This window comes from Bacillus siamensis KCTC 13613, assembly GCF_000262045.1.
In the GTDB taxonomy this organism is placed as follows: domain Bacteria; phylum Bacillota; class Bacilli; order Bacillales; family Bacillaceae; genus Bacillus; species Bacillus siamensis.
On record NZ_AJVF01000040.1, the window covers coordinates 226,433 to 283,134 of the forward strand.

General features: G+C 47.2%; 57 protein-coding genes, 17 tRNA genes, 1 rRNA gene and 1 riboswitch (1 of these 76 cut by a window edge). Of the genes, 10 read left to right on the top strand and 65 right to left on the bottom strand.

Going from position 1 to position 56,702, the window contains the following annotated elements; all coding sequences use genetic code 11:
• The 8 genes from glpK to Y79_RS0114910 form a co-directional block, all read right to left on the bottom strand.
• Positions 1–1,176, bottom strand: partial view of a glycerol kinase GlpK gene (gene glpK / locus Y79_RS0114875; protein ID WP_016938408.1) — the 5' portion only. 315 nt of this gene lie to the left of the window's left edge; the window shows 1,176 of its 1,491 coding nt (coding positions 1–1,176); its start codon is at positions 1,174–1,176; the stop codon falls past the left edge of the window.
• 16 nt (positions 1,177–1,192) lie between these two features.
• Positions 1,193–2,020 carry an MIP/aquaporin family protein gene (locus tag Y79_RS0114880; RefSeq protein WP_016938409.1) on the bottom strand — a complete coding sequence of 276 codons (828 nt, stop codon included), beginning with the start codon at positions 2,018–2,020 and terminating at the stop codon, positions 1,193–1,195.
• A gap of 172 nt (positions 2,021–2,192) precedes the next feature.
• A complete protein-coding gene (locus Y79_RS0114885; RefSeq protein ID WP_016938410.1) occupies positions 2,193–2,768 on the bottom strand; it encodes a glycerol-3-phosphate responsive antiterminator in 576 nt (191 codons plus the stop codon).
• 16 nt (positions 2,769–2,784) lie between these two features.
• Complete coding sequence (locus Y79_RS0114890) at positions 2,785–4,137, bottom strand: aspartate aminotransferase family protein (protein WP_155816752.1); 1,353 nt, start codon at positions 4,135–4,137, stop codon at positions 2,785–2,787.
• 243 nt (positions 4,138–4,380) lie between these two features.
• Positions 4,381–5,919 carry a bifunctional GNAT family N-acetyltransferase/carbon-nitrogen hydrolase family protein gene (locus Y79_RS0114895; protein ID WP_016938412.1) on the bottom strand — a complete coding sequence of 513 codons (1,539 nt, stop codon included), beginning with the start codon at positions 5,917–5,919 and terminating at the stop codon, positions 4,381–4,383.
• Entirely contained in the window at positions 5,912–6,601 is a 690-nt protein-coding gene (locus tag Y79_RS0114900; protein ID WP_016938413.1) for an HAD family hydrolase, read from the bottom strand. The genes Y79_RS0114895 and Y79_RS0114900 overlap by 8 nt, the downstream gene beginning before the upstream one ends.
• 128 nt (positions 6,602–6,729) lie before the next feature.
• Positions 6,730–7,152 (bottom strand): CBS domain-containing protein, encoded by a 423-nt coding sequence (locus tag Y79_RS0114905; protein WP_016938414.1) that lies wholly within the window; start codon positions 7,150–7,152, stop codon positions 6,730–6,732.
• Positions 7,153–7,282: 130 nt separating this feature from the next.
• Positions 7,283–7,678, bottom strand: coding sequence for a DUF5365 family protein (locus tag Y79_RS0114910; protein WP_016938415.1), 396 nt, complete (start codon positions 7,676–7,678; stop codon positions 7,283–7,285).
• A 110-nt stretch (positions 7,679–7,788) separates the two neighbouring features.
• Here Y79_RS0114910 and Y79_RS0114915 point away from each other — a divergent pair, with 110 nt between their 5' ends.
• Entirely contained in the window at positions 7,789–8,697 is a 909-nt protein-coding gene (locus tag Y79_RS0114915; RefSeq protein ID WP_029575336.1) for an RluA family pseudouridine synthase, read from the top strand.
• Here Y79_RS0114915 and Y79_RS0114920 read toward each other — a convergent pair.
• Together Y79_RS0114920 and Y79_RS0114925 are read right to left on the bottom strand one after the other, a co-directional pair.
• A complete protein-coding gene (locus Y79_RS0114920) occupies positions 8,694–9,290 on the bottom strand; it encodes a class D sortase (protein ID WP_016938417.1) in 597 nt (198 codons plus the stop codon). The two genes, Y79_RS0114915 and Y79_RS0114920, sit on opposite strands and share 4 nt — an antisense overlap.
• Positions 9,287–11,320 (bottom strand): bifunctional metallophosphatase/5'-nucleotidase, encoded by a 2,034-nt coding sequence (locus Y79_RS0114925; RefSeq protein WP_016938418.1) that lies wholly within the window; start codon positions 11,318–11,320, stop codon positions 9,287–9,289. Before Y79_RS0114925 ends, Y79_RS0114920 begins: the two co-directional genes overlap by 4 nt.
• 193 nt (positions 11,321–11,513) lie before the next feature.
• Here Y79_RS0114925 and Y79_RS0114930 point away from each other — a divergent pair, with 193 nt between their 5' ends.
• Positions 11,514–12,176, top strand: coding sequence for a spore coat protein (locus Y79_RS0114930; RefSeq protein WP_016938419.1), 663 nt, complete (start codon positions 11,514–11,516; stop codon positions 12,174–12,176).
• On the opposite strand, the gene Y79_RS0114935 is transcribed toward Y79_RS0114930, so the two are convergent.
• Positions 12,177–13,079: a hypothetical protein gene (locus tag Y79_RS0114935; RefSeq protein ID WP_029575337.1), complete on the bottom strand. Its 903-nt coding sequence runs from the start codon at positions 13,077–13,079 to the stop codon at positions 12,177–12,179. It lies immediately after the preceding gene.
• Between the two features lie 124 nt (positions 13,080–13,203).
• Positions 13,204–13,746 carry a YhcN/YlaJ family sporulation lipoprotein gene (locus Y79_RS0114940; RefSeq protein WP_016938420.1) on the bottom strand — a complete coding sequence of 181 codons (543 nt, stop codon included), beginning with the start codon at positions 13,744–13,746 and terminating at the stop codon, positions 13,204–13,206.
• A 143-nt stretch (positions 13,747–13,889) separates the two neighbouring features.
• Here Y79_RS0114940 and Y79_RS0114945 point away from each other — a divergent pair, with 143 nt between their 5' ends.
• On the top strand, positions 13,890–14,489 hold the full coding sequence (locus Y79_RS0114945) for a hypothetical protein (RefSeq protein ID WP_016938421.1): 600 nt from the start codon (positions 13,890–13,892) through the stop codon (positions 14,487–14,489).
• 209 nt (positions 14,490–14,698) lie between these two features.
• Here Y79_RS0114945 and Y79_RS0114950 read toward each other — a convergent pair whose 3' ends face one another.
• On the bottom strand, positions 14,699–16,090 hold the full coding sequence (locus Y79_RS0114950) for an L-cystine transporter (RefSeq protein WP_016938422.1): 1,392 nt from the start codon (positions 16,088–16,090) through the stop codon (positions 14,699–14,701).
• 151 nt (positions 16,091–16,241) lie between these two features.
• Here Y79_RS0114950 and Y79_RS0114955 point away from each other — a divergent pair, with 151 nt between their 5' ends.
• A complete protein-coding gene (locus Y79_RS0114955; RefSeq protein ID WP_016938423.1) occupies positions 16,242–17,321 on the top strand; it encodes a GGDEF domain-containing protein in 1,080 nt (359 codons plus the stop codon).
• A 224-nt stretch (positions 17,322–17,545) separates the two neighbouring features.
• Here Y79_RS0114955 and Y79_RS1000000121755 read toward each other — a convergent pair whose 3' ends face one another.
• Complete coding sequence (locus Y79_RS1000000121755; RefSeq protein WP_235714295.1) at positions 17,546–17,695, bottom strand: hypothetical protein; 150 nt, start codon at positions 17,693–17,695, stop codon at positions 17,546–17,548.
• Between the two features lie 536 nt (positions 17,696–18,231).
• Here Y79_RS1000000121755 and cspB point away from each other — a divergent pair.
• The gene (gene cspB, locus Y79_RS0114965; RefSeq protein WP_003155376.1) at positions 18,232–18,432 is read left to right on the top strand and encodes a cold shock-like protein CspB; all 201 of its coding nucleotides are present in this window, start codon (positions 18,232–18,234) and stop codon (positions 18,430–18,432) included.
• Between the two features lie 85 nt (positions 18,433–18,517).
• Here the strand turns inward: cspB and Y79_RS0114970 are convergent, their stop codons facing one another.
• From Y79_RS0114970 to queG, 18 genes are all read right to left on the bottom strand, one after another.
• Entirely contained in the window at positions 18,518–19,465 is a 948-nt protein-coding gene (locus Y79_RS0114970) for an ABC transporter permease (protein ID WP_016938424.1), read from the bottom strand.
• Positions 19,458–20,375 (bottom strand): ABC transporter ATP-binding protein, encoded by a 918-nt coding sequence (locus Y79_RS0114975; RefSeq protein ID WP_016938425.1) that lies wholly within the window; start codon positions 20,373–20,375, stop codon positions 19,458–19,460. The genes Y79_RS0114970 and Y79_RS0114975 overlap by 8 nt, the downstream gene beginning before the upstream one ends.
• A complete protein-coding gene (locus Y79_RS0114980) occupies positions 20,376–21,092 on the bottom strand; it encodes an ABC transporter ATP-binding protein (RefSeq protein WP_016938426.1) in 717 nt (238 codons plus the stop codon).
• A complete protein-coding gene (locus Y79_RS0114985; protein WP_029575338.1) occupies positions 21,082–21,459 on the bottom strand; it encodes a GntR family transcriptional regulator in 378 nt (125 codons plus the stop codon). The genes Y79_RS0114980 and Y79_RS0114985 overlap by 11 nt, the downstream gene beginning before the upstream one ends.
• A gap of 2 nt (positions 21,460–21,461) precedes the next feature.
• Positions 21,462–22,229 (bottom strand): hypothetical protein, encoded by a 768-nt coding sequence (locus tag Y79_RS0114990; RefSeq protein ID WP_016938428.1) that lies wholly within the window; start codon positions 22,227–22,229, stop codon positions 21,462–21,464.
• A gap of 118 nt (positions 22,230–22,347) precedes the next feature.
• Positions 22,348–22,719, bottom strand: coding sequence for a hypothetical protein (locus tag Y79_RS0114995; RefSeq protein ID WP_016938429.1), 372 nt, complete (start codon positions 22,717–22,719; stop codon positions 22,348–22,350).
• A 12-nt stretch (positions 22,720–22,731) separates the two neighbouring features.
• Complete coding sequence (locus Y79_RS0115000; RefSeq protein ID WP_016938430.1) at positions 22,732–23,265, bottom strand: NAD(P)H-dependent oxidoreductase; 534 nt, start codon at positions 23,263–23,265, stop codon at positions 22,732–22,734.
• A gap of 24 nt (positions 23,266–23,289) precedes the next feature.
• Positions 23,290–24,885 carry an MFS transporter gene (locus Y79_RS0115005; protein WP_016938431.1) on the bottom strand — a complete coding sequence of 532 codons (1,596 nt, stop codon included), beginning with the start codon at positions 24,883–24,885 and terminating at the stop codon, positions 23,290–23,292.
• A gap of 40 nt (positions 24,886–24,925) precedes the next feature.
• Entirely contained in the window at positions 24,926–25,591 is a 666-nt protein-coding gene (locus tag Y79_RS0115010) for an HlyD family secretion protein (protein WP_007610259.1), read from the bottom strand.
• Positions 25,592–25,627: 36 nt separating this feature from the next.
• Positions 25,628–26,092, bottom strand: coding sequence for a MarR family transcriptional regulator (locus tag Y79_RS0115015; RefSeq protein WP_016938432.1), 465 nt, complete (start codon positions 26,090–26,092; stop codon positions 25,628–25,630).
• A gap of 193 nt (positions 26,093–26,285) precedes the next feature.
• A complete protein-coding gene (yhbH, locus tag Y79_RS0115020) occupies positions 26,286–27,458 on the bottom strand; it encodes a sporulation protein YhbH (protein ID WP_016938433.1) in 1,173 nt (390 codons plus the stop codon).
• A 188-nt stretch (positions 27,459–27,646) separates the two neighbouring features.
• Positions 27,647–29,542 carry a serine/threonine protein kinase PrkA gene (gene prkA, locus Y79_RS0115025; protein ID WP_016938434.1) on the bottom strand — a complete coding sequence of 632 codons (1,896 nt, stop codon included), beginning with the start codon at positions 29,540–29,542 and terminating at the stop codon, positions 27,647–27,649.
• 359 nt (positions 29,543–29,901) lie between these two features.
• Entirely contained in the window at positions 29,902–30,612 is a 711-nt protein-coding gene (locus Y79_RS0115035; RefSeq protein ID WP_016938436.1) for a hypothetical protein, read from the bottom strand.
• Between the two features lie 11 nt (positions 30,613–30,623).
• Positions 30,624–31,337, bottom strand: coding sequence for a polymer-forming cytoskeletal protein (locus Y79_RS0115040; RefSeq protein ID WP_016938437.1), 714 nt, complete (start codon positions 31,335–31,337; stop codon positions 30,624–30,626).
• Complete coding sequence (locus tag Y79_RS0115045; RefSeq protein WP_029575339.1) at positions 31,328–31,960, bottom strand: YhbD family protein; 633 nt, start codon at positions 31,958–31,960, stop codon at positions 31,328–31,330. Before Y79_RS0115045 ends, Y79_RS0115040 begins: the two co-directional genes overlap by 10 nt.
• A 128-nt stretch (positions 31,961–32,088) precedes the next feature.
• Positions 32,089–32,571, bottom strand: coding sequence for a tRNA (uridine(34)/cytosine(34)/5-carboxymethylaminomethyluridine(34)-2'-O)-methyltransferase TrmL (gene trmL / locus Y79_RS0115050; RefSeq protein WP_095241028.1), 483 nt, complete (start codon positions 32,569–32,571; stop codon positions 32,089–32,091).
• Between the two features lie 36 nt (positions 32,572–32,607).
• Positions 32,608–33,519, bottom strand: coding sequence for an amidase domain-containing protein (locus Y79_RS0115055; RefSeq protein WP_029575340.1), 912 nt, complete (start codon positions 33,517–33,519; stop codon positions 32,608–32,610).
• A gap of 76 nt (positions 33,520–33,595) precedes the next feature.
• Complete coding sequence (gene queG, locus Y79_RS0115060; protein WP_016938440.1) at positions 33,596–34,756, bottom strand: tRNA epoxyqueuosine(34) reductase QueG; 1,161 nt, start codon at positions 34,754–34,756, stop codon at positions 33,596–33,598.
• Positions 34,757–34,840: 84 nt separating this feature from the next.
• Between queG and Y79_RS0115065 the strand changes: the two genes are divergently transcribed.
• Complete coding sequence (locus Y79_RS0115065) at positions 34,841–35,464, top strand: hypothetical protein (RefSeq protein ID WP_016938441.1); 624 nt, start codon at positions 34,841–34,843, stop codon at positions 35,462–35,464.
• A 90-nt stretch (positions 35,465–35,554) separates the two neighbouring features.
• Here the strand turns inward: Y79_RS0115065 and Y79_RS0115070 are convergent.
• Positions 35,555–35,628, bottom strand: a tRNA-Gly gene (locus Y79_RS0115070).
• A 190-nt stretch (positions 35,629–35,818) separates the two neighbouring features.
• Here Y79_RS0115070 and Y79_RS0115075 point away from each other — a divergent pair.
• Together Y79_RS0115075 and Y79_RS0115080 are read left to right on the top strand one after the other, a co-directional pair.
• Positions 35,819–36,040 carry a helix-turn-helix transcriptional regulator gene (locus Y79_RS0115075; RefSeq protein WP_032864857.1) on the top strand — a complete coding sequence of 74 codons (222 nt, stop codon included), beginning with the start codon at positions 35,819–35,821 and terminating at the stop codon, positions 36,038–36,040.
• On the top strand, positions 36,037–36,504 hold the full coding sequence (locus Y79_RS0115080; protein WP_016938443.1) for a hypothetical protein: 468 nt from the start codon (positions 36,037–36,039) through the stop codon (positions 36,502–36,504). The genes Y79_RS0115075 and Y79_RS0115080 overlap by 4 nt, the downstream gene beginning before the upstream one ends.
• 20 nt (positions 36,505–36,524) lie before the next feature.
• Here the strand turns inward: Y79_RS0115080 and rpsN are convergent, their stop codons facing one another.
• The 7 genes from rpsN to Y79_RS0115115 all read right to left on the bottom strand — a co-directional run bounded on the left by rpsN (position 36,525) and on the right by Y79_RS0115115 (position 42,461).
• A complete protein-coding gene (rpsN, locus tag Y79_RS0115085) occupies positions 36,525–36,794 on the bottom strand; it encodes a 30S ribosomal protein S14 (protein WP_014417259.1) in 270 nt (89 codons plus the stop codon).
• 96 nt (positions 36,795–36,890) lie between these two features.
• Positions 36,891–37,490: a hypothetical protein gene (locus Y79_RS1000000121760; RefSeq protein WP_016938444.1), complete on the bottom strand. Its 600-nt coding sequence runs from the start codon at positions 37,488–37,490 to the stop codon at positions 36,891–36,893.
• A 49-nt stretch (positions 37,491–37,539) separates the two neighbouring features.
• Entirely contained in the window at positions 37,540–38,676 is a 1,137-nt protein-coding gene (ssuD, locus tag Y79_RS0115095; RefSeq protein ID WP_016938445.1) for an FMNH2-dependent alkanesulfonate monooxygenase, read from the bottom strand.
• A gap of 25 nt (positions 38,677–38,701) precedes the next feature.
• Positions 38,702–39,538, bottom strand: coding sequence for an ABC transporter permease (locus Y79_RS0115100; protein ID WP_155816754.1), 837 nt, complete (start codon positions 39,536–39,538; stop codon positions 38,702–38,704).
• On the bottom strand, positions 39,535–40,524 hold the full coding sequence (locus Y79_RS0115105; protein ID WP_016938447.1) for an aliphatic sulfonate ABC transporter substrate-binding protein: 990 nt from the start codon (positions 40,522–40,524) through the stop codon (positions 39,535–39,537). Before Y79_RS0115105 ends, Y79_RS0115100 begins: the two co-directional genes overlap by 4 nt.
• A gap of 15 nt (positions 40,525–40,539) precedes the next feature.
• Positions 40,540–41,307: an ABC transporter ATP-binding protein gene (locus tag Y79_RS0115110; protein ID WP_016938448.1), complete on the bottom strand. Its 768-nt coding sequence runs from the start codon at positions 41,305–41,307 to the stop codon at positions 40,540–40,542.
• Positions 41,308–41,531: 224 nt separating this feature from the next.
• The gene (locus Y79_RS0115115) at positions 41,532–42,461 is read right to left on the bottom strand and encodes an amidohydrolase family protein (protein ID WP_016938449.1); all 930 of its coding nucleotides are present in this window, start codon (positions 42,459–42,461) and stop codon (positions 41,532–41,534) included.
• A gap of 255 nt (positions 42,462–42,716) precedes the next feature.
• On the opposite strand from Y79_RS0115115, the gene katA reads away from it, so the two are divergent.
• Positions 42,717–44,162 (top strand): catalase KatA, encoded by a 1,446-nt coding sequence (katA, locus tag Y79_RS0115120; protein WP_016938450.1) that lies wholly within the window; start codon positions 42,717–42,719, stop codon positions 44,160–44,162.
• Positions 44,163–44,233: 71 nt separating this feature from the next.
• Here the strand turns inward: katA and Y79_RS0115125 are convergent, their stop codons facing one another.
• The 6 genes from Y79_RS0115125 to Y79_RS0115150 all read right to left on the bottom strand — a co-directional run bounded on the left by Y79_RS0115125 (position 44,234) and on the right by Y79_RS0115150 (position 50,025).
• The gene (locus Y79_RS0115125) at positions 44,234–45,199 is read right to left on the bottom strand and encodes an ABC transporter ATP-binding protein (RefSeq protein WP_016938451.1); all 966 of its coding nucleotides are present in this window, start codon (positions 45,197–45,199) and stop codon (positions 44,234–44,236) included.
• Positions 45,192–46,178, bottom strand: a complete 987-nt coding sequence (locus tag Y79_RS0115130) for an ABC transporter ATP-binding protein (RefSeq protein WP_016938452.1) — start codon at positions 46,176–46,178, stop codon at positions 45,192–45,194. Before Y79_RS0115130 ends, Y79_RS0115125 begins: the two co-directional genes overlap by 8 nt.
• Positions 46,175–47,080 (bottom strand): oligopeptide ABC transporter permease, encoded by a 906-nt coding sequence (opp4C, locus tag Y79_RS0115135; RefSeq protein WP_016938453.1) that lies wholly within the window; start codon positions 47,078–47,080, stop codon positions 46,175–46,177. The genes Y79_RS0115130 and opp4C overlap by 4 nt, the downstream gene beginning before the upstream one ends.
• A 12-nt stretch (positions 47,081–47,092) precedes the next feature.
• The gene (locus Y79_RS0115140) at positions 47,093–48,049 is read right to left on the bottom strand and encodes an ABC transporter permease (protein ID WP_016938454.1); all 957 of its coding nucleotides are present in this window, start codon (positions 48,047–48,049) and stop codon (positions 47,093–47,095) included.
• Positions 48,050–48,115: 66 nt separating this feature from the next.
• On the bottom strand, positions 48,116–49,843 hold the full coding sequence (locus Y79_RS0115145) for an ABC transporter substrate-binding protein (RefSeq protein WP_016938455.1): 1,728 nt from the start codon (positions 49,841–49,843) through the stop codon (positions 48,116–48,118).
• Positions 49,840–50,025: an FbpB family small basic protein gene (locus Y79_RS0115150; RefSeq protein ID WP_016938456.1), complete on the bottom strand. Its 186-nt coding sequence runs from the start codon at positions 50,023–50,025 to the stop codon at positions 49,840–49,842. Before Y79_RS0115150 ends, Y79_RS0115145 begins: the two co-directional genes overlap by 4 nt.
• Positions 50,026–50,279: 254 nt before the next feature.
• On the opposite strand from Y79_RS0115150, the gene Y79_RS0115155 reads away from it, so the two are divergent.
• Positions 50,280–51,635 carry an FAD-binding oxidoreductase gene (locus Y79_RS0115155; RefSeq protein ID WP_016938457.1) on the top strand — a complete coding sequence of 452 codons (1,356 nt, stop codon included), beginning with the start codon at positions 50,280–50,282 and terminating at the stop codon, positions 51,633–51,635.
• Between the two features lie 43 nt (positions 51,636–51,678).
• Here Y79_RS0115155 and thiC read toward each other — a convergent pair whose 3' ends face one another.
• The 19 genes from thiC to rrf form a co-directional block, all read right to left on the bottom strand.
• Complete coding sequence (gene thiC, locus Y79_RS0115160) at positions 51,679–53,451, bottom strand: phosphomethylpyrimidine synthase ThiC (protein WP_016938458.1); 1,773 nt, start codon at positions 53,449–53,451, stop codon at positions 51,679–51,681.
• A 122-nt stretch (positions 53,452–53,573) separates the two neighbouring features.
• Positions 53,574–53,684: riboswitch (TPP riboswitch) on the bottom strand.
• A gap of 49 nt (positions 53,685–53,733) precedes the next feature.
• Entirely contained in the window at positions 53,734–54,432 is a 699-nt protein-coding gene (locus tag Y79_RS0115165; protein ID WP_016938459.1) for a Type 1 glutamine amidotransferase-like domain-containing protein, read from the bottom strand.
• Positions 54,433–54,760: 328 nt separating this feature from the next.
• Positions 54,761–54,842 (bottom strand) — tRNA-Leu (locus Y79_RS0115170).
• A 245-nt stretch (positions 54,843–55,087) separates the two neighbouring features.
• Positions 55,088–55,176 (bottom strand) — tRNA-Leu (locus tag Y79_RS0115175).
• A 7-nt stretch (positions 55,177–55,183) separates the two neighbouring features.
• Positions 55,184–55,254 (bottom strand) — tRNA-Cys (locus Y79_RS0115180).
• A gap of 6 nt (positions 55,255–55,260) precedes the next feature.
• Positions 55,261–55,335: transfer RNA gene (locus Y79_RS0115185), tRNA-Gly, on the bottom strand.
• Between the two features lie 51 nt (positions 55,336–55,386).
• Positions 55,387–55,458, bottom strand: a tRNA-Gln gene (locus tag Y79_RS0115190).
• Positions 55,459–55,467: 9 nt separating this feature from the next.
• Positions 55,468–55,543 (bottom strand) — tRNA-His (locus Y79_RS0115195).
• 29 nt (positions 55,544–55,572) lie between these two features.
• A tRNA-Trp gene (locus Y79_RS0115200) sits at positions 55,573–55,646 on the bottom strand.
• 10 nt (positions 55,647–55,656) lie between these two features.
• Positions 55,657–55,741, bottom strand: a tRNA-Tyr gene (locus Y79_RS0115205).
• 11 nt (positions 55,742–55,752) lie between these two features.
• Positions 55,753–55,825, bottom strand: a tRNA-Thr gene (locus Y79_RS0115210).
• A gap of 3 nt (positions 55,826–55,828) precedes the next feature.
• A tRNA-Phe gene (locus Y79_RS0115215) sits at positions 55,829–55,904 on the bottom strand.
• 12 nt (positions 55,905–55,916) lie between these two features.
• Positions 55,917–55,993: transfer RNA gene (locus Y79_RS0115220), tRNA-Asp, on the bottom strand.
• A gap of 8 nt (positions 55,994–56,001) precedes the next feature.
• Positions 56,002–56,078: transfer RNA gene (locus tag Y79_RS0115225), tRNA-Met, on the bottom strand.
• Positions 56,079–56,085: 7 nt separating this feature from the next.
• A tRNA-Val gene (locus Y79_RS0115230) sits at positions 56,086–56,161 on the bottom strand.
• A 10-nt stretch (positions 56,162–56,171) separates the two neighbouring features.
• Positions 56,172–56,243: transfer RNA gene (locus Y79_RS0115235), tRNA-Glu, on the bottom strand.
• A gap of 36 nt (positions 56,244–56,279) precedes the next feature.
• A tRNA-Ser gene (locus Y79_RS0115240) sits at positions 56,280–56,370 on the bottom strand.
• A gap of 5 nt (positions 56,371–56,375) precedes the next feature.
• A tRNA-Asn gene (locus Y79_RS0115245) sits at positions 56,376–56,450 on the bottom strand.
• A 9-nt stretch (positions 56,451–56,459) separates the two neighbouring features.
• Positions 56,460–56,575, bottom strand: a 5S ribosomal RNA gene (gene rrf, locus Y79_RS0115250).
• Positions 56,576–56,702: the final 127 nt, after the last annotated feature.

Sequence of the window (56,702 nt, forward strand, 5' to 3'; positions counted from 1 at the left end):
ATCAAGCACATCTTTCGCCTGATAAGCGAGAGATTCAAGCGTAGCCCGGATAAAATGCTCCTTCGTCGTTCCGCGTGTCAGGCCGAAAACTGAGCCGCGCACGTCACTGTCCCAGTACGGTGTGCCCAGTCCGACGAAAGCGGGCACGACATATACACCGTCAGCGGAATCCACACGCTCTGCGTATGTCTCGCTTTCTTTCGAATCATGGAACATCCGCATGCCGTCTCTCAGCCATTGGATGGCAGAACCTGCGACAAAGATGCTTCCTTCCAGCGCATACTCGACTTTTCCGTCTAATCCCCAGGCGATCGTCGTCAGAAGGCCGTGCTCTGAAGTAATGGCTTTTTCTCCGGTATTCATGAGCATAAAGCAGCCTGTGCCGTATGTGTTTTTCCCCATGCCTTCTTCAAAGCACGCCTGACCGAACAGCGCTGACTGCTGGTCTCCGGCCGCACCCGCAATCGGAATATTTTTGCCGAAGAAATGATAATCAACCGTTTTCGCGTACACATGAGAAGACGGTTTCACTTCCGGCAGCATTGATTTCGGCACGCCTAAAATGTCCAGCAGCTCGTCATCCCATTTTAATTCATGGATATTAAACATCAGCGTTCTTGAAGCGTTGGAATAATCCGTTACGTGCGCCGCGCCTCCGGACATTTTCCAGATGAGCCATGAATCAATCGTTCCGAAAAGGAGATTTCCGTTTTCCGCTTTTTCCCGCGCGCCTTCTACATTGTCAAGAATCCATTTGACTTTCGTTCCTGAGAAATACGGGTCGATCAGAAGTCCCGTTTTTTCTCTGAATGTATCATTATATCCTTTTTCACGAAGCTCTTCGCAAATGCCGGATGTTTGTCTCGATTGCCACACAATCGCATTGTATACCGGCTTTCCGGTATCTTTATCCCATACGACCGTCGTTTCCCTTTGGTTCGTGATGCCGATGCCGGAAATTTGGTCCGCGCTGATTCCGGACTCAGAGATCACAGTCGCGATAACGGCGAGCACCGATCCCCAGATTTCGTTCGCATTATGCTCCACCCAGCCCGGCTGAGGGAAGTGCTGTGTGAATTCCTTTTGAGCGGAATGCACGATTTTTCCTTCTTTATTAAAAAGAATCGCTCTTGAACTTGTTGTGCCTTGGTCAATTGATAAAATATAGGTCTCCATGATGCCGCTCTCCTTTTTAAATATATTCAGAATTTGATAATGTTTTTCGTGATTGAGATTTCTTGGTATAAACATAGAGTATAAAAAGCAATACAACCATTATAACGCTTACAAACCAAAAGCTAGATGTCACATTTCCTTTAAACGCGGCATTGTAAAATACGCCGCCGAACGCACCGCCCATGATCGGACCGATAACGGGAATCCAGGCATATTTCCAATTTGACGGCCCTTTTTTCGGAATCGGCAGAAAGGCGTGCGCGATTCTCGGCCCCAAATCCCGCGCAGGGTTGATCGCATACCCGGTTGTTCCTCCGAGAGAAATTCCGATAGCCACGATGAGGAATCCGACAATCAGCGGGTTCAGCCCTTTTGTAAATTCATTCGCTCCGATCGCCAAAATGCCGAGCACGAGTACAAACGTCCCAATGACTTCACTTATCATATTCCCAAATGTATGAGGAATACTCGGGCCGGTCGAGAAAACGCCCAGCTTAGCCGCCGGATCATCCGTCGCCTTCCAATGCGGCAGATAATGAAGATACACAATAACCGCACCGATCATTGCTCCGATCATCTGTCCAGCAATATAGACAGGGACTTCTTTCCAAGGAAAACTGCCTTCAAGCGCAAGGCCTATCGTTAAAGCCGGATTCAAGTGAGCGCCGCTGATTCCGCCGACAGCATATGCCGCCATGGCTACTCCAAGCCCCCAGCCGAATACAACAACAATCCATCCGGATTGGTATGAAAGCGATTTCTTTAAATTGACTCCCGCACAAACGCCGCCCCCGAAAATAATAAGCAGCATTGTACCGATTACTTCTCCCCAAAATGCTGTCATCATCATTCCTCCTAAATGACATAATAGCAGGTTTGACAGAGTTATAGAGAATAAAAAACCCACAACAGACCGCTTTACGCTTTATTGCTTCCGTAAAGAGCTGTTGTGGGTCTCCGGGTCTCCATCACATAGTATTAACCTAGGTCTATTGTAACAATGGGTGTAAGCGGTGTCAATCTTTTTTTGTCATAGAATGTTCATATTTAGCCCACAGCTCGGTGTCTGAAGTCGTCACCGCCGTGGCCCCCGCCTGCAAAGCGTTTTCAACATCCTGCTCCGTGCGGATAAAGCCGCCGGCAAAAATCGGAATGCCCGTCATCTCTTTAATTTCCCGGATTAAAGTCGGAACGATGCCCGGGAGGACCTCGATAAAGTCAGGCTTATGCTTCCCGACGAATTCCATGCTCTTTTCCATCGCGCTCGTATCCAAGAGAAACAGACGCTGGATCGCATATATTTTCTTTTGTTTCGCTTTGACGATGACGGCCGATCTCGTTGAAATGATGCCGGCGGGCCGGATGTCCTGACAAATGAACTCCGCCCCGTATTCATCATGCTTAATGCCGTGAATTAAATCGACGTGAACCATCAGGTGTTTTCCGTGTTTTTTCGCTTCATTCACGACACCTTTTAATTGACCAAGGTGAATATCTAAAATAACGCCGTATAAGAACGGACTTTCTAAAAATGCATCGAATTGCTTCATGTTCCGGATAGCCGGTAAAATCTGCTGGTTGTGAAAACTCATGTTTTACTCCTTTACATTAAAAATCAATGCTCAGCACGCTTTCTTTGACCGTCGAAATGATGAAACAAAGCTCCTCGTCAGAAAGGCAGAAAGGCGGTGAAAGCTGAATAACATTATTATATCCCGCTGCGGTATCGCCATTTTTCCCGACGAGCAGGCCTTTTTTCTTACAGGCGGTGATGACGTGCTGGACAGCGGCGGCATCAGCGGGTTCTTTCGTGATTTTGTCCTTTACGAGCTCGATGCCGGCAAGAAGGCCCTTTCCCCGTACATCTCCGACCGCGGGATGTTCTCTGAGCGGCTGAAGCTCCCGGAGCAGCCTTTCGCCAAGCTCACGGGAACGGGCGATCAGATTTTCATCCTCCATCAATTGCAGGTTCTTCAAAGCAAGGGCGCAGGCTGCCGGATTGCCTCCGAATGTATTCACGTGCCGGAAACGGCCGTACGGCTCACCGTCCGAATACGCTTCAAAAATCTCCCGTTTCACTGCCGTCGCCGACAGCGGCAGGTAAGCGCTCGTGATGCCTTTTGCCATTGTGACGATGTCCGGTGAAACGCCGTAATGCTGAAATCCGAACGGCTCTCCCGTGCGGCCGAAACCGCAGATGACTTCATCACTGATAAGCAGCGCGCCGTGGCGTCGGCAAATGTCCTCTACCTTTGCCATATACCCGTCTGGGGGCATCAGTATACCTCCGCCTGTAATAATCGGTTCCATAATAACGCCGGCAATCGTTTCGCTTAATTCCCACGTCATGATCCGGTCGATTTCATGTGCGCTTTCCAATGTGTCAGCATCGGCGGGATTCCGATAGAGATCAGGCGGCGCCGCATGCAAAAATCCTTGGGAGAGCGGCTCGTATTTGTATTTTCTCTGCGCCTGGCCGGTAGCGGCGAGCGCCCCCATCGTATTGCCGTGATAGCCCCTGTACCGGGAGATGAATTTGAAGCGGCTGTGATCGCCGTTTTCAATGTGGTATTGGCGGGCAATTTTGAACGCGGTTTCATTTGCTTCCGATCCGCTGTTGGAAAAGAAGATTACATAATCGCCGCCGAGCCATTCATTCAGTTTTTCCGCAAGCTCAATCGCAGGTTGATGGCTTTGGGTCAGCGGATAATAAGGAAGCTCCTTCAATTGGCTGTAAGCCGCATCGGCAAGCTCCATTCTCCCGTATCCGATATTGACGCACCATAGTCCTGACATGCCGTCCAAATACCGCCTGCCGTCAATGTCCGTAACCCAGGCGCCTTCCCCTTTTTGGACGATTATGCTGTCATCCGGCTCCGCCCCTTTCATCGCGTGCCAAATCAGCTCTTTATCCTTTTGTTTGAGTGACTGATTTTTTTGTACATGTTCCACACCGCTCATCTCCCTTTCAATATCATTGCACTGTATCGAAAGCTGCCCGGCTTCTGACGCCGATTCTCTTGGTGAAGTTTTCCTCTTAATAAGAATATAAAGGCGCGGCATGGGCGAGTCAATAAAGCGGCAGCAATTAAAAAAACGCTTTCTCCCAGAAAGCGAAAGGGCTACAAGAGCATATCCCGAAACCGGGGACGGTGCAAGTATTTTTATAAAAAAACCCGCTCCTTAAACCGGAGCGGGCTTTCTTCATTTAAGATGCGTAATCCGGTAGATGTCTTTGCGCCGGTCTTTCAGCTGGCGCACGGTTCCGTTTTCACGCTGTCTTCTTAAAATTTCAAGGTCAACGTCCCCGATCACAACCATTTCGATATTCGGGTTCGTTTCACCGACGATTCCGTCTCTGGCAAATTCAAAATCAGACGGAGCAAAAATGGCTGACTGTGCGTATTGAATGTCCATATTTTCTGTTTGCGGCAGGTTCCCGACCGTACCTGAGATGACAGTGTAAATTTGGTTTTCAACCGCTCTCGCCTGAGAGCAGTATCTTACGCGCAAGTAGCCTTGGCGGTCTTCAGTGCAGAACGGCGTAAAGATAATTTTCGCCCCTTGATCCGCGGCAATTCTCGCAAGCTCCGGAAATTCGATATCGTAGCAGATCTGAATGGCGATCTTTCCGCAGTCCGTATCAAATACGCGCACTCTGTCTCCGGCGCTGATGCCCCACCATTTCCGCTCATTCGGCGTAATGTGAAGCTTATATTGTTTTTCAATCGTGCCGTCACGTCTGAATAAGTAAGCGATGTTATAAATTTTCCCTTCTTCTTCAACGAAATGGGAGCCGCCGATGATGTTGACATTATATTTCACCGCGAGATCTGTAAAGAGGCTGATATAGTCCTCTGTATATTCGGTAATCCTCTGAATGGCAAGGCTCGGAGAACGCTCCTCGAGGAAGGACATGAGCTGCGTCGTGAAAATCTCCGGAAATACCGCGAAATCAGATCTTGCATCGGAAGCCACATCCACATAATATTCAACCTGATTGGCAAATTCCTCGAAGGAATAAATCTTTTTCATTTCATACTGGATGACGCAAATACGCACCGGAAATGCCGATTTGTAATAGCGCTTCGACTGCGGCAGGTAATCGACATTGTTCCATTCCATTAATGTCGCATATTTAATGGACGCGGTGTCATCCGGGAGATAATTCGGATTGATCCGCATGAGCGTAAATCCGTTCATCAGCTGGAAGGAAAGCACCGGATCATAAATCTGATGGCGCGTCACCTGTTCGACATAGGCTCTCGCCGTCATTTCTTCCGCATATTTATGGTAATTCGGAATCCGCCCGCCGATAATGATGCTTTTCAGGTTTAATCGTCTCGCCAGGTCTTTTCTCGCTTCATACAGCCGATGTCCGATCTTCATCCGTCTGTACGCCGGATGCACCATCACTTCAATTCCGTACAGGTTCATTCCGTCCGGATTGTGGTTCGTGATGTAACCGTCGTCTGTAATGTCCTGCCATGTGTGGCGGTCATCGTATTCATCGAAATTGATGATCAGGCTGGAGCATGATCCGATAATTTCCCCTTCATACTCGGCGCAAAACTGACCTTCCGGAAAATGCGCGAGATGGCTGATTAAATGCTCAGGCTCCCAAGGCTCCATCCCCGGGAAACAATCCTTTTGCAGCTCAATAATTTTGTTGATATCTTTCTCTTCCATGTTCCGTATGACCATTTTCTTTTCAAAACGGGTCAGATCAAGTTTCTCAGACAATGCCGCTTCCCCCTGCCGATTCGTTTTGATTGTTCAAGCGCTGTAAAAGTAATTCAAGTTCCATTTCCGCCATCGATTCGAGTCTGTGATCGTATTCTTCAAACAACAGGGTGCTTGTTACCTTATTCGGTACGATCACACATTTCATGCCGGCGCGTTTGGCTGCGATTGAGCCATTGACGGAATCCTCAAAGGCAAGACATTCGGAAGGTTCGACGCCTAAATGTTCCGCCGCTTTCAAATAGAGTTCCGGATTCGGCTTCACTTCTTCTACGTCATCCGCCGTCTGAATCACTTCAAATTCATCAAACAGGCCTAACTCCTTCAGATGGCCCGACACCCATTTGAAATCTGAGCTTGAAGCAAGCCCCACTTTCAATCCTAATTCTTTCGCCGCGGCTAAATAAGCCTCCACCCCGGGACGCGCCGTTTCCGTTTTCATCCGCTGTTGGAAGCGTGCGCGCCTGATCGCCGTCAGTTCGTCGTGATCGAGCTTTCTTCCCAGCTGCTCCTCTAAATACGCGAACGGCTTAAATCCCGCGGCCGTTCCGATTACCTTTCCCCAGACAGATAAAGGCAATGTCGATCCGTGTTCTTCAAACATTTCTTGCAGCACTTCATATTCATGGGTTTCTGTATCTAAAATTAACCCGTCAAAATCAAAGATTAATGCTTTTATCACTGCTTACAGCTCCTTTAGTTAACGTACTGTGACCTATGTATACACTATACCGTGAATTTCTTCCGCGTTCAAAATGTAACAATCGGACGGAAAGAAGAGCCTGCATGAATGCAAGCTCTCTTGATCCGTTACTGTGAGTTTTGGCTGGAAATATTAGAAAGAGCTGCTCCCGCAGACTCGTTTGAACGCTGATCGACCGCTAAGTCTCCAAGCGCAACGATCCCGACCAAATGATTTTGATCAACAATGGGAAGGCGGCGGATTTGGTGTTGGGCCATCAGGTGTGACGCCTCTTCAAGACTCATCTCCGGGTTTCCGGATACTACTTTAGAAGACATCACGTGCGAAACAGGTGTTTGGCCGTCGCGGCCTTGAGCCGTTGTTCTCAATGCGATATCACGGTCTGTCAGCATTCCTTTTAATTCCCCTCCGTCAACGACGGGAATCGCTCCGACATTATGCTGATGCATCAGCGCGGCCGCTTCCTGAATCGTTTGATTGGGAGAAACGGTAGCCACGTGGGTAGTCATTGATTGTTTGATTGAACTCATTGTAAAGCACCCCTTTCGCCATTTATTATGCTCGGGGATTTGTCTCATTATAAAGGGAGTTAGAGGAAAGAAATTGTGGTATCATGTCAAAGAAGCAAAAAAGAGCCTGTAAAAAGGCTCTTTACATCCATCAGATCAGCCTTCTGTGACCGCAGGCTTCTGATTCGGCTCCTGTCTCGAAATCATCATAGGTAAACGGAAAATTCATTCCGCAATCATTCAGCAAAGCGCAATTTTTATCAAACAGCGCACGCTCTTTGGCATCATATACCGCGTGCGGCTTTGACAGCATGATATGTACCGTTTGCAGACAAGCCATAATTTGAAATGCTTCTTTTAACGTTCCTTGGTAAAGTTGGTTTTGTAAAGACAATACGCCCCTTTTTTTAAAGCGCTGAATTTCCAGTTCGGAGAAATAAAGAGGAAAGACATTTTGGAACAATTCAGAGGAAAGCTCTTGTATCGCGCTTTCTTGTCCGTCAGTCGCTGCGTTGACAATTCTCACATCAATCACCTTTCTTGCCATGTGAATATCCTTAATCTTTATCAAGAATAGCACAGAAAAAAACGCGAAAGCTAAGGTAAGTGTTTCCTATTGAAACAGCCGCTTTCCGCTTGAAAAAGGAGCTTTATGATATGAAACAAAATGACCGCGGGCTGGAACTTCTGATAACGGAAAAGCACGCCGGACAATGGCTGTTTTCAGTCCTGAAATCAGAATTTCAGGCATCTAAACCCGTGATAACCGAATGGATGAACCAAGAAAGCATTCAGGTCAATCGCACATCTCCGAAAAACAACATCATCCTGAAAACCGGAGACCGCCTGTTCATTGATCTTCAGGAAAAAACGGAGTCATCGGTGATCCCGGAATACGGGGAAGCGGAAATCTTATTTGAGGACAATCATATGCTGATTGCAAATAAGCCGGCGGGAATGCCGACTCATCCGAATGAAGAGGGTCAGACCGGAACCCTCAGCAATCTGATCGCTTACCATTTTCAAATCAACGGCGAACAAGCGAAAGTCCGCCACGTTCACCGGCTTGACCGGGACACGTCAGGTGCGGTCGTTTTTGCCAAACACCGCCTGGCTCATGCCATCCTCGACCGGCAGCTAGAAACCAAAACATTAAAACGCACCTATATCGCTGCAGCGGAAGGAAAAGTGACGCCGAAAAAAGGCACGGTTGATTCGCCGATCGGCCGCGACAGGTCACATTCCGTCAGACGGCGCGTCTCACCCGGCGGACAAGCCGCCGTCACCCATTACAAGGTACAAGGCTATCATTCCGGCGCGCGGCTTTCTCTGATCGAGCTTGAATTGGAAACCGGAAGAACACATCAAATCAGAGTGCATATGGCAAGCATCGGCCATTCGTTAGCGGGAGATGATCTGTACGGCGGAAGCCGGGCGCTGTTTCACAGACAGGCGCTTCACGCCAAAAAGGTAAGTGTCATTCATCCGATCTCCGGAGAAGAAATCATTGCCGAAGCGCCGATGCCCGCTGATCTGGCACACTTTACCGACACCTATTTTTCTTAAACCGGGTAAGCATATATAATATATCGTTTCGGTGCATTTCCGATGTAAGAAAACGGATAGCAAGTGGTCAGGATCAGTTCCTCCCGCTCATGCTGAAGGGTGATGACGGACGTATCATCCCGGCTGACGATTTTTGTATGGCTGATTTTATAAGAAAACGCGCCGTAAGACAGCATCACGTTCAGCCTGTCTCCTTTTTTCAGTTCGCCGGTCCGTCGGAACACCGTGTCCCTGTGGCCGGATAATACGATTTGGCCGTGTTCATCCGGATAATAGCTGTCTTTGTAATGGCCGACGCCTTTTGCTAAATCGTCTGCGTCAGTCCCTTCTACGATCGGGAGCTCAGCATCGATTTTAGGGATTTCTAAAATACCGCTTGCTTCACCTGTTTTAGGATGAAATTCTTTTTTGCGCTGCGCCAAAGCGGCTCTATTCGTTTCTTTCTTTGCCAAAACGGGTTCAGCCGCTTTTTTTGCTTCTTCAAGCGATTGGTTTGTCTTCATATGTGAATCGACGATCTTCCAGCTTCCGTAGCATGTGACGATGACACCGATGATGATGACAAGAAGCGGAATGTGTTTCAGTTTATTCATGGGGTGCGGTTGCTCCTTTTCTTTCTGAAAAGCCAGTATACGCCGGCGCCTGTGATCACCAGTCCGGCCAGTGCCGTCTGATAGCTGCCCGCTGAAGTATCAGGCAACGGGCGGCCTTTTTGTGAGCCGCTTTCAGTCTGTTTTGTGCTTTTTTCCGGATTTGCAGCCGATGACGGACGGGTTTCGGAAGCTGTTTCTTTTATAACGGGACGCTCTGGCTTTTTGGCTTTATCAGGCTGTTTTGCAGCATCCGGGTTTTTAGCGGGTTTTTCCGCTTGGGGTTTTTCTGTTTTATCGGGTCTGGTGCCGCCCGGTGTTTCCCCGTTTCCCGGCTGACTGCCGGTGTCATCAGGTGTTTCGGTTGCTGATGCCGTGCGGATGCGGCCGTCGGTTTGATAAGAAATCGGAGCGGAAAAGCTTTTGACATAGTCTACTGTCGCTTCCAAATCCTCAGGCCCCGTCACCGGATTCTTGCCGAGTTTCCCGATCGGACCGTATTTTGCCCCCGCCGCCGTCGCCATAAATTGATTGACTGTTACTGTATATCCTTTTTCGGGCTGTATGTCTGTGCCGTCCGCCATCTTCATATCCACCGCTTGTCCGGTTTCCGGGTTCCATGTATAGGAAAATCCGCTGATGCTGTAATCCGGTCCGTAAACCGGAGAAATTTGCGCGTTGATGATCTCCCGCAAATCCTTTCCTTTGATTTCAAGCTTCGTCAGCACATTGCCGAACGGCTGAACATTATAAAGGTCTCCCCATGTAATCGGCCCTTTTTTTATGCCGTCCCGGATGCCGCCGCCATTCATAAGCGCAAAATCGGATTTCATCTTCGTTTTCATACCGTCGGCAATCAGATTTCCAAGCGCCGTGTCGCCGTCATTTGAATAGCCGCCCGTTATATCATGGGCCGCTTCCCCGACCGTTTCGCTGATAATCGGTTTCACTTTCTCTTCATATTTGCTTAATATACCTGCTGCATTCGGGTCCGGCTTGATTTTACTTTGGTCGATATATTGGATTTCCGCTGATTTTTTCACGATATCCTTCGACTCTTTATCAAGTTCAAGATCGGCGATTCCGATTGCTTTTCCGTATTCAAATGCCTGCACGATCAGCTTGCCGTTGACTTCTCCGTTTACGACTTTATGATTGTGCGCGGCGAAAATCACGTCAATCTCTGAGTCTGTCCCGCCGGCAAGCTTTGCGGCTTCTCCCGTGATCGCACTGCCGTTTTGTTCAGCAGACATATGGGCGAGCACGGCGATAGCTTTAATTCCTTTTTTCTTCAGGTCAGCGGCGGCGTCATTGACGGCTTTTACCTCATCCGTAAACGTGATGTTTTTAATTCCGTCCGGAATGACCATTCCTGCTGCCGATCTGGTTACAACTCCTATAAATGCAACCGGAATTCCGGAAACGTATTTGATTTCATACGGCGGAAGAAAGGACTCACCTGATTTCAGTTTACAGTTGGCGCAGACGAGCGGGAAATTTTGGCCGTCATAACCGCTTGTCCCCTTCCCGTCCGGATGATCTCCTCCATTGATGATCCGTTTAAGCTCATTTGTTCCTTCATCGAATTCATGATTGCCGACAGTCCCGGCGTCAAACCCGATGTCTTCCATCAGTTCTACTGTCGGTTCATCTTGAAAAAGGGCTGACACGGGAGAACTGCCCCCGATCATATCGCCCGCATGCACCACGAAGGCGTGTTCTTTTTCGGCTTTTGCTTTTTTAATGTACGCCGCAGCGTAGTCCATTCGGCCGAACGTGCCATCCGGTTTACCATCTCCGTTAAGATCAAGCTCATATTGCTGATCAATTTTTCCGTGCAGATCATTCATACTGATGATTCTGAGCGGGACACGGCCGGTGACTTCAGTCTGCTGTTCTTGATACGCCTTATCCGTTCTACTCTCATTCAGCGGTCCGGCTTGTCCGATTGCTGCCGCATCTTTCAGGCCGGAGACCATAAAACAAACCATCAGCACACAGCACGAAAGACGCATCCCCCTTTTTTTCTTCATTCATTTCCCCCCTTGTCTTCTAAGAAATACGTTAGCTTATTTTCTTAAAAATCACACCACTTTTTTGTAAAGATTGTCTTCACTGGCGCAAAATAGTAAATAGTCCCCATGTAACGAAATCGGTCTGCATGTATAAGGGATCAGCTTTTTTCACATCTTAATGATGATTTGACATGAAGGAGGAAAACAATCAGTGGAACAGCAGCAGAATCAGCAGCAGCCGCCAGTAAATCAGGGGATGCCGGGTTCACCGCAAGTGAATCACGGAGGACATGAGCTTTTCGATATGCATGAAGTCCTGGCCGGAACAGTCGGCGTCCTGGATCAATTTATGATGCTCAGACAATTTATACAGGATCAGCAGCTGGCGGATATTCTTGACCGCCAGTACCAATTCATTCTCGGACTTTATAATCTGACGGCAGAATGCTTTAAGACCGGCCAAAAGCCTTCTCAGGAAACTTCGACATATATGATGAAGGAACAGAACCAAGCCGTGTACGGCATAAAACCGACACAGCCGAAAAAACCGAATCAATCATTAAATGATGTCAAAGATCTCGGGATAAGCGGCCATATGCTCGGCCTGATTAAAGCTCAAGCTTCTCTTTTGACGATGAGCTCGCTTGAAATGACCAATCCCGTGACAAGAAGAGTGCTCTCCGCTCAAATTCAGCAATATGTTGAAATGGCATTTGAAATCTTCTTGTACCAAAACAAACACGGCTATTATCAGGTTCCTCAGCTTAATGCACAAGATATGCAGACGATGCTGAATTCATTTGCCCCGGCTCAGGAACAGCCGCAAATGCCTCCGATTAAAGGACAAATGGGACAGCAGCAAAACCTGCATTGATTAAGAAACGGCGTTGGATACCCGACTCTCCAATGCCGTTTTCTTTTTTTCATATGTTTTTGTGAAATCACGTTCAAACTGTCTCAGGGTTTCTTTGGTGGCCGCTTCAAAGCCTTTTTCAAAATCCTGTGTTTCGGCGGTTTTGTTGATAATGGTTAAGATAATGCCTTCTCCGAATGTATCGGTTAAATCCTTTATCATATAGAAGCTTTGCAAATATACATCCGTCTCATACTCCATCCGCGATTTCTGCCATTTTCGGTCGGTCGTTAATTGATCAAACGGCACGACGGAAAATGCAATCGGATCAATGACTACATCATAATGCGCAACCCATTCGCTCAGCCCCTCATGAAACCAAAGCGGAAATTCAGACGTAGACGTCCCCATTTGCCGCGTTTTTTGATGAAACGCATAGTGCGTATATTCATGTATAATCAATTGTTTATACATAAAAACGGCCAGCTCATCTTTTTTCAGAAGCTGTTTTTTCTCTTCAGGCAAAAGCCCCATCATCTGCTCCTGCTCTGAATAAAAACCGACTACGTTTTTCAAGCCGGAATATTGCTCAATTTCAGCTTCATCCGCAAAGAAAATAAGTTCAAGAGGCGCTGTTCCTTTATAGCCGACAATGATTTGATTGATACGCTTTGCGTAGTCTAACGTAAGCTTGGTCAGATCCAAGAGCGGTTTTTCATCCGCCGTATAGTAAATCGCTGTATGTTTGTAAATTTCTTTATTCATGTGTTCAGTCACTTGTTCCTTCGTCGGAACAGAGCGGCTGTTTTGGCCTGACAGGACGTACATCAAACTGACTGAAACGGCTGAACTGACAGCCAATATGACAAGGACTCCGCACAGGATCAGAGTGAATGCCGCCCGTTTCCCCATGCCGTCACGCAAACAAGCTCCCTCCCCGATCCTTCAATTTTTCATCTCATTCTTTACTTTATGCGCCGGAAGGTTTGGCCGTGACGGCAGATAAAATAAAAAAGCCGCAGCAAATGCGGCTTTTCCATTCATTCATTTATTTATTGGGGTTTGGGAATACACGCTGCACCATTTGGCCGAATTCATCAAACAGACCGGATACCGGGTGGCCGTTTTTGATTCGTTTTCCGTAGCCTTGCATACGTTCCACGAAATCCGGATTCGCTGATACATATACTGTCCGGACATGTTTATCGGCTGATTTCACCTTATCGGTTATCTTATTTTTCAAATGGTTGGCAATGGCGCCTTTTTGCCCGTTTGTCAAAACAACGGCAACATAAGCGCTGTTTCCGGCAACGATTACAGTTGCATTTTTAACTTCTTTCAGATCAGTCACCTTGTCTGCGGCTTTATCAGCAACCCTCAGGTTACGGTTGTTATTGTGATCTGCGGTGTTTTGGTTATGACGGTTCCCTGTATTCATATTTGTCGCACCGTCGTTAGGCGTGTTGCGGTAATTTACATTTTGGGTGCGGTTGTCATTTCGTTTTCCTTCTCCCTGGTTTCCCATGCTGCACCCTGCGGTAATCAGCATCGGCAGAAGAAGGGCAGAGATAACTGCTTGTTTTTTTATCATGTGAATTCCTCCTTTCTCACTTTACGTATAGGTTTTTCTATTCGGCTGGATTTATGCATGCCGTTTGCATTTGAACGGTTTGGATAAATATCAGAAGGAAAGGAAAAGATAAATGTAATCACTAGAATGAGGAGGGATTTAACTTGTTCAGACAAAAAAGAGGCATCAGCCCGACAGCGCTGCTGATCGGCTCATCAATTTTGATTGCAGCTTTATCACCGGAAATCCGCCGCAAAATCACCGGAATGGTTTCAGGCCGAACGCAGCATAAAGATGACGCACACTCCATGCAGCCCGCCGAAATGATTAAGCAGGCTTTCGGCGGAGATTCCGGCGGACAGCAGCACACGGACAAAGCCCGGCACTCACAAAGCGGCTCCATGCAGCCCGCCGAGATGATCAAACAGGCTTTCGGCGGGGAATCCGGCGGACAGCGGCACACGGACAAAGCCCGGCACTCACAAGGCGGCTCCATGCAGCCCGCCGAGATGATTAAGCAGGCTTTCGGCGGAGATTCCGGCGGACAGCGGCATGAGCAGACTTCCCGCCAACACTCCGGCTCAACTTCATCGTCTCATGAACACAGCCGGAGCCATACGGACGGACAGGCAGACCGCAGAAAAGAGACTTCGGCAAAGCCTCACTATACAGAGCCGATTCACTTTGAAGAAAGCGCGGTAAATGTTTTAAATGACAGCACCGTGATGAATATGCTGGAAGATCTGGAACCTGGAAATCATTAAAAATACACGAATTCGTTTTTTAACGATTTGAAGAAGTTCCCTTAATCACAATGCCGGGGAGCGGATAATGTTGCTTCCCGCTAAAAAAGCCTTAACTTCAGGTGAAGTTAAGGCTTTTCAGATTGAGGAAAGATCTTGCTAACCATGCAGTGCGGCTTCACAGCAAAGTGATGTGCCATGGCTGGTTTTTGCTGATGATCCTCTTTTTATTAAGCTTCTTCAGCTTCAATGACGATTGAGGAATCATTGTAAACCGAGGTATCGGTTTCCTTCGTCATTTTACTTGTTAACAGTCCCGCGGTCATGCTGCCGCTGACATTTAAGGCAGTGCGCCCCATGTCAATTAACGGCTCAATTGAGATGAGCAGCCCGGCAAGCGCGACAGGCATGTTTAAAGCGGATAAGACGAGAAGAGCCGCAAATGTCGCGCCGCCTCCTACGCCTGCTACACCGAACGAACTGATTGCCACTATCGCGATGACCGAAATAATAAATCCGGGTTCAAACGGATTTTGCCCCACTGTCGGCGCAATCATCATCGCGAGCATTGCCGGATAAATGCCGGCACAGCCGTTTTGACCGATCGATAAGCCGAATGAACCGGCGAAGTTCGCAATTCCTTCCGGTACGCCCATGCTTTTTTGTGTTTTAATATTGAGCGGCAAAGCCCCTGCGCTTGAACGGGACGTAAACGCAAACACCATGACCGGAAATGCTTTTTTCACGTATGTGATCGGATTTAAACCGCTGAACGTAATCAGCAGCAAGTGAATGATAAACATGACGATGAGCGCGGCGTATGATGCGATCACAAACATCCCCAGTTTCACAATGCTGTCGATGTCGCTTGTCGCGATCGTTTTCGTCATAATCGCCAACACCCCGTAAGGCGTCAGTCTTAAAATTAATGTCACGACGCGCATAATAATCGCGTAAACCGCATCGACAATTCCGCTGAATGTCGCGGCGTGCTCCGGCTGCTTCCGTTTCACGCCAAGGAAAGCGATGCCGAGAAAAGCGGCGAAAATAACGACTCCGATGGTGGAAGTCGGTCTGGCCCCGGTGAAATCAAGAAACGGATTTCCCGGCAGAAGCTCAACGATTTGCTGAGGAAGCGTTTTAGCCGTCATATCCTCCGATTTTTGCTGAAGCTCCTGGCCTCTTGATAGCTCAGTGCTTCCCTGGTCGATATGAACGGCCTTCAGATCAAAGGAAAGCGCCGAAACAATTCCGACTGCCGCGGCAATTGCTGTTGTGGCGATCAAAATTCCGATAATCAGGCCGCTGATTTTTCCGATGTTATGGGTCAGTTTCAGCTTCGTAAATGCGCCCAGAATGGAAATAAAGACAAGCGGCATGACGATCATCTGAAGCAACTTGACATAACCGCCGCCGGCGATATTAAACCAATCAGCTGTTTGTGTCACGATATGTGAAGCCGGCCCGTAAATCAATTGCAGTGCAAAACCGAATACAATGCCTAATCCGAGCGCCGTAAAGACACGTTTAGAAAAGGAAACGTGTTTTTTTTGCATCACAAACAGACCTGCTATAAGCAAAAGCATAATGAAAACATGTAAGACTACAAATAAATTCTCCAAAACAGGTAAACACTCCCTTGCTCATTATCCTTAAACACTATATTATATGAATTCCGATCGGTCAAGTATGATTTTACAATATATGTATTTTTATAGACTTTTCTCTTTTCTTTCCACCCTTTCTTTAGTAACTTATATAAGGGTGATTGTTATGCTGAAGGAACTGTTTCTTAATTTGACGATTTTAATCACATTTAATTATCTCTTCACCCTTCTTTTTAAAGAGTCGCTGTCGTATAAAGAAGACCGTCCGATGTTTCAATTACTGAAGGGGGCGGCTTGCGGGCTTTTAGGGGTTTTTCTGATTGCTTTCGGCTTTTCTTACTCTGATTCTATCATTGACCTCAGAAATATCCCGATTATCATCGCCGCTCTTTACGGAGGCTGGGTGTCTACGGCAGTTGCCTTTGCGATTATCGTGGCAGGCCGTATCCTGATCAATTTCAATGCCAGCGCCATTTTTTCCATTGCAGCAGTCGGGATTATTGCCATACTTTCTGTGGCCGTCCTCAGAGGAAAAAAGCCGGATCGCAAAAAGGCGTTCGTTATGCTGCTTTTCTCAAACGTTATTTTCACCCTGACGCTGCTGTTGCTTGTGCCTGAACAGCCTGCCGGGACCCTCGTTTATTATTGGCTCATTTCCACTTTGGGCGGAATGCTGTCACTGTATATCATCAAACACGAAGCCGATGCCCGCCTTTTATTCAAGAAATACAAGTTTCAAGCGAATTATGATTTTCTGACTGGGATTTTTAATAAGAGAAAGTTCGAGGAGATCTCGCGCCTCCTGTACGACCGGGCATCTCGATCAGCCTCATCTCAGCTTGCGCTTATTTATTTAGATATTGATCACTTTAAACAGATCAATGATCAATACGGCCATTATGAAGGTGATCAAGTGCTGAAAGAACTGGGGACGCGGCTGAGGTTCTTAATCAGCAGTTCTGATCCGTCAGCCCGTATCGGGGGCGAAGAATTTGCGGTGCTTATACCGAATTGCACGTATACAAAAGGGCTTCACCTCGCAGAAGAAATCAGGCAGACGATGGACGGGAACCCGATTCTGCTGACGAGCGGAGATACAATTTTCGTGACCGTTTCTATCGGCATCGCGCACTATCCGACCAATACGGGGGATCCGCAGACCCTGCCTCTGATCGCAGACCGGATGCTGTACAAAGCGAAAACCTCAGGACGCAATCAAGTGTGCAGCACTGAAAAAAAAGAATGATCGCCGCAGGGGGGAATCATTCTTTCTTTTCAGTGACAACGGCGCCCGCCTGGAAAACGGGAATCAGGCTGCCCTGATATTCGATACAAAGACAGGAGTTGTTGCATCCGCTTATCAACTTTATCATCTGCGCCGACCAGATCAGCGCGTCCTTTTCCGCATGAAATCCTGCTTTTTCGCGTCACTTTGACTGAAAACTGCTGCCTCACGTCTTTTCTACGTAATCAGCCCGCCTCCTGCATAAGAAAGAGCGCTCTGCCGAAATCCGCAGCTTCTTTTTTCCAATAGTCGGCAAACATTTTAAAATAAGCAACGGTTTGAAATGTATCTGCATCAAAATCCCCGCCGACAATGTGCCAAATCAGCCTGGGCATAATCCGAAAACATTGCCAATGAAAGTTTCAATCCTTCCTCTCCGACTTTTTTGCGACAAATCCCCAGATAAATGGATGACATACATTGATTCTGATAGTAATGGCTCGATTTCAAGCGGGATCATGGCATGAAGTAAGCAGCATGATCAAAATGAAGAGAAACAGACTCTTTATAATCCGCAGCTTCAAGATGACCTACTCCCTCCCTATTTTTATTTGCAGTGCAGCACTGCACCATGCATTCGGGCTCATGATTAAGTTAAGGTTGTAGAGAGCGGCTTTTATGAGCTGCAAAATGTGCTGTTCAATCTCAGATCAGCCTTCCGTATCCGCGCGATTTCGACTTAAAAAATGTTATTTCAAAAAAAGTTACATTTAGCAGTTGTTTTTTCTCCGGATTACTGGTAGAGTAAAGGTAATTATTTTTGTTCGAACTATCTTTAAGAAGAAAGTTTTGCAAGAGTTTTCGTCTTGGAAGTTTGTTTTAGAGCAAGAATAGTGAATTTAAGCGTTATGTCGCTTTAGGAGGAAATTTCATGTTAGAAGGTAAAGTAAAATGGTTCAACTCTGAAAAAGGATTCGGATTCATCGAAGTAGAAGGTCAAGACGATGTATTCGTTCACTTCTCTGCTATTCAAGGCGAAGGCTTCAAAACTTTAGAAGAAGGCCAATCTGTTTCTTTCGAAATCGTTGAAGGAAACCGCGGACCACAAGCTGCTAACGTAACAAAAGCATAAATGTCTTAAAAAAACCTGCCGGTGCAAGCCGGCGGTTTTTTTATATCTAAAAGCTGTTTTGCCTATGCAAAACAGCTTTTTTACATCAGGTCGCAATATCCCGTTTTAAGAAGACGCCGAATGCGAGCGCCATAAAAATAATGAAGTAAATCACAAGCATCACAACCGAAAATGTCATCGTCATCCCCTCTACTAAAGGAGTACCGTTCATATATTGCGACAAATCCGTGTTCGCAAATAAAATATATTTCGTCCATTCAAATTTCGTGGCAAGAAATACAGTCGCCGTGTTGCCCATAACCAATAGAAAAATAGAAAATCCGACCGCTAATGAGCTGTTTCGGAATACTGCAGACAGCATAAACGCCATCGTCGCAAGCATAAAAGCGGAGACAGATTCATAGATATATGTTTTAGCGAGGAAAGCGATGATATTTTGCTCAAAAACATGGCCGTCTTTGTATACGAGATGAACATCAGCCGCAGTATCTCCGCCTGTACCGAAAAAGACCAATCCCAACAGAGCGGAGCCGGCAAATAAAATCACAAGCATCAGCAGTCCGAACAGCAGCACCGTCATATATTTAGATAGCAAAATCTGAAAACGGCTGAGCGGACGGATGGCCAGCAGCTTGATCGTCCCCCAGTTGAACTCATTTGCCACGATGCCTGCTGCGATGATAATCGTGAACAGGCCGGTCAAAACCGTCATCATCGAAGAATCAGCTACGTATGACCACACTGTGTACCCTGTATCCTCGGGGAGGTTATGATCCATACGGTATTCATTTATCGCGATATTCTGTTTCAGACTATCAATGACAGTCTGATTTCCGGTTTCCTTTATCTGCTGTTTCATTTCTTTGTTTGCACCCTGGAGCTCCTGCTTCCAATTTGGATTGGCGTCGCTCGAGGTGAAATGGTTTGACAGAAGTGCAAATCCGGTCATCGCAAGGCCTAAAATCACAATCATAGCCCACGTGCCGACACGGCTGAAGATTTTAATCCATTCATTATAGATCAGTTTAAGCATATTGAGCCTCCTCTTTCGTCCCGCCGGTAATTTCCAGGAAACGGTCTTCTAAAGATTTTGTTATGATTTTCACTTCATATAAGCGGATATTTTCACGGACGAGAAGTGAAATCACATCAGGCACTTCCTGTTTTGACAGCTTGATCTCAAAGCCGTTTGTTTGCTTCACACAGTCAAACTGACTCAGGACGGCAAGCGCCTCTTCCCTTTGTTCAATATGGAAAAAGTATGTATCTTTTTCTTCTGTTCCTTCATCTCTTACCTTTTGAATATCAACAAGCTCTCCTTTTTGCAAAATGCCGATTCGATCGCACATCAATTCCATTTCGGACAGCAGATGGCTCGAGACGATAACCGCCATTCCTTTTTCCCGTGTCAGCTTTTTCAGATGGTCTCTGATTTCCCTGATACCGGCGGGATCAAGGCCGTTTGTCGGTTCATCCAGAATCAGCACCTTCGGGTTATGCAGCAGACTCTGAGCAAGGCCGAGGCGCTGTCTCATCCCGAGAGAATAGGTCTTTACTTTGTCATGAATTCTGTCCTGTAATCCGACGAGCTCGATGACCTCATCTATTTTTTCTTTCGTAACGCCTTTTACCATTCTTGCGTACTGCTGTAAATTTTTATAGCCGCTCAGGAATTTGTACAGCTCCGGGTTTTCCACGATGGCTCCGACGTGCCTGACCGCTTTTGCATAGTTTTTCGTAATGGATTCCCCGCAGATTACGATGTCTCCCTGAGACAGTTTCATTAATCCGACCATCATTCTGATCGTTGTCGTTTTCCCCGCTCCGTTCGGCCCTAAAAATCCAAACACTTCGCCTGCCCGGACGGAGAAGCTCAGATCATGAATAATCGTTCGTCCTTTAATCGTTTTCTTTACCTGTTGCAATTCCAATACCGTTTCCAATTAGAATCCCCCTTCTTTTTCGTACGCCTGCAGAATGCTTTTATACCATTGCAGTACGGACATTCCTTCCTGCTCCCTGAGCTCTTCGACTTCACGCCGTTCAGCGATTTTCCCTTTTCTGAACACCATCACTTCGTCCAAAAGCGTCTCAATCTCATCGATCTCATGTGTGGCGATGACTACGATCTGACTGTCAAAATCAATATACGATACGAGACTGTTGACGATTGACTCCCGGACCGCCGGATCCAGACCGGAAAACGGCTCATCCAGCAGAATGACGGATGCTTTTCTCGACAGGGCCAGGACGATTTTCAGCCTGCCCCGGCTGCCTTTAGACAGCTCTTTTATTTTCTGCTCCGCTGAGAGATTCATTTCCGATAATAGATTCCGTGCTTTCTCCAGCTGAAAATCCGGGAATTGTGAATGATAAAATGTGAGCATATCACCGACAGTCGTCCGGGCGAAAAACGTATCATGTTCGGTTAAATAAGCCGTACGAAAAAGCATTTTCCGGCTTACGGCACGTCCGTCGATCCGAACAGCGCCCGAGGTGGGAAATGCAAGCCCGGCAAGCATTTTCAGCGTTGTTGATTTACCGCTTCCGTTCGGTCCTAATATTCCGTAGATCTTACCCGGAGACAATGAAAATGATACATCGCTGACTGCGAGCCTGCGGCCGTATTTTTTTGTAACGTGTTCAAAATCAAGATTCATCGTCTGCTTCCTCCGCATATTGTTTGATCCCGTCGAGCATTTCTTCAGGAGATAACCCAAGCTCCGCCATTTCCTGAATAAAGCGTTTGAATACGTCTTTTGTCAGCCTGTCTTTCAGCTCCTCTTTCAGATCGGGTCTTTCAGCTATAAAGGTTCCCTGTCCTCTTCTCGTTTCCACGATCCCCAGCCTTTCCATTTCACTGTACGTTCTTTGTATCGTATTCGGATTCACTTTCATCTGCACGGCCATCTCTCTTACGGACGGCAGTTTGTCACCCGGCGAAAGCTCGTTTCGAATCAGCCGGTAATATACACGGTCGGCAATTTGCAGATAAATCGGCTTTGATGATTGAAATTCATGCTTCATCATTACACCTCAACCTTGCGATTCAGCATTATTGAGGCCAGCGCGAGACAGAGCGCCGCAAGCACAATCACGGCCAGGAAGCTGAAAAGCGAGATGTGGACGGCCTTCAGCTCCATCGTCCAGCCGGCCAATTTTGTATAATGAAATTCAAAATTCGCATACACTTTTACCGGCCATAAATCATGTTGAGATGAAGTGAAAGGCGTAATGAGTTTATCGTCAATATAGGCCCAGACAAACGCAAGCACGATGCAGATCACCCAGCGGAGAACGGGGAAATGTTTTAACGAGTGAAAAACAGTCCAAAATACGGCCACGATCACAGATAAGTACGCTGAGCTGATCAGCAGGTAAGCATTCAGTCCTGTTAATGTGCCGGCCAGGGGAATGGTGTGTTCCAGCGCTCCTTTTGCAGCAAGCATCCGGTACATCCAAATACCGTAGCCGGTCAGCGCCAGCTGCCCGATAAACTGATACAGCAGTGAGGCCATCAGCTTGGAAGCCAGCAGATAAAACCCGCCATTCGGATTGTAAAGCCACAGCTGATTTTTCCCTTCTTTGTGGAGGTGATAGTACATAAAAAGCGGCGCCACAAGAAATTGAAAAAACCCCATTGCCGCAAAAAAGCCGAAAATGACGAGCGGTTCTTTCTGACGGACAGCAATAACGTGGGCTGCCGCCGCCCAGAAGATCATGCCGCAAACCCAAACCGCCAGCCAGACCCATGAAACCTTCGCATCTTTTTTCAGCAGACCTAAAAACGATGTCATTCTTTCTCTCTCCATTCGGGACCAGTGTATGAGTCACATAGTACACTAGATCATTGCAAATTACAATATCTTCAATAAAAAAAGACAAATCCGCTCTTATGCAGATTTGCCTTTTCCGTTACTTCTTTTTGTTTTTTAAGGAGAGCAGCGCATCACGATAGCTGCTATCCTGCATTTTGCCGCCGCTTTCGGGATCTGTTGTTTCCTGATCCGTCTCAGAAGTCTTGAACTTCTGAAGCGCCTGACGGTACACATCATCGCCCATTGTATTCTTTTTCTCGCGGGGAGATTCAGATTTTACAACGACGGGAACATGCTCGGCTGAGCGTTCCTCGGCCGGATCATGCTTTTCCGGCTGTTCGGCTGTAGTGCCGATCGCTTCTCTCTTTTCTTCTTTGACATCCTGTCCTGCAGAAGTGCTGCGGACATTGAATGTGATAAGAAGTGCAATCACAATGACAGCAGCAATAACCGCTATAATAATGGCCATATAACCCTCTCCTTACTGTCGTCCGGCAGTTAAATTACCTGTGACCTGGCTGACACGTCTGCCAAGCGCACGGCCTAATTGAAGGCCTTCTTCCGTCATCAGCACATCGCTGTCAACCGGGCATGTGACGCCCGCGCCGTAGTAAGAACCGTACAGCGCATTTTCAGGAACGTTGCCGGGAAGACCGACAACAATCATGCCTTGGTGAAACATAGGAGTGATCAGATTGTGCATTGTCATTTCTAATCCGCCATGGGTTGTCGCAGTCGTACAGAATACGGCGCCGACTTTATCAATCAGCTCGCCCTCAGCCCACAAATAGCCGAGTCTGTCGATCCACGCTTTTAAGCCTGAACTGATGGTGCCGAAGTGTCCAGGGCATCCCCAGATAATCGCATCCATGTCTTTCAGCTTGCGGATGTCGGCTTGATCGACATGGTCAATCAAGACTTCAGCATCAGCGTTTTCACTTGCTCCTTCCGCAATGGCTTCGGCAAGGTATTTTGTGTGTTCGCCTTCACTATCGTACACTACGTAAATTTTCATTCAGGAAACCTCCCATTCAGATGATTAAGATTCCTTCACTTCTTTAGGGGCCGGAAGCAATGACAGCTCCTCTTTTTTCTTCGCCCGCTGTTTGTCTTTCCGTACGTCACGCAAGAACAGGCTCAAGACTACACCGATAACCGCAAAGATCGTCGCCCACATAAACGCGTCATTAATTCCCATAACGTTGGAATTAAGTGAAGCCGTTTTGTAGAGATAGGCATAAACGGTTTGTTTCGCCGCATCAAGCGACATGTTCATGTTGACCATTAAATTCGAAACCGCACTTTGGAACGACTGCATGAAGCTTGGATCTGCCGTGCTTGTTTTATCCGCAATCTGCGAATAATGCATCGTCGTGCGGTTCGTATAGATCGTTGTGATCAAACTTGTTCCGATTGAACCGCTGATCTGGCGGAGCGTGTTGCTCATCGCCGTGCCGTGGCTGTTCAACCGTGCCGGAAGCTGGTTCATTCCGGCTGTCATTACAGGCATCATTAACAGTGACATACCGAATGCGCGGATGGCATAGACAAGCATGATATGCGTATAAGGTGTGTCAATTGTCAATTTTGTATACTGGAATGTCGTTGCGACCGTAATGACCAGCCCGACGATCGCAAGCGGTCTCGGACCGATTTTGTCAAACAGAATACCGGAAATCGGCGACATGATCAGCATGACAATCGCGCCCGGCAATAGCAAGAGGCCTGATTGCAGCGCCGTAAAGCCGACTAAGTTCTGCAGATAAATCGGAAGCAGGAACATTCCTGTGTAAAGCGCAACGGTAATAATGATGTTAATCACACTGGAAAGTGAGAAAATATCATATTTAAATACCCGGAAGTCAAGCATCGGTTTTTCAGATCGCAATTGCTGAATGACAAACGCGGCAATCGCGATGATACCGACAATAACGGTAGACAGAACGATCGGGTCTCCCCAGCCGTCGCTTCCCGCTTCACTGACTCCGTAAAGCAATGAGGCAAATCCGACAATGGACAGAATCGCACCCAAGCTGTCGAGTTTGATTTTTTGCGGTTCCACCAAGTTCTTAAAGAGGAAAAACGCTATGACAATAACGATCGCCCCGATCGGAACAAGGCCGTAGAACATAATGCGCCATGTGTAATGCTCGATGATCCAGCCGGAAAGAGTCGGTCCGACCGCCGGAGCAAACATCATCGCAAGACCGAAAATCCCCATTCCTTTCCCCCTGCTTTCAGGCGGGAAGATAAGCAGAATGGTTGTCATGACCAGCGGCTGCAAGATACCGCCGCCGACCGCCTGAATTAACCGGCCGATCAGCATGGTTGAGAAGTTAGGCGCGATTCCGCAGACTAACGTTCCCGCTGTAAAACAGAACATGGCTACGAGAAAGAGGCTTCTTTGCCCGAACCGGGTAATTAAGAAGGCCGATAACGGAATCAAAACACCGTTGACCAGCATGTATCCGGTCGTCAGCCACTGAATCGTCGTCGCACTCACACCGAACTCGGTCATTAAGTGCGGCATCGCCACGTTAAGAAGCGTTTGGTTCAAGATCGCCAGGAATAACCCGGCCATAAGCACAATAAGCAATGTTTTAGGACTTTTTACTTGATTATCTGATTTAGCCACCTAAGACAACCTCCCTTCATGGTTTGATGACTGATCTGTATTATTCAGAGATTTTTACAGATGCGTTCATACCAGGAAGCACCTTGTCAGATGGGTTGCTGAGTGAAATTTTAACAGGAACTTTTTGCGTTACTTTTGTGTAGTTGCCGCTTGAGTTTGAAGAAGGCAGCATATCAAAAGTTGAATTTGTCGCATAGCCGATTTCTTCTACAGTTCCGTCAAATGTTGTATTAGGGTCACCGTCAACAATGACGTCTACTTTGTTTCCTACTTCAATGTCTCTGATGTCAGTTTCTTTAATGTTTGCAGTGATGTAAAGGTGTTTCATGTCAATTTCTTGGGCAATTGTCGTACCGGCTTGCACCATTTGGCCGTTTTTCACTTCGTTTTTCACGATTGTTCCATCCATGATGGCTTTAACGTCAGCATTTTGCTGTCCTTTGATTTTTGCAACAACGTCGTTTTTACTTACTTCTTTCCCCTCATCAAGGTTCCAGTCAGTTACTTTACCCGCAGCAGGAGCTGTGATAGCAGCCATGTCGCCGGCAACTTTTGCTTCATCGGTTTTTACATAGTGCGTGCTTTGATAATAGTAGTAAGCACCTCCGCCTATAATTGCAAGAACAACAATCAAACCGATAATGTTGGTCAGAATTAAACGTCCTCTGTTCATTTTGTTTTCTCCTTTCGTTTCTTCCTCTATCATTTTGTGGAATGATGATAAAAATATGTGGGGATTTTTTTATTTTCCGTTTTTCACTGCACAGCCGTTTGCAAGCTTCGTTAAACTTTCCGCCAGCTTGCGCAGGTACTGCAGTTCAGCGGTATTGAGCTGCCGGTATAAGACCGCCGCTTTTTCGGCGTATTGAACAGCAGCTGTCTTTAGAAGTTCTTCCCCCTCTTCGGTTAACTGAATCATAACAACACGCCGGTCGTCGTGATAGTCGCTCCGAACCATTAATCGGCGCTTATACAGAATATCGGTCATTCTCGTGACAGACGCCGGTTTCAGATCAAGCGACAAAGCCAGCCTTGAAAGCTGCGTGCTTTTGCTCTTATGTATTTTGAACATCAGCAGATACTGCAGGACTGTAATATCAAAAGGTTCAAGAACTGTCTCCAAGATCATTTTCTGCTTTTTGTAAATTGATCTGGAAGTATCAAACAGCTGTTCAAAACTGAGCAAAGCAAGCTCTGATTCAATCACCGTATTTTCACCTCATTCCCTTAATAATAGTTCACAAGATAAAATATTAATAAATGAAAGAAGATTTGTAAAGAGAAAAGTTTTATTTTTTAAGGATTTTTTTTATGCCTTTTTTTCTCTTTATTTTTAATTAAAAAAAGCCGAGTGAAGAACCGCGGCCGCACGATTCTTCACTCGGCTTTATGTTTAATACTTATGCTTTGCTTACCCCCGCTTCCTCTTTTTTGAAGAAGTTTTTCAGCGCTTGAAATACGTCTGATTTCTGCTTTAAGATGTAATATTTAAATTTATCATCTTTGACGTTTTTATAGGCGGACATGAGGGTGGAATGCCTGTTATATTGATTGACCTCACCGTAGCAGAACAGATTTGATTTTTTCATGATGTCATTGACGAGCTTTACGCATCGGGCGTTATCCGATGTTAAATTATCCCCGTCTGAGAAATGGAACGGATAGATGTTGTAGCGGGCGGGGTCATATTTTTCATCAATTAATTCAAGAGACTTCCGGTAGACGGAGGAGCAGATGGTTCCCCCGCTCTCGCCTTTCGAGAAGAAATCTTCTTCCGACACCACCTTCGCTTCCGTGTGGTGGGCGATAAATTCGATATCTACCGTTTCATACTTTGTCCGTAAAAATCGTGTCATCCAAAAAAAGAAGCTCCTCGCCATATACTTTTCCCATACGCCCATCGAACCGCTTGTATCCATCATGGCTAAAACGACAGCTTTCGATTCCGGCTTCGTCACATCATTCCATGTTTTGTATTTCAGATCTTCCGGATAAATCGGATAAAACGACGGCTTGCCTGACATGGCGTTTCGTTTATAGGCAGACAGCATCGTTCTTTTCTTATCAATATTCCCTGTCAGCCCGGTTTTCCGGATATCATTAAATTCGATATCGGTATGAACGATATTGTCCCTTTCCTTTTGCTGCAGATTCGGCAGTTCTAATTCCTGAAACAGCGCTTCTTCCAGGTCCATCAATGAGACCTCGGCTTCATAATAATCCTCGCCTGCCTGATCGCCGGCTCCCTGGCCTTTTCCGGCCCCCTGCTTTTTATCTGCGCCGTCTCTGGCGACGACATCGCCGATTTCGCTGTCGCCGTCACCTTGGCCGACATGTTTGTTTTTATCATAGTTATAACGGATTTTATATTCATCAAGCGAACGAATCGGGATTTTCACGACATCTTTTCCGTTGGACATAATAATGCTTTCCTCAGTGACAAGATCCGGAAGGTTGTTTTTTATCGCTTCCTGTACTTTCTTTTGGTGGCGCTGCTGGTCGTCAAAGCCTTTGCGATGGAGGGACCAGTCTTCCTCTGAAATCAAAAAATTTCCGCTGTCATTACGGGACATGAATTCCCCTCCTTAACCGTTATGGTCGTTTTACATGTGTATTCCGGCTTGGTCCTGTTTATGAAACAAGTCCGGCGAAAAGATTTATTCTTATCTTATGCCGGACGGACTTTTCAATTGACAAACAATTTTGAAATATAGACAAAAGAACCCGTCCTTTTACGGACGGGCCTTTCATCAATCAAGCATCAGCGGTTGAGCAGGCTTCCGACATACTTCAGCAGTTCATTTGCGCTTGTCGAATTATAGCCGTGTTCATCTATTAACCGCGCCACTACCTCATTAACCTTTTTAAGCTGCTGCTCATCCGGCGTTTTGGTTGAGGTCGTAATTTTCACTACATCTTTTAAGTCTGCAAAAAGCTTTTTCTGAATCGCTTCGCGGAGTCTTTCGTGTGAGTTATAGTCGAAGCGTTTTCCTTTTCTTGCATAAGCGGATATGCGGATTAAAATTTCTTCGCGGAATGCTTTTTTGGCGTTTTCCGAAATACCGATCTGCTCTTCAATGGATCTCATCAGCTTTTCGTCAGGGTTCATTTCTTCTCCCGTCAGCGGATCGCGAAGCTTATTTTTGTTGCAGTACGCTTCTACATTATCTAAATAATTATCCATAAGTGTTTTCGCAGATTCTTCATAGGAATAAACAAACGCCTTCTGCACCTCTTTTTTGGCGATGTCATCGTACTCTTTCCTGGCGGCGGAAATAAAATTCATATACCGCTCTTTGTCCTCAGCGGAAATGGACGGATGCTGATCGAGTCCTTCCTTTAAGGAACGCAGCACGTCAAGCGAATTGATGGATTCCATATTTTTTCTGATAATCGTTGAGGAAATACGGTTGATGACATAACGCGGGTCAATTCCGCTCATTCCTTCATCATGGAATTCCTTCTTCATATCCTCCAGATCAACGGAATTGTAACCTTCAACGCTTTCTCCGTCATAGAGCCTCATTTTTTTAACGAGATCAATATCAGACCGGTTCGGTTCCTTCAGCCTGGTCAAAATAGAAAACATCGCAGCCACTTTTAATGTATGGGGGGCGATGTGTACATCAGAAACATCACTTTCCGAAATCATTTTTTCATAAATCCGTTCTTCTTCGGACACCTTTAAATTATAAGGAACAGGCATCACGATGATTCTGGAGTGAAGGGCTTCATTTTTTTTATTGGCAATAAACGAGCGGTACTCCGTTTCGTTCGTATGCGCAACAATCAATTCGTCGGCTGAGATGAGCGCAAACCGTCCGGCTTTAAAATTCCCTTCCTGCGTGAGTGACAGAAGGTGCCAGAGAAATTTTTCATCGCATTTCAGCATTTCCTGAAACTCCATCATTCCGCGGTTCGCTTTATTTAATTCACCGTCAAACCGATAAGCGCGCGGATCTGATTCCGAGCCGTATTCGGCAATCGTTGAAAAATCAATGCTCCCCGTCAAATCGGCGATATCCTGTGATTTCGGATCAGACGGGCTGAAGGTTCCGATTCCGGTACGCTTATCCTCCGAGAAGAAAATGCGTTCAACCTTTACATCCTCAATTCTGCCGCCGTATTCTTCTTCAAGCCGCATGACATTAAGCGGAGACAGGCTTCCCTCAATTCTGATCCCGTATTCTCTGTAGAAGTCTTCGCGCAGATGATGGGGAATAAGATGGAGAGGATCTTCATGCATCGGGCAGCCTTTGATAGCGTAAACGGCCCCGTTGTCTGTCAACGAGTAGGCTTCAAGCCCTTTTTTCAGCATGGTGACAAGGGTCGATTTCCCGCCGCTGACGGGCCCCATTAATAGTAAGATCCGTTTTCTTACATCGAGCCGCTTGGCAGCCGGGTGAAAGTATTCCTCCACGAGCCGTTCCAGAGATTCTTCAAGGCCGAATAGTTCCCGCGAGAAAAAACTGTATGTCTTTTTCCCGTCATCTTCCTCGATTCCGCTGTCTTTTATCATATTAAAAACGCGAGAATGAGCAGACTGCGCGACCAATGGATTTTCTTTTATGATCTCCAAATAATCAGCGAACGTCCCTTCCCATTTGAGACGCTGCTCTTCCTCTCTGTACTTTTCAATTTTCTTTAATATATCCATAAGAACCTCCTCTATCATGGTTAATGCACTAGAAATAAGGTACTTTGTTACAATCTATGCGGTGACGTGATAATACATGCTTTTCGTTTCTAAAAATAAAGGCGGCTCAAGGGCGGTCATTGACAAGGGTCTGGTGCACCGTTCATAATGAAAGAAATACAGTTTCATCCAGACTCGGACATCAAATGGAAAAGCAAAGAGGAGGAGAAATGATGAAAACGATCATCTTACTGGGGGTCATTCTCACTTTTTTAGTATCCATTTTTACGGCGGGTTACGACAGCAAACCTGAAAACGAATAACGGCAAAAAGGGTGCTCCTTATGAAGAGCACCCTTTCCTGTACAACATAACAATGTTTCATATTTGAAGGTGTTCTTGGACAGTTGATTTTTCATGGGCTTTGCAGCTTGTTTGATACTCGATTTTTCCGATTTTGCAGCCCGGGCCGATTTCCACACGCTTTCCTCTGACGATGTCCGCTTCCGTGTATTCGAGGTAAATCGTATCTCCCTCGATCAATTCAGCCGAAAGCATGCCGGCTTTCCGTTTCAGAAAACCGGGTTTCCGCCTGACTGTGATCGATGTACCGCCGATTTCCTTCACGTTGCTTCGGTCATAACGCAAATGGATATTGACGTCTCCCGCGTTTAACAATCCCGCCACATTGAGACAGCCTGTTACATGAAGCTGCTCTGTCTCGCAATCGCCGCCCACGGTGAGACTTCCTTTAATATGACACTGCTCTCCCGCGGCCCCGCCGGAAATGTCGGCAAGTCCTTTCAGCCTCAGCGTGGTGAAACGCATGGAGCCCCCGATTTTCAGCGTGCCGAGCACATTTGCGGAACGTGCCGATAAATCTCCATCAGTTTCATGTTCCCCGAAAATTTTCAGCCGATTGATCTCGGCATCTCCGAGAAAACGCCCCGTACCGAATATCCGGCAGCGCTCGCTTTGAAGCCCTTCGCCGACAATGCCTTCTCCTTTAATGCTTACATTCTGGTAGGAGCCCCCGGCGGCGTGTCCGGCTCCGTACATTTTTAAATGACTCAATTTTTTTGTTGTTTCCACTGAAGCTCCTCCTATATTTTTACGGCTTTGTTTACTAAAGCTGACGGATCACATGTAAAATCTCCGCTGTATTCCACCGTCTCAATGATACAGCCTGCGCCGATCTGCACAGAATTTCCGCGGACTGTCTTTGCGTGTGTGTCCGCCAATTCAATGATGTCACCTTCGATCAGCTCTGCGGTCAGCACCGGAGCCGGCATCAGCTTAAACCGCGCAAGCACGCTTTTTCTGCTCATCACCTTTAAATGACGGCAGCCGATTTCTTTCACCCGGCTCTCACCCGCCGCCAGCTTCATATTGACGTCATCGGCGTTCAGCAGGCCGCCGATCTTGCATTTGCCTTCCGAACGAAACGTTTCTGTCTCGCAATCCCCTTCAATCCCAACTTTCCCGGATATGAAAATATCATCAGCTTTCACACCGCCGCCGAAAGATGAAAATCCCGCGACGTTCAGCCGCTCTGTTTTGACATCGCCTTTAATGACACCCGTTCCGTTGATTCGGATGGATTCGGCTTCAGCACTGCCGGAAATTTTCCCCGAACCGCTGATCGTCAGCGTTTGCGTTTTGACATTTCCGTCTGTTTTACCGCTGCCGTTAAACAAAAGGCTCGTGCACTCTACGTCACCTGACACCGTGCCGCTTCCGTTGATCTCCACCGTATGAAAACGGCCTCCTTTTGAACTTCCTGAACCGTTAATGACTAATTTATCTGTTACATCCATTGATGGTCCTCCTGCATCCATTTTGTTTTTAATTCTTCTGATGCCGCAGCAAGCGCCACCCGTTCAGCCACTTTGACAGACGGTTCAAACAGAATATGTTCCGCATCTGCGATGAAGCACGTCGTTACGCCGAGTTTTCGGAGCACGACGAGCTCTGTATTCGCTTTCAGCTCGGAAGCCTCATACGTTTTCAGCACTTCTGCCGCCATTTTTCCTTCTTCAAGACTGATATTTCCCGATTGCAAAAGCCTTTCAAGCACATATAAAGACAGCAGCGCCCGGGACGTGAATGTCACGCCGTCTTCACCGTAAACTTGCAGCGCGGCCTTTGAAATCAATCCTTTTTGAAGCAGCTCCGCAGACGATATATCGACATCTGCCATTTGCGGAGACAGCATTTCCCTCATTTCATCCAGAGACAGATTTTCTTTCATTTTCTGTATTTTTGAGATGCGTTTTAAGATTTCCGCTCTCGGAAAAAATGTTTCCTGGCCTGTAAACGTTGATTTTCGGATAAACCATTCCTCAGGAATTAAATTTTTCCGCTTCCAGCGGTACAGCTGTCCGTATGAGATTGATGTTTCTTCAAGCAATTCTTTTTTAGAAATCAGTTGTTCCTCCATAAATCCAGCTCCTTCGATGAACACATTGTAACATAACACTGTTACGTTTGTTAAGCCTATAAATATAACATTGTATGAACCCCGGCTGCATTCAATAAAAAAACCGCCCGAATCCGGGCGGTTTTTTCTCATGTCAAATCTCTGTAATTTTGCTGGCGCAGCGCTTCATATACAAGAATCGCGGCAGTGTTGGACAGGTTTAATGATCTCACATGCTCGGTCATCGGAAGACGCAGGCAGCGGTCCATATTGTTTTCGATCAATTCTTTCGGAAGTCCGCTCGTTTCTCTGCCGAATACGAAGAAAAAGTCTTCCTCCGTATTTGAGTAGTCAAACGATGTATGCGGCTTTTGCCCGAATTTTGTAATGAAGAAAAACTTTCCGTTCGCATATGCCTCAAATAATTCATCCAATGAATCATGATAAACGACGTTGACGAACTCCCAATAATCGAGTCCGGCGCGCTTCAGCATTTTATCATCGGTTGAGAATCCGAGCGGGCGGATCAAATGAAGCGTTGTGTCTGTTGCCGCACAAGTACGTGCGATATTTCCCGTATTGGCCGGGATTTCGGGTTGATATAAAACGACATGTAATGCCACGATGTTCACCTCTGTTTTTTATTCCGCCCACCATTATATCATTAATTACTCTTTTGTCGTATCATCCGTAATATGAAAAAACGCATATCTGATGGAAGGAGTATATGCCGTTGAATCCTCATATGACCAATATCTCATTCTGCTGTCATATGTTTGGGCATTGACGAGCGGCATATTGCTTTTATCTTTTGCGACCACGATCGTCGTATGGTTAAAACGGCCGTCACCTTCAAAATCATAGCAAATCACATCTCCGGGCATAAGCTCCTCGGCGCTTGACACCTGCACCGCGCGAAGCCCGGCCTTGGATTGGGCTAGATACATCTTCATGGAATGCGCGACCGTCCAGCTGTAGCTCCATGAGCTTTCCTTCATCCACCAGCCTGAGCCTCTGTTCGGATGCCCCCGCATCGGCGCTTTTCCGGCATGTAAACATTGGGAAATAAAATTTGTGCAGTTGTCGCCGAAATTTTTATAAGCAGGATTTCGTTTATTCCAAAACTTTTCCGCGTACTGAACGGCAGCCAGACGGTCGTATTGAAATGCCCGCCCGAAATCTTCCCGTTCACTCCGCTCATATTCGATTACGCTGTTTCCGTCAGAAAATCCGGCCGGTTTTTTCTTTATTTCCCGATCTTTAATCAGCAGCTGGTCATAGAGAAAAGCATTCCGTTCCTCAATCTGCTCTTCTAAATAAAGATGCCCGTCCTGCTCCTTGCACAAATATTCGAAATGAATGGTGTACATGACGCATAACGTGCCGTCATCCTCAAGACTGCTTTTGACAATGACGGCTTTCGCTTTCGCTTTAACGATGTCAACTTTCCGTTTTTCAAACAGCTCTTTTTTTCTCGTCAGGACCTCAAGATCGCCGGCCTGCCCATTGTGCCTCATCTCGGTTCCGTTGACTAAATAATGAAGCCGGGCCTCCGCTAAGTCTTCAATAATATACTTCAAGCGCTCCACCCACCATACTGTTTTATAAAGAAAAAACACTTGAACTCACGCCAAGTGCTTTTTCTCTATACATATGTCAGGACCGGCCGGTTTTAGTCTTATCAGAAACCGAAAGCAGCTCCAGCCCCTTTTCTATTTCCTGTATGGCTTCCTCATCCTGCTCCTTGTGAAGCGCTTTTTCTAATTCCTTCGCATATTCCGGATCACCGATTTTTCCGATGGCCCAGGCGGCCGTCCCCCTGATGACGGGGCGCGGGTCTTGGTGCATCAAAGCCGTCAATTCGGGAAGAGAAGAAGCATCTTTGAAATGAGCCAATGCTAAAATAGCATTTCGCTGAATCGGCTTCTTGCCGCGCCATGAACCGGATACATGTCCGAATTTTTCTTTGAATTCCCGGTTGCTTATGGTCAGAAGCGGCTTTAACAGCGGCTTGGCGATTTCCGGATCGGGCTCCATCTGCGGGTGAAGATGAAAATCTTTCCCCTTATTAATCGGGCAGACCGTCTGGCACGTGTCGCAGCCGTACAGGCGGTTTCCGATTTTCGTACGGAATTCATCCGGCAAAAACCCCTTTGTCTGGGTCAGGAATGAAATACAGCGCTGGGCATTAAGCTGCCCGGGATTAACGAGCGCGCCGGTCGGGCACGCGTCTAAACATTTTGTGCACGAACCGCACATATCTTCAATCGGCACATCCGGTTCAAAGGGCAGATTGGTGATCATCTCAGCCAGATAGACGTAAGAACCGTATTCAGGCGTGGTGATCATGCAGTTTTTGGCGCTGAAACCGATTCCCGCCCGTTCCGCCACGGCCCTGTCGGACAATTCTCCCGTATCCACCATTGACTTCGTGCGGATATCCTCATGTTTGCTTTGGAGAAAATTCTCCAGCAGATCAAGCTTTTCGCGCAGCACGTCATGATAATCCTTCCCCCAGGAAGCTCTGCAAAAAATGCCGCGCCGGCCGTCCCTCGTGCTCCTCGGCGCATCTTTCATTTTGGAAGGATAGGCAAGGGCGATGGCGACGATCGATTTGGCTTTCGGCAGAAGCAAAGACGGAGTGACCCGTTTTTCAATATCCGGCTCTTCAAACCCGGATAAATAGCCGAGTGATTCCTGAAGAATCAGCCGGTCCCGCAGACTGTCAAACGTATCAGCCGTCGTAAACCCGATTTTGTCGACTCCGATGCTTTTGGCGTATTCGATTAATTCCTCTTTCAGTTTATGAATATTCATTTTTTGCACAGCCTCCTTTCTTTGTGATCAGGCTCCCGCACGGGTATAATAGAGTTTTACCATCCCGAAATGGAGTGAACACAATTGAACATCAGTTTAGATCCTCTTATTGCTGAACGGGTGCCGGGGATCAAAGCGGCAGCCGTATTATATGAACAGATTGAAGTCGGGCCTGCCCCGCAAATGCTGAAAGGCCGCCTCCGTTTATTTCAAGAATCGCTTTACTTTGATTATGCTGACGGCGGCATAGATGAACAGCCTTTTGTGAAAGAATGGGCACGTATGATGGAACAGCTCAGTCCCGCCTTTTCAGGACAAAAAACGCCGATGGAGCTTATGCTCGGCGATATTTCCCGGGAACGATTCATCGAAAGTGTGAATTCAGCCCATGATACCATACTTTTTTTCTCCTTGAAATATTCATTGCCCATCATGGCGTATGACGCCGCACAGATGGATGAACCGATTTCAATCACAATCGGTGAAAAAGAACACGTACTGGCTTTCTCCGACTCTGGCGGCATTTTCGGCGGCCTCACCGGACAAATCAACACCCGCCCTGTAACAACCGGCACAAAGAACATGCTGCAGCTGATCTTTTTCCCGCCTTCAATTCATGCCGACGCGGCAGATGAGCTGTTAACATCCTTAACCAAAATGTTTGAACAAATTCACGGAGGCACACATACCGTCTCTTGGCTTTCATAAAAAGACACGCCTTCCGTGTCTTTTTTCACATAAAAAAACGCAATACTTCGTTTATCAGAGAAACGAAACACTGCGTTAATAACGTATGTATGGAGCGGGTGATGAGAATCGAACTCACGACATCAGCTTGGAAGGCTGAGGTTTTACCACTAAACTACACCCGCATCAAAATGCTTTTTTGTCAGCACCGATTTGATGTTTCTAATATTACATGCATATTTTTTTTTCGTCAAGGGAATGTTAAAAAATTTGTCGAAAAAAATTCTTTTTTTGTCCACATGTTAAGTTAGGTTTACATTTTGTTAAGAATACCATACAATATAAAAAAGAAGAAAACTTGAGGTACGCCTGATGATGAAAAATAAAGTAAAAGAGCTGAGAGCCAGATTCGGCTATTCTCAGGAAACGCTCGGAAAAGAAGCCGGAGCCACCAGACAGACGATTGCGGCGATTGAAAAAGGAGATTATGTGCCATCACTCTTATTGGCGCTTAATATCTGCCGGGCTTTCTCCCTGCCGATGGAGGAAGTATTCTGGCTGGAGGAAGTATTCTGGCTGGAGGAGGAGAAAAAATGAGTTTAAAAAGAAAAGCGTGTTTTCACCTTGCACTCTACGGATTGGCCTGCTGGACGCTTATTTCCATTATGGAAGCAGTGCCGCGTATCGCTCAGTTTTTCCAGACGGAGGGGAGCGGTTCATTTGAGCTGAACATCACGCCGTTTCTGCTGTTTACCGTTTGTGCCGTATTATATATCTATACTGAAAAGAAAAAACGGAACGGCAAAAAGCACAGGCTTGTGCCCGATGAATTTGAGGAACAGGATGAAAGAGAACGGATGATGACGGCTAAAGCCTGCCGTTCCTCGTATATTGCCGTTTACTTCTCATTGCCGGCCGCAGCCGTACTGCTTTTGTTTTATCCGCTGATTCAGCCGCATCTTCCCTTTTTTCCGATTCTTTTGATTTTCATTCTGATGATGATTCAGCATTTGGCTTATGTTTTCACGTTCCATAAGCACGGCAAAAACTCCGGTTCATGACAGATCCGGAGTTTTTTATGTTACCAGCTCGCTTTTTTCACTCCGGGAACCCGGCCTTTATGGGCCAGCTCCCTGAACGCGATTCTGGACAGTTTAAATTTTCTCATATATCCGCGGGGCCGTCCCGTCACCGTACAGCGGTTATGAAGTCTGGCCGGAGCAGAATCACGCGGCAGTTTGCTCAGCGCTTCCCAGTCTCCTTTTGCCTTTAATTCTCTTCTGATGTCCGCATATTGTTCAACAAGCTTCTGCCGCTTGAGCTCTTTGATCACTTTTGATTTTTTAGCCATTCCAGCACTCCTTTTAAATCGTAATAATTACGTTTTATATCGTATCATCCATATGTTTATAAAGCAAGCTTCCGGCATAAAGAAAACGGGCCCCCGCTAAGCCCGCTTATTCAGCTTTACATAATAGAGTAATACGTCAGAATGGCTGATCAGCATCTTTTTATCTCGTGACATATGGACATGCTTTCCTGAATCTTTCACACTCGCGCCGATCAAAACTGGTTTTCCATAAGTCACTGACTCGGCAGAGGAGATAAACACGGATGATGCTCTGTCATCTCCCTGATTTCGGGTAAAAACAGCGTCTGCAGAGACTTTCCCGCCGTCATCGACGATACCGAAACGAACTTTGTCTTTTTCCTTCTTCCCTTTGTCTTCTCGGTCCGTGTAAAAGATGAATTGCAATTCTTTTGGTTTAGTTGCATCGCCGCTATAATCTGATTCAAGCGGCCCTGCTTTATCCGTCAGTTTTCCGTTTTGATAATGCTCAATATACATCTGTGCGGCCGCCAAGTCTTTTGTGACACCGGTCACTGCTGCCGCTCCGCTTTCTGACGAGGCAATTTCCATTCTGTATTTCTCTGTCTTTGATAAATCAGCTTCTTTTATCTGCATGCCGCTGGAATGTCCGCATGCCGTTAATCCAGCCAGCAGACAGCACGCTGCCGCCCATTTGAATACCTTCAGAAAAAACACCTCTTTTTGATGATTGTATCATTATCAGAAAAAAGAGGCATTTGTTTATTCAGACTGTCGCTTTGTTCCCTCTTGCAAAATGGTCGTTGCCCATTGCTTCGCCCAGTCTGCGCTCAAGCTTTTTCGTCCGCTCGTTTTGAAACGGCAAAAGCGGAAACACGAGTTCAGCCAGATAATAAGCTTCTTCAAGATGCGGGTAGCCTGAAAAGATAAACGACTCAATGCCGAGTGCCCGGTACTCTAAAATTCGATCGGCGACGGTCTGGGGATCACCGACAAGCGCCGTGCCCGCTCCGCCTCTGACCAGCCCGATGCCGGCCCAGAGATTCGGGCTGATCTCAAGCTTCGTCCGGTCGCCGTTATGAAGATCGGCCATCCGTTTTTGTCCTGAAGAATCAGCACGCCGGAGTGCAGCCTGCGCTTTCGCAATCGTCTCTTCGTCTAAATGGCTGATTAATCGTTCTGCCGCTTTCCATGCCTCTTCCTCAGTCTCCCGGACAATCACGTGAAGCCTGATGCCAAAGCGCATTGTCCTTCCTTCTTGGGCAGCCTGTTTTTTGACGGTTTCAATCTTTTCTTTTACCTGTTCCGGCGGCTCCCCCCATGTTAAATACACATCTGTATGTTTCGCCGCAGCCTCAATTCCCGCCTGTGATGAACCGCCGAAATATAATGGCGGATGCGGAGCCTGTTTTGGCGGAAACAGCAAATTGCTGTTTTCCACTTTGACATGATCCCCTTCATATGTCACCGTTTCTCCCCGCATGAGTCCGCGCCATACGGTCAAAAATTCTTCAGTCGCCTTATAGCGCTCATCGTGGCTGATAAACATCCCGTCTCCCGCCAGCTCATAAGGATCTCCGCCCGCTACGACATTTACGAGCAGACGGCCGTCTGACAGCCGATCCATTGTCGATGCCATTCTCGCGGCGACAGATGGCTGCATCAGTCCCGGACGGACCGCCACTAAAAATTTTAAATCTTTCGTTTCACCCACTAAAGCCGCAGCCGTCAGCCATGGGTCTTCACATGATCTCCCCGTCGGCAGCAGAACCCCCGTATACCCGAGTCTGTCTGCCGCCTGTGCCACTTGCTTAAAATAAAGATGATCGGCGGTTCTTCCTCCCGTTTGCGTCCCTAGATACCGTCCGTCTCCGTGCGTCGGAATAAACCATAGAATCTCCATATGAATCTCTCCTTTTTTAAATAGGCTACCCTTCATAACTGTTCCGCCATTTTAATAGTTTCCGTTCGAGCATTCTGACCAATGCATCTGTCAGCTTGCCGACAGCCGCAAAAATGATAATGCCGACAAACACCTTATTTGTCTGTGAAAATTGTCTCGCATCCATAATCATATAGCCGACGCCCGCGCTCGATCCCATCAGTTCCGCCACCACAAGGCCGAGCCACGCAATACCGAGAGAGAGCCGGATGCCGAGCAGGATATTCGGCAGAGACGCCGGAAGAATCAATTTCGCCATCTGCTGATACCAGTTAAATTCCAGCACCCGGGCGACATCAAACAGCTTTGCGTCCACGCTGCGGATTCCGAGAAACGTATTAATGTATACAGGGAAAAAAGCCCCCAATGCGATCAGCAGAATTTTTGATGTCTCATCAAATCCGAACCACAAAATAAACAGCGGGGTCACCGCTAAGTGCGGAACCGTCCTGAGCATTTGCAGAGACGGATCGAGATACGCTTCCGTCCGTTTTGAGAACCCGACCAGCAGCCCGAAAACAAGCCCGAGGCCCGCACCCAGCAGAAATCCGGCGGCCGCCCGATATAAGCTGATCTCTAAATGGCCCCAAAGCTCGCCTGACAGAAGAAGTTCCTGAAAAGTCTGTAAAATGACGACAGGTGACGGGAGCACCGTTGCCGAGACGATGCCCAGACTTGCGATAAACTGCCATACCGCGATAACCGCAGCCGGGAGTACAACCCCTTTCATCCATTGGTATGAATACCGTCGGGACTTTGCCGCAGCTTTCTTTTCTGATTGGCTCAATGTGCCGGGAGCCGTTGATGCTTCTGCTTTCATTATTTGCCGCCCTCCGTTTCAAGCGCCTTTTTGATAAATGAATTGTCGACAACGTCTTTTACATTGATTTTCTTATGAATCGCTTTTGTTTGATATTGAAAATCAGCGGTTTTCTGCTGGGCTTTGACAATATCATCATTAATCGGTTGATTAAGAGGCTCTGTATTGTTGAGCACGTTTCTGACGACTGAGGGATCAAGATTTTTGATTTTCGCATATAAAGAGACAGCTTCCTCTTTGTGTTCCTTTTGCCATGTGACTGCTTTATTGAACACTTTCAGAAAACGGACAACCTCATCCGGGTGCTCCTTGGAAAATCCGGTCCTGACTAACGTAAAACCCGGAGAATATAAATCCGTGCTCTCTCCGTTCGCTAATATTTCCGCCCCGTGCTGCAGCGTTTCAATCGACAAATACGGCTCCCAAATCGACCATGCATCAACTGATTTGTTTTCAAAAGCGGAAACCGCCTCATCAGGCTGAAGCTGAATGATGGTGACGTCATCGGCGGAAAGGCCGGCTTTATCCAAAGCTTTATAAAGAAAATCAAAGCCGCTGCTGCCTTTGGCTACGGCGATTTTTTTCCCTTTCAACTCTTTCAGACTCTTAATTCCGCTGTCCTTGTTTACGAGAATGCCGTTTGCTTTTAACCCGTCTTGGGACAGCCCGATCTCTTTAAAATCAATTCCTGCCGCCTGGCCGGAAATGACCGGTGAATTGCCGACCTGGGAAAAATCAAGCTTATCGGCGGCAAGACCTTCGAATTGCGGGGGACCGCTTTGGAATTCGACCCATTTTACCTTTATTCCGTCTTTTTTGAAGGCTTCTTCAAACCAGCCTTTTTCCTTGGCAATGAGAAGCGGGCTTAAACTCTGCTGGATGCCGATCCGGATTTCTTTCACCGTTTTCCCGCTCCCGCCTGCTCCGTCGGCACTGCATCCGGCTAACATCATGACTGCTGCGACTAAAAGAATGATGGTTTTTTTCACTTTGCTTCGTCCTTTCTATATCCCTGATCCATCCGCAAACCGGAGATCTTCCGTTTTCTCAAATTCAGCAAGCACCTTCTGCCGGACGGCCTGAAAATCAGCTGACGTCCGATTGCGCGGATGCGGAAGCTGAATCGGCACCAGACTGTGCAGCCGGCCGGGCTTTGCCCTGAGAATTGCCAGCTTATCGCCTAAATAGACAGATTCGTCAATATCATGCGTAACCAGAATCATCGTCGTTTTTTTCTCGCGCCATATATCAAGCAGCACATCCTGCAAGTGTTTTCTCGTAAAAGCGTCAAGCGCTCCGAACGGTTCATCCAAAAGCAGCACCTCGGGCTCACGCAACAGGGCTCTGGCGATGGCGACCCGCTGCGACATGCCGCCAGATAATTCGCGCGGATAAGCGTCTTCCGCTCCCTGCAGCCTGACAACCTCAATCAGATCTTCCACTTTTTGACGAACGGCCGGGTCGTTTATATTGAGATCGGCAGCGATGTTTTGTTTCACCGTCAGCCAGGGAAACAGCCGGTGCTCCTGAAAGATAAATCCCTGCCGGATGCCCGGTCCCGACACATTGCGGCCGTTTATTTCGACAGAGCCTTTATAATCGGTATCAAGCCCGGCAATCAATTTTAAAAGCGTGCTTTTTCCGCAGCCGCTCGGCCCGATGACAGTCAAAAATTCTCCTGATGCAATTGACAGTTCAATATCATTCAGCACCGGTGTTTTCCGTCCTTCATGCTCAAACGCTTTTTCTTGTATGCTGATGGTTACAGCCATCTGTCTTTTCCCCTCTCTTCCTGCCGCATGCGATCGAAAAACAAAAAGGCCCCCATCTCCGTTGCTTGTAGAGATGAGAGCCTTCGGCGGTCCGATCAGCTGCCCGTTTGTTTTTAAATTTGAATATCATGTTAATTCAAATTATTCCAACTTGTCAACTGTTTTTTGTAAGAATTAAAAATGCGCCCGCCGGCATAAACCTGCCAAAGAGCGCATCAGCTGTATCACGTATTTATTTCCTTTTGCGGCTGGTCGATTTTCAGCAATGTCCGCGCATTGTTTCCGAAAATCTTCTCTATGTCTTCTTCCCGCATGTTGATTTCCCGGCAGGTCCGGACTTGCTCCTGAAGATATCGGTATACGTATCCTCTCGGAAATCCGTTTGAATCCGTCCCAAAGATGATTCGTTCAGCACCGATTAATTCGGATGTCTTCCGAAACAGAATTTCCAAATCAAGCGGGTACGGCATCCACCTCATCCACTGGTTTGATCCGGACGTGTCAATATACACATTCGGGCAGCTCCAGCACAGCTGCAGCAGTTCCTGATAATATCCGGCGCCGAAATGCGGGATGATGAATGGTATATCAGCATACTCTCTCGCCACGCGATAGATGGAGAGCGGATTGATGTTGCGGTGGCTGACAATGCCTCCCGCTCTCCCTAAAAGCCCGAAGTGGATTAATACAGGGAGCCTTTTGTCAGCTAAATACGTCCAAAGCTTTTTCAGCGACGGATCATGAAACTCGATGTCTGTCAGCGGCCCGAATAGTTTATACCCTTTCAGACCGAGCTCTTCTACGGCTCTTTTCAGCTCTTCATACGCATCCTCCCGCTCCAAAGGATGATATGCAAATCCGGTAAACTTCGCAGGATTGGCTTGAATAAAAGCCGCCATCCGGTCATTGCTCTCCGCTGTTAAAAAATTCAGTACGCCGATGCCGTATTTATCTAACTCATTCTCCCATTTTGTCATCAAAGGGATTTCCCCGTCATCACCCTCATGCGGATCAGGAAAATCCCAAGTCAGATTCATTCTTTCTGACCGCTCCCGATTATAATCGGAAAATGTCTTATCATGTTTGCCGAAATAAAGGCTGTACGGCAGATGACCGTGAATATCAACAGGTTTAAAATGCTGCCGGAAAAGCATACAATCGCCGCCTCCCTTACCGCCGACAATGAAAAAAGGCCCTTATCCCATGAAGAATAAGAGCCTCTTGTGTTCAAGTCAGCGGTTTCTATTTTTTCTCATCTTAAACCCATTATTCCCGTCAGTCAAGTAAGCTTTCAAACCCAACTTTTCTTTCCGATAATAAAAATAATTATTTTATAATCATTATAAAATAATATTGACTTTTTACTGATAGGTGATATTATGTTTTTATAAATCTAAAGAGGTGATCACATGAGTTCAAATAAATTGACAACCAGCTGGGGCGCTCCTGTCGGAGATAACCAAAACTCAATGACGGCCGGCGATCGCGGCCCTGCTTTAATACAAGACGTCCATCTGCTTGAGAAATTGGCGCACTTTAACAGAGAACGCGTTCCCGAGCGTGTCGTTCACGCAAAAGGCGCGGGCGCACACGGTTATTTTGAAGTCACAAATGACGTTACAAAATATACGAAAGCCGCATTTCTGTCAGAAGTCGGTAAACGCACACCGCTCTTTGTCCGTTTCTCAACCGTTGCAGGCGAACTGGGCTCTAGTGACACAGTGCGCGACCCGCGCGGATTTGCCGTTAAGTTTTATACAGAAGACGGAAACTACGACATCGTCGGAAACAATACACCCGTGTTTTTCATCCGCGATGCCATTAAGTTCCCTGACTTTATCCATACACAAAAAAGAGATCCGAGAACACATCTGAAAAACCCGACGGCCGTTTGGGATTTCTGGTCTCTTTCACCGGAATCACTGCACCAGGTAACCATTCTGATGTCAGACCGGGGCATTCCGGCAACCCTTCGCCATATGCACGGATTCGGAAGCCATACATTTAAATGGACAAATGATAAAGGCGAAGGTGTCTGGATTAAATATCACTTTAAAACAGAACAAGGCGTAAAAAACCTTGATGTCAATACAGCCGCAAAACTCGCGGGCGAAAATCCTGATTACCATACGGAAGATTTATTCAACGCGATTGAAAACGGCGATTTCCCCGCATGGAAATTATATGTTCAAATCATGCCGTTAGAAGACGCAAACACATACCGCTTTGATCCGTTTGACGTCACAAAAGTATGGTCTCAAAAAGACTATCCGCTTATTGAAGTCGGCCGCATGGTTCTGGACCGCAATCCGGAAAATTACTTTGCGGAAGTAGAACAGGCGACGTTCTCTCCCGGAACATTAGTCCCTGGCGTCGACGTCTCACCTGACAAAATGCTTCAAGGCCGGTTGTTCGCATACCATGACGCCCATCGCTACCGTGTCGGCGCGAACCATCAGGCGCTGCCGATCAACCGTTCCCGCAATGAAGTGAAAAACTATCAGCGTGACGGACAAATGCGTTTTGATGATAACGGCGGCCGCTCTGTCTATTACGAGCCTAACAGCTTCGGAGGCCCGAAAGAGTCACCTGAAGATAAACAGGCGGCATATCCTGTATCAGGTTTCGCTGACAGTGTAAGCTATAATCATCATGATCATTACACACAAGCCGGCGATCTGTACCGCCTGATGAGCGAAGAAGAGCGCGCACGCCTTGTCGCCAATATCGTCGGTGCGATGAAACCTGTGGAAAAAGAAGAAATTAAGCTGCGCCAGATCGGCCACTTCTACAAAGCTGACCCTGAATACGGCAGACGCGTTGCCGAAGGACTCGGACTGCCGTTACCAAAATAACATCAAAAAACCTGCCGGTCTGTCCGGCAGGTTTTTCCTGTGTATTATCAATAAAGCTTTCTTTTTCTCAATTATACAAAATGGCATGCTGCAAAATGCTGAGGCCCCTTCTCCGACAGCGGCGGACTTTTCTCAGCACATATCTTCTCGGCTGCCGGACATCTCGTTCGGAATTTACAGCCTGAGGGCGGATCAGAGGGACTTGGAATATCACCCTTTAACATCACCCGCTCCCTTTTCGCTCGGGGATCAGGAACAGGCACGGCTGATAACAGCGCTTTTGTATAAGGATGAAGCGGCCGTGAAAAAAGCTCCTCCTTTGACGCGTATTCGACAATCGTCCCTAAATACATAATCGCGACCTTTGTACATAAGTGCTCCACCACGCTTAAATCATGAGAAATGAACAAATATGACAGCCCGTGCCGTTGCTGAAGGCTGCTGAACAAATTGATCATCTGCGCCTGAATGGAGACATCCAATGCCGCCACGGGTTCATCCATAATGATAAATTGCGGCTTAAGCGCCATCGCTCTTGCAATCACGATCCGCTGCCGCTGCCCTCCGGAAAATTCATGCGGATAACGGTCGATAAAGTTTGCGGAAAGACCGCAGGCTTCAAGGACCTCCGCCGCTTTATCACGCGCATTCCGCTTCACCGCCAATTGGTGCTCGATCATCGCTTCACCGATGGCTTCTCCGATCCGTCGTCTGGGATTTAAAGAGCTGAACGGATCTTGAAAGATGAGCTGCGCTTCCGATCTGAATGTTTTCAGCTCACGCCGGTTCATCCGGAACACATCTCGCCCCTGAAAAAATACCTCTCCCTCTGTTTTTTCATGAAGTCTTAAAATGGTTTTTCCGATTGATGACTTGCCGCTGCCCGATTCACCCGCTAAACCGAACACTTCTCCCTTTCCTATCGTAAAACTGACGCCATCCACCGCTTTTACGGGATTGTTGCGGGCCTTTCTCATCCCCCCCTGCCCCTCATAATATTTTTTCAGCCCTTTGACCTCCAGCAACACATCACTCATCTGCTTTCTCCTCTCCGTAAAGCCAGCACGCCGCCTGATGCCCTTTCCCGAATTCAGTAAAATGCGGGCTCGATCTCCGGCATATCTCCGTGCTGTGTTCACACCGCTCCGCAAAATAACAAGACGATCCGGACAGATCTGCAAGCGCGGGAACCTGCCCCGGGATGGTATACAGCGTCTCTCTCCTTTGACCGATAACCGGTTTTGCCGCGAGCAGCCCTTTCGTATACGGATGCTTCGGATCGGAAAACAGCTCTGCAACCGGTCCTTCCTCCACAATTTTTCCCGCATACATGACAATCACATAATCAGCCATTTCGGCAACCACGCCAAGGTCATGGGTAATGAATAAAATAGACGTGTGAAACTGCTTTTTCACATCCCGCAATAAATCCAATATCTGCGCCTGAATCGTTACGTCAAGTGCCGTCGTCGGCTCATCGGCAATGATCAGTTTCGGATCGCAGCTGAGCGCGACAGCCGTCATAACGCGCTGCAGCATGCCGCCGCTCAGCTCATGGGGATATCGGTGCATCATCTGCCCGGCATGGGGGATCTCCACTAACGTGAGAAGTTCAACCGCCTTCCTCCATGCCTCTTTCTTACTCAGCAATAAATGCTCGCGAATCGGTTCCGTCAGCTGCTCACCGATTGTAAACACCGGATTCAAAGAGGTCATCGGCTCCTGAAAAATCATCCCGATTTCGCAGCCGCGGATTTTCTGCATTTCTTTTTGTTTCAGTTTCAACAGGTTCCTTCCTGAAAAATGCACCGCTCCCCGTTCGATTCTTCCCGCCTCGGGAATGAGCTGCATAATGGACAATGACGCCATGCTTTTCCCGCAGCCGGATTCCCCTACAATGCAAACCGTTTCCTCCTCATGAATTGTAAAGCTGACATCGTCCACGGCCTTTACCGCACCTTCCTCCGTATAAAAAACCGTTTCCAAGTGCCTCACTTCTAAAAGCGGTTTTTTCATTTCACTTTCACCTGCCGTTTTACCTTAGGATCAAAAGCGTCTCTTAAACCGTCTCCAAGCAGATGAATCGCCACAACGGTCAGAAAAATGGCCGTACCCGGCGGTATCCACAGCCACGGGCGGAGTGTGAAATCCATATAATGATTCGCCGCTTCCATCATGTTTCCCCAAGAAGGAGTCGGCGGAGCAACCCCGAGTCCGAGAAAACTCAGCGCCGATTCACTCAGCATCGCCCCCGCCACATGCAAAGTCGCCGCTACCATGAGTAACGGCAATGTATTGGGAAGCAAATGATAGAGGATTTTCCGTTTATCACTGAGCCCCAAAACTTCCGCAGCCATCATAAACGGCTGCTCCTTCAGCGACAAAATCTGTCCGCGTACAAGCCGCGCCAAACCGGGCCATCCGATCAGGCTTAACATCATCATAATCAGGTACATCCTGTATTCAGAAGGCACTTTCCACTCCGACATCACCGCAGCCAAAATCAAAAGCAGCGGCAGACCCGGGATAGACATGAGCATATCAGCGATGCGCATAATGATCATATCAGCGGCGCCCCGATAAAATCCCGCCGCAGCCCCAAGCAGTGAACCGATGACAAGTGACAGCACCATCGAAGCAAGCCCCACAGTCAGAGAAATCTGCCCCGCCAGCATCAGCCTCGTCAGCACATCTCTCCCGTACTGGTCGGTGCCAAGCCAATGATGAACCCCCGGATGCTGATTGGCATTTGAAATATCCGTCCGATCCGTTATGTACGGAGAAAAAGACGGCCCGATAAAACACAATACAAACATAAAACATAAGAATAGAAGACTGATGACCGTCAGCTTATGATGCAGCAGGCGGCGGTACGTCTGCTTCCAAAGAGAAGGCGGCGCCCCTTTTTGTTTTTTCACCCAAAACACTCCCTATTTCAGCCTGACTCGCGGATCAACCGCGGCATAAGCGATATCCGCCAAGAAATTCCCCACAATCGTTAAACAAGACAAAAACAAGGTAAACGCCATCAAAACCGGATAGTCCCGATAATGCACAGATTCCAGCTGAATACGGCCGACACCCGGCCATCCGAAAATCTGTTCAATAATAATAGCCCCGGAAAACAGACCCGGCAGTTCAAAAGCAAGCAGGGTGATCGCCGGAAGGAGCGCATTTTTCAGCGCATGTTTCCAAATGACGGTGCGCTCTTTCAACCCCTTCGCTCTCGCCGTTCTGATATAATCCTGCCTGATCACATCAAGCATCCCGGAGCGGAAATATCTTGTCAGTGAGCCGATGCCGAGCATAGATAAAATCACAACCGGAAGAATCATATGTCTGGCGGCTTCAAGCACGTACGAAAAACCAGAACTCGTGCTTCCGGTATCCACCATCCCTCCGACGGGCAATATTTTTAAATCCACTCCAAACCATTTAATAAACAGCAGGCTGATAAAAAAAGACGGGAACGCCATGGAAGCAAACACAAAAAATGTTACGATCCCGTCAAACCACGAGTATTTCCTGACAGCGGATATGACACCCGTTATCATCGCGGCAGACCATGTGACAAGCAAAGCCAAAAACGCGACAAAAAACGAATTCCAGACATATTTCTGAAGCAGTGACAGGACGTTTTCCTGATACTTCAAAGAGAATCCCAAATCTCCGCTGAGCACATTGCCGAGCCACGTCACATAACGCTGCCAAATCGGCTGATCCAGGCCGTAAAGCGCTTTTAGCTCCTTTGCCCTTTCCGGGGTCAGGTTGACATTGGAATCAATATAATCGCCCGGCAGTATCGCGAATAAGAAAAAAATAATAAAGGACGTACCGAATAAGATCACAAGCATTTGAATGAACCGTTCTGCGGCATACCGTTTCACAAAAAGCCTCTCCCTTCCGCTGAAAGGGCAAAATACCCCGGACAGCGGGTATTTTGCGCCATTGTTCTACTGAATTGACACGTTTGAGAGACTCGAACTGATTCCCGAATAATTGTCAGGCTCAAGCCCTTTTATTTTTCCGCTGACCGCCCTTGCGCTCTGACGGTAATGAATCAGAATGTAAGGCGGGTTTTCCCCGAGCTCCCGGTACAGCTGGTGATAAATCTCTTTTCTTTTGCTGATATCAAGCGTGCCGGCTCCTTTCTCGATCAGCCGGTCCGCTTTCGGATTGGAATACCCCGTCACATTATTGGGATGGCCGGAAGCCAGCTTTTCCACCGTGTCATTCGGATCAAGAATCTGCGAGGTGGAAACGGCGGCAAGATCGTACTGTTTTTCATTTATTTTCGCTACCTCTGTATTAAAATCCATCACTTCCGGTTTTAATGAGATTCCGATGTCCGCGTAATTTTCTTTCGCGATCGGGATGAAATCATCGTCCGCTTTAGAAGTGTAATAGCTGATTTCAAGCTTTTTGCCGTTTTTTTCACGCACGCCGTCTTTCCCCGTTTTCCAGCCTGCTTCATCAAGAAGCTTCTTGGCTTTTTCCGGATTAAACGTGTACGGATTGACTCCTTTGTCATCATAAGCCCACGAAACCGGAGACACCGGCACATTTGCGACTTCTCCGTAGTGTTTAAAGCGGACATCGACGATTTTCTGACGGTCCAGCCCGTAAATAAGCGCTTGGGACACTTTCTTATCTTGAAAAGGCGGACGCTTGTGATTCACGTACACAAGCCCGTAATCATTCACGACCGAGACGCTTATATTCGCAAAACCGAGGCTTTTTAAATGCTCAACCGTATCATCATCAGGAGAAAATGAAGCGTAATCAAGATCACCCGTTTCAAACAGCTGAAGAGAAGTTGACGGATCAATAATTTTATAAATCAGCTTTTCTGTTTTCGGTTTTCCGGAATAATAGTGTTTATTAGCCTGATAGCGTATTTCCTGTCCCGGGAGGTATTCTGTAAATCGATAAGGCCCTGCTCCGAGCGGTTTGGCATAAAGCTCTTTTAAATAGTCCAGTTTGCCGAACCGATAATTCTTTCCGTAGTAAGCTTCCGACAGCACCTGCCCGCCTAAAAGAAGCAGCGACTTCGCACTGACTTTCTCAGTGGTGATTTTAATGGTTCTGTCATCAAGGACGCGAATGCCCTCTATCGTCTTTGCTTTTCCTTCTTTATAAGCCTTGCCGCCTTTAATATAGGCCGTGGTGATATCTTCATAGCCTGCGTAAGCGGGGTCATGCAGCAGTGTTAAAGTGAATGCGGCATCCTTTGCGGTGAGCGGCGAACCGTCACTGAAAACGAGATTTTTTCTTAAGCGGAACGTGTAGGTAAGCTGATCTTTGGAAACAGTCCAGCTTTCAGCTAGAGCCGGTGCGGGCTTACCCGTTTTATCCAGCTTGACTAACGGTTCAAAAATAGGATCTGTCGCATTTCCATCCCAGCCGTTTTCATAAAAGTACGGCAGAAACACTCCCCCCGGCGCGGAAATCCCCGCAACAAAAGTGTCCGTTCTGGCTTTCGATTTAACGGGAAGCGCCTCCGGATGAGAAGCTTTAAATTTCTTTGTTTTGACATGGGCGATACGTGTTTCCTGTTTTTTATCCGCCGCAGAAGACGGTTCTTCTCCGGCACTCCCTAACGCGCACCCTGATAACATGAACGATACCGACAGCGCGAGTATGATGCCCGTTGTTTTCATCCTCAAAGTGTTCCCCTTCATTTTGATCGAACCCCCGCATGCTTTTCATCTATCTTTATATAAATCTGCTCCATCTGTTCCTCACTTCTCATAATCTCCCATTTGTTTTTCTCCACAAGCAGTTCGAAATTCAATGTGTGTTTTCTGTACTTTTTTCGCTTTTTACTTTTTTTGCGCACATGTGATGCCTTTTTTAACGCCACTTTTCATCCCTCCGCTTTTCATCCAATGGCTTTCACGCAAAAAAAGGCCCTTATCTGTTTACAAGATAAGAGCCTTCGGTGATCCGATCAGCCAACGTTTGGAAATATGTACTGACTATGTTAATTCATACAATCCCTACCTGTCAACTATAATTTAAAATATCGTTTCATTCCGGGGGTTTTCCTCATACACTCTCTTATTTTTCCGCATATGTTAGAAGAAATAACAGATCCCGATGAAAGAGAGTGATAGTGTGGAAAAGACAACATTGACCGGGCGCATCGTCAGAAAAGATGACCCGGACTATAATGAAGCAAGAACCAATATCAACTTAAGCCTGCAAAGATATCCGGACATCATTGTGTTTTGCCAAAACAAACATGATGCCGTCAATGCACTGAGATGGGCGCGTGAGAATAACGTGCCTTTCCGCATCAGAGGCGGAAGACACAGCTACGAGAATTTTTCCCTGTTAAATGACGGGCTTGTCATTGATCTTAGTGAAATGAAGAAAATAAGAGTGAATAAAGATAAGCGGCTGGTCTCGATTGAAGCGGGTGCCGATTTGGGAGAAGTGTACCGGACACTCTGGCGGTACGGCTTGACTCTTCCCGCGGGAACCATTGCAAATGTGGGAATCACGGGGCTGGCGCTCGGAGGAGGAATCGGATATTTAACAAGGGCTGCCGGCCTGACTTGCGATCGTCTCCTCCAACTCGAAATGATCACAGCAGACGAAAAAGCGGGTGCTGAATTGATAACAGTCAACCGCTCAAAGCATCCTGATTTATTTTGGGCGTCTCAGGGCGGAGGCGGCGGCAACTTCGGCATTGTCACATCTATGGTGTTTAAAGCCGTGCCGATCTCGTACGTAACTATTTTTTCTGTCACTTGGGGCTGGGATGATTTCGAGGAGGTATTTAATACGTGGCAGAACTGGGCTCCATTTACAGATAACCGGCTTACTTCATCCATTCAGTTTTGGCCTAAAGAAGTCAACCGCATAGAAGCGCTCGGCCAATTTATCGGAACAAAAAATGAGCTGAAAGAACTGCTGGCTCCGTTAATGAAAGCGGGAAACCCGACAAGCGGCATGGTCAAGACAGTTCCGTTTATTAGAGCGGCAGCCTTTTTTAACAGCCCGGGAGGCAATGAGCCGCAAAAGATGAAGCGGTCAGGATCCTTTATTGAAAAACCATTGTCAACACGCGCAATTTCTGCTTTAAAATACTACTTGGAGCACGCTCCGAATAAAAACGCCAGTGTCTGGCAGCAATCTCTCGGCGGGGCGGCCGGACGGATCGCTCCGGATCAAACGGCATTCTACTATCGCGACGCAATCATTGCCCAGGAATATATAACAAACTGGACATCTCCTGAAGAGGAAAGACAAAACGTCCGCTGGATCGAAGAGCTGAGAACGTCTCTTTCAAGAGAAACGATGGGGGATTACGTAAATTGGCCTGATATAGAAATCAGAAACTGGCTGCGGACATATTACGGAGGAAATGTCGACCGCCTCCGTCAAGTCAAAACGAAGTATGACCCGGAAAACGTATTCCGCTTTGAGCAGAGCATTCCGCCGTTTCGCCGGTCACCGTTTTTCTAAAAAAAGATGAAGATGGACACACTCCATCCTCATCTTTTCTTTTTTATTGATATAAATGGCTTCCCTTCTCGACAAACTCTTTTGCTTTTTCTTTTAATCCTTCATTGAGGGCCTCGTCTTCAGTCAGACCGTTTTCTTTCGCATAATCGCGAATATCCTGAGAAATTCTCATGCTGCAAAACTTCGGGCCGCACATCGAACAGAAGTGAGCCGTTTTTGCGCCTTCAGCCGGCAGCGTTTCATCATGATATTCCATTGCTCTTTCAGGATCAAGCGACAAATGAAATTGATCGCGCCACCGGAATTCAAACCGCGCCTTAGACAGAGCATCATCACGGATCTGAGCACCCGGATGCCCTTTGGCAAGGTCTGCCGCATGGGCCGCGATTTTATACGTAATGACTCCCTCTCTTACATCATCACGATTCGGCAGGCCCAAATGCTCCTTCGGCGTGACATAACAAAGCATCGCCGTCCCGTACCAGCCGATCATCGCCGCGCCGATCGCCGAAGTAATATGGTCATAGCCCGGAGCGATATCAGTCGTTAATGGGCCCAGTGTATAAAAAGGCGCCTCTTTACAAATTTCCAGCTGTTTGTCCATGTTCTCTTTAATTTTATGCATTGGCACATGACCCGGTCCTTCAATCATCACTTGCACATCGTGCTTCCACGCGATTTCCGTCAATTCCCCGAGAGTCTCCAATTCCGCAAACTGCGCTTCATCATTAGCATCCGCAATCGAGCCGGGACGCAGCCCATCTCCAAGAGAAAATGCAATATCATACGTCTTCATAATTTCACAAATTTCTTCAAAGTGCGTGTACAGAAAACTTTCCTGATGGTGAGCCAGGCACCATTGCGCCATAATCGCCCCGCCGCGGGATACGATTCCCGTCGTGCGTTTGGCCGTTAACGGGACGTAACGAAGCAATACGCCGGCATGGATGGTGAAATAATCCACACCCTGCTCCGCCTGCTCAATCAATGTGTCTCGATAAATGTTCCACGTTAAATCCTCAGCGATGCCGTTTACTTTTTCAAGCGCCTGATAAATCGGCACCGTTCCCACAGGTACGGGGCAATTGCGGATGATCCATTCACGTGTCGTATGAATATCTTTCCCAGTGGATAAGTCCATCATCGTATCGGCGCCCCAGCGAATCGCCCACGTCATTTTTTCGACTTCTTCTTCAATAGAAGATGTAACAGCCGAGTTGCCGATATTTGCATTGATCTTCACATGAAAATTCCGGCCGATAATCATCGGTTCACTTTCAGGATGATTAATATTTGAAGGAATGATCGCCCGGCCGCTGGCTACCTCGTCTCTGACAAATTCGGGAGACACATGCTCGCGAATTGCGATAAACTCCATTTCCGGTGTAATGATGCCTTTTCTCGCATAATGCAATTGTGTAACGTTTTTCCCTGCCTTGGCCCGCAGCGGTTTCCGCTGTAAACCGGGATATTCGGCGGCACGGCCTTCTTTTTTATAGCCGTTGTCCTCAGGTTTCACGGCCCGTCCGTTATATTCCTCCACATCGCCGCGCTTTGTAATCCACTTTGTGCGGAGCGGCTTCAGACCTTCATGAATTTGAATTTGTACATCCGGGTCTGTATACGGTCCGCTCGTATCATAAACACGGACCGGCGGATTCTCCTCTTCCCCGAACGCCCCCGTTGTCGGACTGAGGCTGATTTCCCGCATCGGCACTCGTATGTCAGGCGAAGAACCCTTTACATAAACCTTTTTACTGCCTGAAAAACTCGACATAATAGAAATGTTCGCTTGCTGTACTGATTGATTTTGCATACAAATCTCTCCCTTATCCATTTGAATAACAGAACCAAGCTCAGCACCAGCACAAAAAAACCGGATTCATTGGAGAACCCGGTTTTGCAGTCAGAAAGAAACTATTATTGTTTTCCACAACAATAATAAAACCTTTACTTCCCCACGCTGGTACGAACCAGATCAGGTCCAAAGGGTTAAGAAGCCGCCGCTTCTCTCTCAGCCCGCTTAGACGGGCACCCCCAGTAACTATTCATTTCGGTTTCATCGTAACATAATTTGCATACAAAAAAAAGTATATTATCAAAATTCAGATAACTGAATGACTGGAAGCTCTGTTTCCCTTACGCCTTCTTCAGTATCAAAAACCCTGTAACCCTTTGCCGTTTCCCGGGAAGAGACAGACCGGAACAGCTGATCGTTTTTATAATGAAGCGCAGCGCCGTCATCAGCGGCATAGCCCTCCTGAAGTTTATTTTCTGAAATCAGACGGTGATACACCGGCCGGCGCTCCGCTTCTCCGTCATAGTGAGGACAAAAGCTTCCAGGCAAAAACCCTAAAGCTTGCAACTCTCTCAAATCTCCTGACGAATCTGTCACTCCTTCTTCAAACCAGCAAATCGCCCCGGCGCTGAGACCAGCCAAGATTACACCGTTCTCCCAAGCCTCACGCAGAATAAGGCCGAGCCCCCATTCTTTCCATAAGACAAGCATATTACGCGTATTGCCGCCGCCGACATATATGATATCTTTCTTCATGAGAAAGGACCTGAGATCAGAACACGGCGGTTTAAACAGCGACAAGTGATCTGGCTTACACTCCAGCCTTTGAAAGGCCTGATAAAACCTGCCGATATAATTCTCCGAATCTCCGCTTGCCGTCGGCAAAAAACAAACTTCCGGCTTTGACCGCACCGATTGCTCTAAAATATATTGATCCAGCACAAGATGATCCGGCTCCATGGAAAACCCCCCGCCGCCCATTGCAATAATCTGCTTCAACGTCATCACCTCTTTTTTCTCAAGTATAACAGCTCATTAAAAAGACGGTATTCCGTTTTGGATACCGCCTTTTTAATATTTTTCGCATTGCTATCTGAAAAATGAAAAGACACCGTATAAAATAACAGAGATCACCGCAGCAATAAGCACCGGAACAAGCTTCGAGGGTGTCACCGTATTATCACTGAGAGGGAAAGCAAACGCTCCAATTCGCTAATAATAAACTGGTATGGGATCTGAACCGCCCGCAGGCTTATCATTTTTCACAAGCCTTGGAGGGTATTTTCATACAACAAAAAAAGCTTCTACATATGTAGAAGCTTTCTTATACCGGTGGCCGGGGTCGAACCGGCACTCCAGAAGGAACACGATTTTGAGTCGTGCGCGTCTGCCAATTCCGCCACACCGGCATGTAATACGTCGTGTTCAACCGACGTATATAAATATAACATGCATTTTATAAAGTGTCAACGGTTTTAGTAAAGTTTTTTTAATAGTGATGCAGTATACACGCTACAAGCAAGAAACTTCTATTCATAGTCTTGACGCTTTTATTATATAAAAAAAGTGATCTGCAATATGCAAATCACTCTCATATATGTTTTGTAATGTAAAAATTGATGACCAATTTAACATGTTGCGTCCAAAGTTAAATTGGTGCCGAGGGCCGGACTTGAACCGGCACGGTAGTCACCTACCGCAGGATTTTAAGTCCTGTGTGTCTGCCAATTCCACCACCCCGGCAAAAGAAAGGCGACACCCGGATTCGAACCGGGGATAAAGGTTTTGCAGACCTCTGCCTTACCACTTGGCTATGCCGCCGTAATTTGGAGCGGAAGACGGGATTCGAACCCGCGACCCCCACCTTGGCAAGGTGGTGTTCTACCACTGAACTACTTCCGCAGCATGTAAAGAACTTAATACATCTTATGCAGTTATATTAAAAAAATGAAACTGGGCTAGCTGGATTCGAACCAACGCATGACGGAGTCAAAGTCCGTTGCCTTACCGCTTGGCTATAGCCCAATGATAATATGGGGCGATTGATGGGAATCGAACCCACGAGTGCCAGAGCCACAATCTGGTGCGTTAACCACTTCGCCACAACCGCCATAATCTAAAGGTGAATAAATAATATAGTGGCAGGGGCAGTAGGAATCGAACCCACACCGGAGGTTTTGGAGACCTCTGTTCTACCGTTAAACTATGCCCCTATTTATAAAATGGTGGAGGGGGGCAGATTCGAACTGCCGAACCCTGAGGGAGCGGATTTACAGTCCGCCGCGTTTAGCCACTTCGCTACCCCTCCATCATTTAGAGTGCCGGCCAGAGGACTTGAACCCCCAACCTACTGATTACAAGTCAGTTGCTCTACCAATTGAGCTAGGCCGGCAAATGGTGGCTCGGGACGGAATCGAACCGCCGACACACGGATTTTCAGTCCGTTGCTCTACCAACTGAGCTACCGAGCCTTTTTATATAAATGGCGGTCCGGACGGGACTCGAACCCGCGACCTCCTGCGTGACAGGCAGGCATTCTAACCAACTGAACTACCGGACCATTTTTTTTGGTTGCGGGGGCAGGATTTGAACCTGCGACCTTCGGGTTATGAGCCCGACGAGCTACCGAACTGCTCCACCCCGCGATAATAATGGTGGAGGATGACGGGCTCGAACCGCCGACCCTCTGCTTGTAAGGCAGATGCTCTCCCAGCTGAGCTAATCCTCCATCATATAAGTGACCCGTACGGGATTCGAACCCGTGTTACCGCCGTGAAAGGGCGGTGTCTTAACCGCTTGACCAACGGGCCCTGGTATTTTTTCGTTTGTTATGTATTAATAATTAGTGGCGGAGAGCAAGGGATTCGAACCCTTGAGACGGGGTTACCGCCTACACGATTTCCAATCGTGCTCCTTCGGCCACTCGGACAGCTCTCCATAAATGGCTCCGCAGGTAGGATTCGAACCTACGACCGATCGGTTAACAGCCGATAGCTCTACCACTGAGCTACTGCGGAATGAAGTCTGCCTGGCGGCGTCCTACTCTCACAGGGGGAAACCCCCGACTACCATCGGCGCTGAAGAGCTTAACTTCCGTGTTCGGCATGGGAACGGGTGTGACCTCTTCGCTATCGCCACCAAACATTTTAGTGACATGTATTATTATACTATGTATTTCAGAAAAAGCAAGAGTTTTTTTGAAAAAATTCTCTCAAAACTAGATAACAGTAAGCATACATTCAAAAATGGTTAAGTCCTCGATCGATTAG

Coding starts and splice junctions, on each gene's coding strand:
- Y79_RS0114955 (WP_016938423.1), top strand. CDS start 16,242: ATGCTGAAGGAACTGTTTCTTAATTTGACGATTTTAATCACATTTAAT.
- Y79_RS0115145 (WP_016938455.1), bottom strand. CDS start 49,843: ATGAAGGGGAACACTTTGAGGATGAAAACAACGGGCATCATACTCGCG.
- Y79_RS0114920 (WP_016938417.1), bottom strand. CDS start 9,290: ATGAATAAACTGAAACACATTCCGCTTCTTGTCATCATCATCGGTGTC.
- Y79_RS0115010 (WP_007610259.1), bottom strand. CDS start 25,591: ATGATAGAGGAAGAAACGAAAGGAGAAAACAAAATGAACAGAGGACGT.
- Y79_RS0115045 (WP_029575339.1), bottom strand. CDS start 31,960: ATGGAGGAACAACTGATTTCTAAAAAAGAATTGCTTGAAGAAACATCA.
- Y79_RS0115125 (WP_016938451.1), bottom strand. CDS start 45,199: ATGAGTGATGTGTTGCTGGAGGTCAAAGGGCTGAAAAAATATTATGAG.
- queG (WP_016938440.1), bottom strand. CDS start 34,756: ATGAATATTCATAAACTGAAAGAGGAATTAATCGAATACGCCAAAAGC.
- Y79_RS0115080 (WP_016938443.1), top strand. CDS start 36,037: ATGAGTTTAAAAAGAAAAGCGTGTTTTCACCTTGCACTCTACGGATTG.
- prkA (WP_016938434.1), bottom strand. CDS start 29,542: ATGGATATATTAAAGAAAATTGAAAAGTACAGAGAGGAAGAGCAGCGT.
- thiC (WP_016938458.1), bottom strand. CDS start 53,451: ATGCAAAATCAATCAGTACAGCAAGCGAACATTTCTATTATGTCGAGT.
- yhbH (WP_016938433.1), bottom strand. CDS start 27,458: ATGTCCCGTAATGACAGCGGAAATTTTTTGATTTCAGAGGAAGACTGG.
- Y79_RS0115075 (WP_032864857.1), top strand. CDS start 35,819: ATGAAAAATAAAGTAAAAGAGCTGAGAGCCAGATTCGGCTATTCTCAG.
- Y79_RS0115130 (WP_016938452.1), bottom strand. CDS start 46,178: ATGAAAAAACCGCTTTTAGAAGTGAGGCACTTGGAAACGGTTTTTTAT.
- Y79_RS0115115 (WP_016938449.1), bottom strand. CDS start 42,461: ATGCTTTTCCGGCAGCATTTTAAACCTGTTGATATTCACGGTCATCTG.
- katA (WP_016938450.1), top strand. CDS start 42,717: ATGAGTTCAAATAAATTGACAACCAGCTGGGGCGCTCCTGTCGGAGAT.
- Y79_RS0114890 (WP_155816752.1), bottom strand. CDS start 4,137: ATGAGCGGTGTGGAACATGTACAAAAAAATCAGTCACTCAAACAAAAG.
- Y79_RS0114915 (WP_029575336.1), top strand. CDS start 7,789: ATGAAACAAAATGACCGCGGGCTGGAACTTCTGATAACGGAAAAGCAC.
- Y79_RS0114995 (WP_016938429.1), bottom strand. CDS start 22,719: ATGGCCATTATTATAGCGGTTATTGCTGCTGTCATTGTGATTGCACTT.
- Y79_RS0114880 (WP_016938409.1), bottom strand. CDS start 2,020: ATGACAGCATTTTGGGGAGAAGTAATCGGTACAATGCTGCTTATTATT.
- Y79_RS0115110 (WP_016938448.1), bottom strand. CDS start 41,307: ATGGCTGTAACCATCAGCATACAAGAAAAAGCGTTTGAGCATGAAGGA.
- ssuD (WP_016938445.1), bottom strand. CDS start 38,676: ATGGAGATTCTATGGTTTATTCCGACGCACGGAGACGGACGGTATCTA.
- Y79_RS0114940 (WP_016938420.1), bottom strand. CDS start 13,746: ATGATAAAAAAACAAGCAGTTATCTCTGCCCTTCTTCTGCCGATGCTG.
- Y79_RS0114980 (WP_016938426.1), bottom strand. CDS start 21,092: ATGAATCTTGATTTTGAACACGTTACAAAAAAATACGGCCGCAGGCTC.
- Y79_RS0114925 (WP_016938418.1), bottom strand. CDS start 11,320: ATGAAGAAAAAAAGGGGGATGCGTCTTTCGTGCTGTGTGCTGATGGTT.
- Y79_RS0114985 (WP_029575338.1), bottom strand. CDS start 21,459: ATGAAGCATGAATTTCAATCATCAAAGCCGATTTATCTGCAAATTGCC.
- Y79_RS0114885 (WP_016938410.1), bottom strand. CDS start 2,768: ATGAGTTTTCACAACCAGCAGATTTTACCGGCTATCCGGAACATGAAG.
- Y79_RS0115040 (WP_016938437.1), bottom strand. CDS start 31,337: ATGGATGTAACAGATAAATTAGTCATTAACGGTTCAGGAAGTTCAAAA.
- Y79_RS0114905 (WP_016938414.1), bottom strand. CDS start 7,152: ATGAGTTCAATCAAACAATCAATGACTACCCACGTGGCTACCGTTTCT.
- Y79_RS1000000121755 (WP_235714295.1), bottom strand. CDS start 17,695: ATGCCCAGGCTGATTTGGCACATTGTCGGCGGGGATTTTGATGCAGAT.
- Y79_RS0115000 (WP_016938430.1), bottom strand. CDS start 23,265: ATGAAAATTTACGTAGTGTACGATAGTGAAGGCGAACACACAAAATAC.
- Y79_RS0114910 (WP_016938415.1), bottom strand. CDS start 7,678: ATGGCAAGAAAGGTGATTGATGTGAGAATTGTCAACGCAGCGACTGAC.
- rpsN (WP_014417259.1), bottom strand. CDS start 36,794: ATGGCTAAAAAATCAAAAGTGATCAAAGAGCTCAAGCGGCAGAAGCTT.
- Y79_RS0114970 (WP_016938424.1), bottom strand. CDS start 19,465: ATGCTTAAACTGATCTATAATGAATGGATTAAAATCTTCAGCCGTGTC.
- Y79_RS0114990 (WP_016938428.1), bottom strand. CDS start 22,229: ATGACATCGTTTTTAGGTCTGCTGAAAAAAGATGCGAAGGTTTCATGG.
- cspB (WP_003155376.1), top strand. CDS start 18,232: ATGTTAGAAGGTAAAGTAAAATGGTTCAACTCTGAAAAAGGATTCGGA.